36 protein-coding genes and 2 pseudogenes are annotated in these 41,222 nt (G+C 73.8%); 15 read left to right on the forward strand and 23 right to left on the reverse strand.

Features of this window, described 5'->3' with window-relative positions:
• Positions 1 to 612: 612 nt before the first annotated feature.
• The 4 genes from AB7J25_RS16840 to AB7J25_RS16855 all read right to left on the reverse strand — a co-directional run bounded on the left by AB7J25_RS16840 (position 613) and on the right by AB7J25_RS16855 (position 4,209).
• Positions 613 to 1,326, reverse strand: coding sequence for a M23 family metallopeptidase (locus AB7J25_RS16840; protein WP_428510060.1), 714 nt, complete (start codon positions 1,324 to 1,326; stop codon positions 613 to 615).
• A gap of 342 nt (positions 1,327 to 1,668) precedes the next feature.
• The gene (locus AB7J25_RS16845) at positions 1,669 to 2,541 is read right to left on the reverse strand and encodes an esterase/lipase family protein (RefSeq protein WP_428510062.1); all 873 of its coding nucleotides are present in this window, start codon (positions 2,539 to 2,541) and stop codon (positions 1,669 to 1,671) included.
• A gap of 54 nt (positions 2,542 to 2,595) precedes the next feature.
• Positions 2,596 to 3,045 (reverse strand): DUF6069 family protein, encoded by a 450-nt coding sequence (locus AB7J25_RS16850; RefSeq protein WP_428510064.1) that lies wholly within the window; start codon positions 3,043 to 3,045, stop codon positions 2,596 to 2,598.
• 75 nt (positions 3,046 to 3,120) lie between these two features.
• On the reverse strand, positions 3,121 to 4,209 hold the full coding sequence (locus AB7J25_RS16855; RefSeq protein WP_428510066.1) for an adenosine deaminase: 1,089 nt from the start codon (positions 4,207 to 4,209) through the stop codon (positions 3,121 to 3,123).
• Positions 4,210 to 4,309: 100 nt separating this feature from the next.
• On the opposite strand from AB7J25_RS16855, the gene AB7J25_RS16860 reads away from it, so the two are divergent.
• Positions 4,310 to 5,548 (forward strand): PA containing protein, encoded by a 1,239-nt coding sequence (locus AB7J25_RS16860; protein ID WP_428510068.1) that lies wholly within the window; start codon positions 4,310 to 4,312, stop codon positions 5,546 to 5,548.
• A gap of 217 nt (positions 5,549 to 5,765) precedes the next feature.
• Here AB7J25_RS16860 and AB7J25_RS16865 read toward each other — a convergent pair whose 3' ends face one another.
• The 6 genes from AB7J25_RS16865 to AB7J25_RS16890 all read right to left on the reverse strand — a co-directional run bounded on the left by AB7J25_RS16865 (position 5,766) and on the right by AB7J25_RS16890 (position 12,693).
• A complete protein-coding gene (locus AB7J25_RS16865; protein WP_428510070.1) occupies positions 5,766 to 7,034 on the reverse strand; it encodes a thymidine phosphorylase in 1,269 nt (422 codons plus the stop codon).
• Between the two features lie 136 nt (positions 7,035 to 7,170).
• On the reverse strand, positions 7,171 to 7,623 hold the full coding sequence (locus tag AB7J25_RS16870; RefSeq protein WP_428510072.1) for a cytidine deaminase: 453 nt from the start codon (positions 7,621 to 7,623) through the stop codon (positions 7,171 to 7,173).
• Positions 7,616 to 8,872 carry an ABC transporter permease gene (locus tag AB7J25_RS16875; RefSeq protein ID WP_428510074.1) on the reverse strand — a complete coding sequence of 419 codons (1,257 nt, stop codon included), beginning with the start codon at positions 8,870 to 8,872 and terminating at the stop codon, positions 7,616 to 7,618. Before AB7J25_RS16875 ends, AB7J25_RS16870 begins: the two co-directional genes overlap by 8 nt.
• 76 nt (positions 8,873 to 8,948) lie before the next feature.
• Positions 8,949 to 10,037, reverse strand: a complete 1,089-nt coding sequence (locus tag AB7J25_RS16880; protein ID WP_428510076.1) for an ABC transporter permease — start codon at positions 10,035 to 10,037, stop codon at positions 8,949 to 8,951.
• Positions 10,034 to 11,551 (reverse strand): ABC transporter ATP-binding protein, encoded by a 1,518-nt coding sequence (locus AB7J25_RS16885; protein ID WP_428510078.1) that lies wholly within the window; start codon positions 11,549 to 11,551, stop codon positions 10,034 to 10,036. Before AB7J25_RS16885 ends, AB7J25_RS16880 begins: the two co-directional genes overlap by 4 nt.
• On the reverse strand, positions 11,548 to 12,693 hold the full coding sequence (locus AB7J25_RS16890; RefSeq protein ID WP_428510080.1) for a BMP family lipoprotein: 1,146 nt from the start codon (positions 12,691 to 12,693) through the stop codon (positions 11,548 to 11,550). Before AB7J25_RS16890 ends, AB7J25_RS16885 begins: the two co-directional genes overlap by 4 nt.
• Positions 12,694 to 12,949: 256 nt before the next feature.
• Between AB7J25_RS16890 and AB7J25_RS16895 the strand changes: the two genes are divergently transcribed.
• Positions 12,950 to 14,185, forward strand: coding sequence for a D-alanyl-D-alanine carboxypeptidase family protein (locus tag AB7J25_RS16895; protein WP_428510082.1), 1,236 nt, complete (start codon positions 12,950 to 12,952; stop codon positions 14,183 to 14,185).
• 19 nt (positions 14,186 to 14,204) lie between these two features.
• Here AB7J25_RS16895 and yhjD read toward each other — a convergent pair whose 3' ends face one another.
• Together yhjD and trpS are read right to left on the reverse strand one after the other, a co-directional pair.
• Entirely contained in the window at positions 14,205 to 15,254 is a 1,050-nt protein-coding gene (gene yhjD, locus AB7J25_RS16900) for an inner membrane protein YhjD (protein ID WP_428510084.1), read from the reverse strand.
• A 33-nt stretch (positions 15,255 to 15,287) separates the two neighbouring features.
• Positions 15,288 to 16,295: a tryptophan--tRNA ligase gene (gene trpS, locus AB7J25_RS16905; RefSeq protein ID WP_428510086.1), complete on the reverse strand. Its 1,008-nt coding sequence runs from the start codon at positions 16,293 to 16,295 to the stop codon at positions 15,288 to 15,290.
• Between the two features lie 168 nt (positions 16,296 to 16,463).
• Between trpS and AB7J25_RS16910 the strand changes: the two genes are divergently transcribed.
• Both AB7J25_RS16910 and AB7J25_RS16915 read left to right on the forward strand, forming a co-directional pair.
• Complete coding sequence (locus AB7J25_RS16910) at positions 16,464 to 17,288, forward strand: alpha/beta fold hydrolase (RefSeq protein WP_428510088.1); 825 nt, start codon at positions 16,464 to 16,466, stop codon at positions 17,286 to 17,288.
• Entirely contained in the window at positions 17,285 to 18,544 is a 1,260-nt protein-coding gene (locus AB7J25_RS16915) for a CysS/YqeB C-terminal domain-containing protein (protein ID WP_428510090.1), read from the forward strand. Before AB7J25_RS16910 ends, AB7J25_RS16915 begins: the two co-directional genes overlap by 4 nt.
• A gap of 22 nt (positions 18,545 to 18,566) precedes the next feature.
• On the opposite strand, the gene AB7J25_RS16920 is transcribed toward AB7J25_RS16915, so the two are convergent.
• From AB7J25_RS16920 to AB7J25_RS16930, 3 genes are all read right to left on the reverse strand, one after another.
• Complete coding sequence (locus AB7J25_RS16920) at positions 18,567 to 19,139, reverse strand: GNAT family N-acetyltransferase (protein WP_428510092.1); 573 nt, start codon at positions 19,137 to 19,139, stop codon at positions 18,567 to 18,569.
• 106 nt (positions 19,140 to 19,245) lie between these two features.
• Complete coding sequence (locus tag AB7J25_RS16925; protein WP_428510094.1) at positions 19,246 to 19,755, reverse strand: YbaK/EbsC family protein; 510 nt, start codon at positions 19,753 to 19,755, stop codon at positions 19,246 to 19,248.
• Positions 19,756 to 19,879: 124 nt separating this feature from the next.
• Positions 19,880 to 20,236 carry a hypothetical protein gene (locus AB7J25_RS16930; protein WP_428510095.1) on the reverse strand — a complete coding sequence of 119 codons (357 nt, stop codon included), beginning with the start codon at positions 20,234 to 20,236 and terminating at the stop codon, positions 19,880 to 19,882.
• A gap of 133 nt (positions 20,237 to 20,369) precedes the next feature.
• Here AB7J25_RS16930 and AB7J25_RS16935 point away from each other — a divergent pair, with 133 nt between their 5' ends.
• Positions 20,370 to 22,562 (forward strand): NADP-dependent isocitrate dehydrogenase, encoded by a 2,193-nt coding sequence (locus tag AB7J25_RS16935; RefSeq protein ID WP_428510096.1) that lies wholly within the window; start codon positions 20,370 to 20,372, stop codon positions 22,560 to 22,562.
• 20 nt (positions 22,563 to 22,582) lie between these two features.
• Entirely contained in the window at positions 22,583 to 23,359 is a 777-nt protein-coding gene (locus AB7J25_RS16940; protein WP_428510128.1) for a chitosanase, read from the forward strand.
• Positions 23,360 to 23,377: 18 nt separating this feature from the next.
• Here AB7J25_RS16940 and AB7J25_RS16945 read toward each other — a convergent pair whose 3' ends face one another.
• The gene (locus AB7J25_RS16945; RefSeq protein WP_428510098.1) at positions 23,378 to 24,211 is read right to left on the reverse strand and encodes a helix-turn-helix domain-containing protein; all 834 of its coding nucleotides are present in this window, start codon (positions 24,209 to 24,211) and stop codon (positions 23,378 to 23,380) included.
• A gap of 52 nt (positions 24,212 to 24,263) precedes the next feature.
• Between AB7J25_RS16945 and AB7J25_RS16950 the strand changes: the two genes are divergently transcribed.
• Entirely contained in the window at positions 24,264 to 24,797 is a 534-nt protein-coding gene (locus AB7J25_RS16950) for a TIGR03086 family metal-binding protein (protein WP_428510100.1), read from the forward strand.
• Here AB7J25_RS16950 and AB7J25_RS16955 read toward each other — a convergent pair whose 3' ends face one another.
• On the reverse strand, positions 24,798 to 25,208 hold the full coding sequence (locus AB7J25_RS16955; RefSeq protein WP_428510102.1) for a PPOX class F420-dependent oxidoreductase: 411 nt from the start codon (positions 25,206 to 25,208) through the stop codon (positions 24,798 to 24,800).
• Positions 25,209 to 25,350: 142 nt separating this feature from the next.
• Between AB7J25_RS16955 and AB7J25_RS16960 the strand changes: the two genes are divergently transcribed.
• The 3 genes from AB7J25_RS16960 to AB7J25_RS16970 are packed head-to-tail and all read left to right on the forward strand — an operon-like array spanning position 25,351 to position 27,895.
• On the forward strand, positions 25,351 to 26,127 hold the full coding sequence (locus AB7J25_RS16960) for an ABC transporter permease (RefSeq protein ID WP_428510104.1): 777 nt from the start codon (positions 25,351 to 25,353) through the stop codon (positions 26,125 to 26,127).
• A gap of 5 nt (positions 26,128 to 26,132) precedes the next feature.
• A complete protein-coding gene (locus AB7J25_RS16965; protein WP_428510106.1) occupies positions 26,133 to 26,936 on the forward strand; it encodes an ABC transporter permease in 804 nt (267 codons plus the stop codon).
• Positions 26,937 to 26,947: 11 nt separating this feature from the next.
• Entirely contained in the window at positions 26,948 to 27,895 is a 948-nt protein-coding gene (locus AB7J25_RS16970) for an ABC transporter ATP-binding protein (protein WP_428510108.1), read from the forward strand.
• Between the two features lie 81 nt (positions 27,896 to 27,976).
• Here AB7J25_RS16970 and AB7J25_RS16975 read toward each other — a convergent pair whose 3' ends face one another.
• Positions 27,977 to 28,858: a LysR family transcriptional regulator gene (locus tag AB7J25_RS16975; protein WP_428510110.1), complete on the reverse strand. Its 882-nt coding sequence runs from the start codon at positions 28,856 to 28,858 to the stop codon at positions 27,977 to 27,979.
• 83 nt (positions 28,859 to 28,941) lie between these two features.
• Here AB7J25_RS16975 and AB7J25_RS16980 point away from each other — a divergent pair.
• Together AB7J25_RS16980 and AB7J25_RS16985 are read left to right on the forward strand one after the other, a co-directional pair.
• Positions 28,942 to 29,304, forward strand: a pseudogene (locus AB7J25_RS16980) (LLM class flavin-dependent oxidoreductase); the annotation flags it as partial.
• A 122-nt stretch (positions 29,305 to 29,426) separates the two neighbouring features.
• Entirely contained in the window at positions 29,427 to 29,855 is a 429-nt protein-coding gene (locus tag AB7J25_RS16985; RefSeq protein ID WP_428510112.1) for an LLM class flavin-dependent oxidoreductase, read from the forward strand.
• Positions 29,856 to 29,940: 85 nt separating this feature from the next.
• Here the strand turns inward: AB7J25_RS16985 and AB7J25_RS16990 are convergent, their stop codons facing one another.
• Both AB7J25_RS16990 and AB7J25_RS16995 read right to left on the reverse strand, forming a co-directional pair.
• Positions 29,941 to 30,261, reverse strand: coding sequence for a DUF3017 domain-containing protein (locus AB7J25_RS16990; RefSeq protein ID WP_428510114.1), 321 nt, complete (start codon positions 30,259 to 30,261; stop codon positions 29,941 to 29,943).
• A 58-nt stretch (positions 30,262 to 30,319) separates the two neighbouring features.
• On the reverse strand, positions 30,320 to 31,186 hold the full coding sequence (locus tag AB7J25_RS16995; RefSeq protein ID WP_428510116.1) for a bifunctional methylenetetrahydrofolate dehydrogenase/methenyltetrahydrofolate cyclohydrolase: 867 nt from the start codon (positions 31,184 to 31,186) through the stop codon (positions 30,320 to 30,322).
• Positions 31,187 to 31,366: 180 nt separating this feature from the next.
• On the opposite strand from AB7J25_RS16995, the gene AB7J25_RS17000 reads away from it, so the two are divergent.
• Positions 31,367 to 32,023, forward strand: coding sequence for a GPR1/FUN34/YaaH family transporter (locus AB7J25_RS17000; RefSeq protein WP_428510118.1), 657 nt, complete (start codon positions 31,367 to 31,369; stop codon positions 32,021 to 32,023).
• Positions 32,024 to 32,079: 56 nt separating this feature from the next.
• On the opposite strand, the gene AB7J25_RS17005 is transcribed toward AB7J25_RS17000, so the two are convergent.
• Both AB7J25_RS17005 and AB7J25_RS17010 read right to left on the reverse strand, forming a co-directional pair.
• Positions 32,080 to 35,535 (reverse strand): error-prone DNA polymerase, encoded by a 3,456-nt coding sequence (locus AB7J25_RS17005; protein ID WP_428510120.1) that lies wholly within the window; start codon positions 35,533 to 35,535, stop codon positions 32,080 to 32,082.
• 60 nt (positions 35,536 to 35,595) lie between these two features.
• Positions 35,596 to 36,675, reverse strand: coding sequence for a plasmid pRiA4b ORF-3 family protein (locus tag AB7J25_RS17010; RefSeq protein ID WP_428510122.1), 1,080 nt, complete (start codon positions 36,673 to 36,675; stop codon positions 35,596 to 35,598).
• A 196-nt stretch (positions 36,676 to 36,871) separates the two neighbouring features.
• Here AB7J25_RS17010 and AB7J25_RS17015 point away from each other — a divergent pair, with 196 nt between their 5' ends.
• A complete protein-coding gene (locus AB7J25_RS17015; RefSeq protein WP_428510124.1) occupies positions 36,872 to 38,167 on the forward strand; it encodes a homoserine dehydrogenase in 1,296 nt (431 codons plus the stop codon).
• Between the two features lie 32 nt (positions 38,168 to 38,199).
• Positions 38,200 to 39,612, forward strand: a complete 1,413-nt coding sequence (locus tag AB7J25_RS17020) for a M28 family peptidase (protein ID WP_428510126.1) — start codon at positions 38,200 to 38,202, stop codon at positions 39,610 to 39,612.
• Positions 39,613 to 39,926: 314 nt separating this feature from the next.
• Here AB7J25_RS17020 and AB7J25_RS17025 read toward each other — a convergent pair.
• Positions 39,927 to 41,222, reverse strand: a pseudogene (locus AB7J25_RS17025) (hypothetical protein); the annotation flags it as partial.

The raw sequence follows: 41,222 nt of genomic DNA on the forward strand, positions 1-41,222 counted from the left end.
CGGGCGACCCGCGCCGTCGCGCCTTGCCGGCCGCTCCGTCGCTACTCGCAGGCCGCGCCGCCGTTCCTCGCAGTCCACCCCGGGCACGCCTCGCAGGCCGCGCCGCCCTGCCTCGCAGACTGCACCGCCGTGCCTCGCAGACCGTGGGCACGCCTCGCAGGGGCTGCAGCGTCTGCGAACCGTGTCGGGCCCCTGCGAGGTGGCGCGCGAGGTGGGGGGTGTCCCGGTGTGGGTCCGGGCGCATCGCAGGGTGGCCCGCCGGTGTGGCTGGCTGGCGCCGCCGTGCCTCGCAGACCCCGGGCACGCTTCGCAGGCCGCGCCGCCGTGCCTCGCAGACCGTGGACACGCCTCGCAGGGGCTACAGCGTCTGCGAACCGTGTCGGGCCTCTGCGAGGTGGCGTGCGAGGTGGGGGGTGTCCTGGTGTGGGTTCGGGCGCATCGCAGGGTGGCCCGCCGGTGTGGCTTGCGGCCGCCGGTGTGGCTGGCGGGCGCCGCCGTGCCTCGCAGACCGCCGACACGCCTCGCAGGCCGCACCGCCGTGCCTCGCAGACTGCGGACGCGCTTCGCAGACCGCGGCAGCCACCGACCGGCTGCCCACCCCGCGCTCAGCCCTCAGATGGTGATCCCGTGCTCGCGCAGCCAGGTGATCGGGTTGAGCTTGGTGCCGTCCGCGTCCCACACCTCGAAGTGCAGGTGGGGTCCGGTGGAGATGCCCCGGTTGCCGACCTCGGCGATCTGCTCGCCCGCCTTGACTCGCTGCCCCTCCTTCACGAAGGAGCGGTTGATGTGGCCGTAGACGCTCTGGGTGCCGTCGGTGTGGCGCAGGACGATCCACAGGCCGAAGCCCGAGGCCGGCCCGGACTCCTCGACCACTCCGTCCGTGACGGCGTAGATCGGGGTGCCGATGCGGTTCGCGATGTCGATGCCGTCGTGATGGCGGCCCCAACGGGCACCGAAGCCGGAGGTGAAGCGGCCGAGGGCGGGTTGGACGAACGCCAGCCCGTCACGGACGACGGCGGTGGGGGCGCCGTCGGCGAGGGCGGAGTCGAGGAGCTTGGCCTTCTTGGCGAGCTGGGCGCCGATGTCAACGGCCTTGGCGAGGTTGGCGACGTCGACCTGGTCGCCGGGGTCCAGGCTCGTGACCTGCAGGGTGCCGAGCGGCGGCAGGTCGCCCCCGATGCCCTGCGGCACCGCCGCGAAGCCCTCGGCGAAGGAGGTGCGGGCGGCGACCGGGACGAGCGGAGCGGTCGGGGAGTCGACCATCGTCGTGAACGCCGTCTGCCCGCCCGCGACGGCGGCGCCCGCGGCGACGGCCGCGATCGTCACGCGATGCCGCACGGTGGCGTGCGGCGGCGCCGGGAGCCGGTGTACGCCCGGCTCGGACGTCGCGCGTCGCGACGGGGACGAGCCGGGAACCGGTCGGGCGCCGCTGGGGGAGCGGTGGGACGCCAAGACCTGCCCTTTCGAGCCTCAGTTGTCCGGCACGCCCAGGTGCCGGTGAGCCGGGAACGTCGCGACGGCGCGGGTCGGGGGGCCCGGCAGGACCGTGTTCGGGGTGCGGTCCTGGCGTCGTCGTGACGGGTTCGTGACCCGGTCGTGCCGAAAGTTAGCCCGATGCGGCCGGTGAGGCAAATGCCGCGGGCCGTGTCGGTCGGCGAGCGGTCGGCTTCAGGAGGCGGACGCCGACCCACCACGGAACGTGACCGGTGCCACGGAGGCCCGCCTGCTGCCGTGGGGGGCGCTGCGGGCCAGCCGTGCGGCGACCCAGTGGGCCACCCGGCCGTCCAGCGGCAGCGTGGCGTGCCCGACGTCGCGCAGCTCCAGCTCCTCGACGTGGAGGTCGGGATGCTGCAGGCGGGCGGCGGTGCGGGGGATCATGACCTGATCGAGCCTGCTCCACACGACGAGGAAGCGGGTGTGGCACTGCGGCGCGGGTTCCGCCAGCTCGGCGAGCAGGTCCGAGCCGGGTCGCATCTGGCGTCCCAGCGGTCCGGGCAGCCACCCGGCGATCGCCGAGCCGCCGTGCGGGCTACCGAGCGTGGCGACGGTGTCGACGGCGGCGTGCCCGCCGAGGCGCTGCACGTGGTAGCGGGCGACGATGCCGCCGAGGGAGTGGCCGACGACGTGCACCCGGTCGGCTCCGGTGTGCTCGCGGATCCGGTCGATCTCCACGGCGACCTGGGCCGCGGCGGTGCGGACGTCGTCGAGCAGCGGGTTGTAGTTGACGGCGTGGACGCAGGCGAAGCCGCGGCGCCGCAACGAGCGGCGGAACCGCGAGAACGCACCGCGGTTGTCGAGGAACCCGTGCAGTAGGACGATCGGCGTGCGGGCGGCGTCGAGATCGGTGACGAGGAGCCCGCGGCGGCCCGGCGGGAGGTCCTGCACCCGGTAGCCGGGATCCGCCGGGAGGAACTGCTCGGGGGTGAAGCCCAGCGGATAGGTCACCGCCCGGGCCGTGAGCCAGCACGCCTCCACGGCGAGACCTCGCGAGGTGGCCGCGAGGGCACCCGCGAGGTCCGCTCCTGCGCGGAACAGTGCCATTACCGGAGGGTAAGTGACAGACGTGTTACACGGGCGATCTCAGTTATCGATTCGTTACCGACGTCGTCCGATCGCCTCCAGGGCGATTACGGCACCCGCACCGACGAGCACGTGCATGAGGCTGAGCGCGAGGCGCGTCCCGGAGTCCGTCGGGCCCGTCAGCGGGCCGAGCACCGAGAGCAGCGCGAGCGCGCCCCCCACGACCTGCCCGACGCGCAGGAACCAGCGCCGCCACCGTGCGAGCAGAGCCGCGAGCAGCACGCCGATCGGCAGGATCGTGCTGGTGGTGACGATGTCCCAGCTCGTGACGGGATGCGGTGGCGTGCCGGGGACGGTGAGGACGAAGCTCGCCTCCGCGGCGATCCCCACGAGCAGCACGAGCTCGCAGGCCACGACCGCGGCGACGTAGGCGACGGCGGTGATCGTGAGGACGTCGCGCCACGGCGCGGTGGAGCGGGCAGGTGTGGCAGTGACGGTCGTCGAGGTGGTGTCTGTGCTGGTCACGAGGCCCTCCCGGGGGATCGGGGCCGCCCGGTCGGCGGCCACGTCACCACCCTCGGAGGTGAACCCGGCTTCAGGTCAAGCCATCAGCGCGGCGTAACCCGGCTTGATCACGTCGTCGATCAGCGCGAGCCGCTCGTCGAAGCCGATGAACGCCGACTTCATCGCGTTCACGGTGAACCACTGCAGGTCGGCCCACCCGTAGCCGAACACGTCGGCGAGCCCCGCGAACTCGTCGGAGAGCGTCACCCCCGACATCAGCCGGTTGTCGGTGTTCACCGTGACCCGGAAGCGCAGTCGCGCCAGCAGGCCGATCGGGTGCTCGCGCAAGGACGGCGCCGCGCCCGTGTGGACGTTCGACGTCGGGCACATCTCCAGCGGGATCCGCGCATCACGCACGTACGCCGCGAGCCTGCCCAGCTTCGCCGTGCCGTCCTCGCCGACGGCGATGTCGTCGACGATCCGCACGCCGTGACCCAGCCGGTCCGCCCCGCAGTACTGCACGGCCTCCCAGATCGACGGCAGCCCGAACGCCTCGCCCGCGTGGATCGTGACGTGCGCGTTCTGCTGGTGGACGTACTCGAACGCGTCGAGGTGGCGCGTGGGCGGGAACCCCGCCTCGGCGCCCGCGATGTCGAACCCGACGACGCCGACGTCGCGGTAGCGCACCGACAGCTCCGCGATCTCCCGCGACCGCGCCGCGTGGCGCATCGCGGTGAGCAGGCAGCCGATCCGGACCCGCCGCCCCTGCTCCGCGGCGCGTCGGGTGCCCGCACGGAAGCCGTCCAGCACGGCCTCGATCACCGCCTCCGGCGTGAGCCCTCGCTCCACGTGCAGTTCGGGGGCGAACCGGACCTCCGCGTAGACGACGCCGTCCGCGGCCAGGTCCTCGGCGCACTCGGCGGCGACCCGGTGCAGCGCCTCCTCGGTCTGCATCACCGCGACGGTGTGGCCGAACGTCTCCAGGTAGCGCTCGAGCGATCCCGAATGCGCCGCCCCGAGGAACCAGGAGGCAAGCTCACCGGTGTCGCGGACCGGCAGGTCCGGGTAGCCCACGGCGTCCGCGAGCTCCACGACAGTGGCCGGCCGCAACCCGCCGTCGAGATGGTCGTGGAGGAGCACCTTCGGGGCGTCCCGGATCGTTGCGGCGTCGAGGAGAACGGGCACCCGGCCAGGTTAGTGCCCGCCGCTGAATCGGTGCCGACACCGCAGCCGTAGGCTGGGGGCCTCCCCGATGTGCTCCTCCCGACAGGAAGCTCCCCGCGACATGACCGACCAGTCCCTGTCGTTCGACCGCATGCGCGGCATGCTGATGCGTGCCGCCGAGCTGCGTGACAGCGAGCAGCAGCAGATCTTCGACTCCCTCGACGAGATCCACGCCCGGCTGGCCGGCCTGGACGCGATCGGCACCGTCCGCAAGCGACTGTCCGAGATGCCGGACCGCACGGAGGTCGGCGTCCTCGCCGAGCGCCTGGACGAGGCGGTCGCGAAGCTGGACGCGCAGGACTCGGTGCTCTCGGCCGTCGTCCGCGCCCTGGAGGTGCTGCCGGACAAGCTCGGCCGCCCCATCGCCGCGCTCGACGGGCGCCTGGACGGCATGGCCGGGCGGCTCGAAGGTGTCTCCGGGCGCATGGACGGGCTGGACGACCGGCTCGCCGGCCTGCACAAGCGTCTCGACGAGCTCGACACCCGCCTGGACCGCCACGAGATGCGCCTGGACGCCCTGCCCACGACCGTCGGGGGGCCGGTCAAGGAGAAGATCGACGGCGTCGAGCGGATGGTGCGTGAGCAGCTCACCGGCGCCGTCAAGGCGTTCGACGAGACCGGCGACGGCATCCGCAACCTGCTCGGGGACTCGACCGTCGGGCTGCACCGGCGTCTGGAGGACCTCGGGGCGCGGCCGGCCGTGGACCCCGCCCGGGTCGAGGCGATCGCCGCGCAGCTGGAGGAGCTGGCGGGTCGGCCCTCGGTCGATCCCGCCGAGGTGGGATCCCAGCTGGCCGAGCTCGCGGCCCGGCTGGAGGCGCTCGCCGCGCGCCCCGTCGCGGAGCAGAGCCAGGTCGAACGGCTCGCGTCCCGGGTCGCCGAGTTGGCGGGCAGGCCTGTCGCGGACCCCGGCCACGTGGACGGGCTCGCCACCCGCCTGGAAGAGCTGGCGGCCCGGCCTGCCGTCGATCCGGCTGCGGTCACCGCCCAGCTGGACGCCCTCGCCGGCCGCCTGGACGCGCTGGCGGGGCGCCTGGACGGCGTGGACGCCGTGCTCGGGGATCGCCCGGACACCGTCGCGCTGCAGGGGCTGGTCACCCGGGCCAACGAGGAGTCGGAGCGGCGCACCGCCGGTCACCTCGACGAGGCCATGGCGACGTTTGCGGAGATCATCATGGGCGGCCGGGGGCCGTCCCTGGCCCCGCCGCCGGCCCCGCCGCGGGCCGCCACGCGGCGCACGTCGCGGTCGAAGGCGTCGGCGCCCAGCGCGAACGGCCACGGGGACCCGGTCGACGCCTGACCGGGCGCCGCACCCGAGCGCCCCACCTGAGCGCCGCACCCGGGCACCTCACCCTGGTGCCGGCCGGGCCACACCCGGGCGCCCGCCGGTGTCGCCGTAGGCCCGCCCGGCGAGTTGCGCATCTCGCCGGCGCGTGTTGTGCGTTCGGCGGCCGCGAGTTCCGCATCTCGCAGCCGCGAGTTGCGCAATCCATCAGCGCATGTTGCGGGTCCCGCCGTCAGCGGATCGCGCCGAGCACCAGCTCCGGTGCCACGACCGGCTCGTCTGCGACGACGACCCCGCCCGCCAACGCTGCCAGCGCCAGGGGCACGGCTGCGGGCGTGTCGGTGTGCAGCTCCATGAGCGGATCGCCGGCGCGGACCTCGTCGCCGGGCCGGGCCCGCAGCAGCACGCCCGCCGCGGCCTGCACCGCATGTTCCTTGAGCGCGCGCCCCGCGCCGAGGCGCCACGCGGCCGTCCCGACGGCGTGAGCGTCGCACCGGACCACCACCCCGGACCGGTCCGCGCGCAGCTCCTCGACGTGCGAAGGCCGCGGAAGGGGCGCGGAAGGGTCCCCGCCCTGGGCCGCGATCATCCGCTCCCAGACGGGGTAGGCGGCCCCGGACTCCAGCACCGGCGCCGGATCGACGTCCAGGCCGACCAGCTCCAGCATCTCCCGCGCGAGCGCCACCGTCAGCTCGACGACGTCCGCGGGTCCGCCACCGCGCAGCACCTCCACCGACTCGGCGACCTCCAGCGCGTTGCCCGCGGCGCATCCGAGCGGGGTGGACATGTCGGTGAGCAGTGCGCGGGTCGCGAGGCCGTGGTCGGCGCCGATCCGCACCATCGCCTCGGCGAGCTCGCGCGCCCGTTCGCGTGTCTTCATGAACGCGCCCGTCCCGACCTTGACGTCGAGCACGAGCCCGAAGGTGCCCTCGGCGATCTTCTTGCTCATGATCGAGCTGGCGATGAGCGGGATGGACTCGACGGTGCCGGTGACGTCACGCAGGGCGTAGAGCTTGCGGTCCGCGGGCGCGAGGGTGGGGGTGGTGGCGCAGATGACCGCGCCGACGTCGGCGAGCTGGGCGGCGATCTCGTCGACGGACAACGTCGCCCGCCAGCCGGGGATCGACTCCAGCTTGTCCAGCGTGCCGCCCGTATGGCCGAGCCCGCGCCCGGACAGCTGCGGCACGGCCGCCCCGCAGGCCGCGACGAGCGGGGCGAGCGGCAAGGTGATCTTGTCGCCGACCCCGCCGGTGGAGTGCTTGTCCACCAGCGGGCGGCCGACGTCGGGCAGGTCGAGGCGCTCACCGGAGTCGATCATCGCGGCGGTCCAGCGGGCGATCTCGCCCGCGTCCATCCCGTTGAGCAGAATCGCCATGGCGAGGGCGGACATCTGCTCGTCCGCGACGTCCCCGTCGGTGTAGGCGGCGACGACCCAGTCGATCTGCTCGTCGGTGAGCCGTCGGCCGTCCCGCTTCGCGATGATCACGTCGATGGCGTTCACGGCGACTCCTGACGAAACACGCAACCCGGCCTGATGAGATGCGCAACTCGCCGCGGCGAGATGCGGAACTCGCCGCCGCGGAATGCGGAACTCGCCGCCGCGAGAGGCGCAACTCGCGGGGGGCCGGGGACCGCGGTCACGGGCGGCCTCCGGAGCGGTCACGCGGGAGGTCGTGCGGGACGTCGTGCGGGAGGTCGTCGGGGCCGAAGGCGTCGGGGAGCACGTCGCGCAGGGGCCGGATGCCCCGCGGGGTGTCCAGCAGGCACTCCGGGCCGCCCAGCTCGTAGAGGACCTGGCGGCAGCGCCCGCACGGCATGAGCAGCTCGCCCGTCCCGGCCCGGCACGCCACCGCGACGAGCCGGCCGCCGCCGGTGAGCCGCAGCTGCCCGGCCAGCGTGCACTCGGCGCACAGCCCCAGGCCGTACGAGGCGTTCTCGACGTTGCAGCCGGTGACGACGCGGCCGTCGTCGCACTCGGCCGCCGCGCCGACGTGCAGCCCGGAGTAGGGCGCGTAGGCCGAGCGGGCCGCGGAGACGGCCGCGGCGCGCAGGGCGTCCCAGTCCGTCACCCCGGAGGCGGGCTCAGTCACCTTCGCCTCGCCGGTAGCCCTCGCCGTCCGCGGCCGGTGGTCGCAGCCGCTGCGAGGCGACCGCGAGCACGACGAGCGTCACCAGCTGAGGGGCGTAGGTGGCGAACTCGCGCGGCACCGTGTCGAACACCGCGTAGGCCAGGTAGACCACCGCGCCGGCCGCTGCCGCGACCGCGGCTCCCCGCCAGTAGCGCCTGCCGACCCACCACATCGCCACCGCCACCGCCACGAGCGTCGCGCCGTAGAGCAGCGCGTGCACGGCCTCGCCGCCCGCGCGCAGCTGAAGCCCGTCCACGTAGCCGAAGATGGCCGATCCGGCGAGCAGCCCGACGGGCCGCCAGTTGCCGAAGATCATCGCGGCCAGCCCGATGTACCCGCGGCCACCGGTCTGGCCCTCCAGGTAGCCGAGCTGGCCGGGGTTGAGCACCAGTGCGGCCCCGCCGAGCCCGGCCAACACCCCGGAGACGACCACCCCGACGTACTTGTAGGCCAGGACGTTGACGCCCAGCGACTCCGCGGCCACCGGGTTCTCCCCGCAGGAGCGCAGCCGCAGCCCGAAGCGGGTGCGCCAGAGCAGCAGGTAGCTGAGCGGCACCAGCGCGAACCCGATCACCACCAGCGGGGTGAGCCCGGTGAGCAGCCCGGACAGCAGCCCGGCGACGTCGGACACGAAGACGCGTTGCTGGGCCTCCAGCGCGGCGAGGGCATCCGACACCACGGGTACGGAGAACGTCTCGAAACCTCCCACCCGTGGTGACTGGCGCGGGTTGCGCGACACCGGCTCGAACAGCAGCGTCGCGAGGTACTTGGTGACGCCAAGGCCCAGCAACGTCACCGCGACGCCCGAGACGATGTGGTTGACGTTGAACGTCACGGTGGCGACGGCGTGCAGGAGCCCGCCCAGGCCGCCCATGACGATCCCGCCGAGGACGGCGGCCCACGGCCCCCACTGGTAGCCGGCCCACGCGGCGCCCCAGGTGCCGAGGATCATCATGCCCTCGAGCCCGATGTTGATCACGCCCGCGCGCTCGGACCACAGCCCGCCGAGCCCGGCGAGCAGGATCGGCAGCATCAGCAGGACGGCGGCCTGGGCCGTGCCGCCGGACGTGAGCTGGAACTGGCCCGTGAGCGTGGCGGTGATCGAGAGGATCACCACGCCGACGGCCACGATGATCGCGGACCGTGCCCAGCGGGGCACGCGCCGCAGCCGGGAGGGCCGCTGCCCGGGCCGGGTCTCGACGGCGGTCACGACGCCGCCCCCGTCGAGAACGACGTTCTGCTGATCAACAGGGCCTCGGAGCATGCGCAATGTCGTTCTCGACGGGTCACGACGCCACCCCCGCTGCCGGTGCCTGCCGGGCCGCCAGCTGCGCCGCCACCCGCCGCTGCTCGGCAGCCAGCTCGTAACGCCGCATGATCTCGTACGCCGTGACCACCGACAGCACCACCGAACCCTGCATGATCAGCACGATCTCCCGCGGTACCCCGACGTTGTCCAGGGCCAGCGCGGACTTGTCCAGGAACGCCCACAGCAGCGCCGCGAGCGCCATCCCGACGGGATGGTTGCGGCCCAGCAGGGCGATCGCGATGCCGGTGAACCCGTAGCCCTGGGGCGAGGTGAGCGTGTACGCGACGTCGCGGCCGAGCAGCTCCGGCAGCCCGACGAGCCCGGCGACCGCCCCGGAGAGCAGCAGCGCGATCACGATCATCTTCCGCTCGTCCACCCCGCCCGCGGCCGCCGCGGTCGGCGACTCGCCGGACGCCGTCAGCTCGAACCCGAACCGCGTGCGCCCCAGCATGAACCAGTACCCCACGCCCAGCAGCGCCGCGAGCAGCACCAACCCGAAGATCGTGCCGGCCCCGTCGAGGTCGAGGCCCGCGACCTGCCCGCTCGGCTCGATCGGCTGGGTGGTGATGTTGTTGCCGCGCAGCACGCCGAACGCGTCCGTGGAGATCAGGTAGGCGATCACGCCCGTCGCGACGAAGTTCAGCATGATCGTCGAGATGACCTCGCTGACACCCCGGTAGGCCTTCAGCAGCGCCGGGATCCCCGCCCACGCCGCCCCGACCGCCGCACCCGTCGCGATGATCAGCAACGAGTGCAGCACCGGGGGCAACACCACGGCCCCGCCGACGATCGCGGCCACGCACGCCGCGAGCCGGAACTGGCCCTCGACACCGATGTTGAACAGCTTCATCTGGAAGCCGATCGCGACGGCCAGCGCGGCGAGGTAGTAGACGGCGCCGCTGTTGACGATGTCGACCGCCGTGGTGCCCTCTCCGACCTGGGTGATCATCGCGACGAGCGCGATCCACGGCGAGTCCCCGCTGATCAGCAGGGCGATCGCGCACAGCACGGCCGCGAACAGCACCGCGAGCGCGGGCGGCAGGGCGACCGTCCGCAGGCGACTCACGCGCTCGTCCCCGTCATGGCCGCGCCCAACTCCTCGGGGGTGACGGTGGTCGGGTCGGCTTCGGCGACGAGGCGGCCGTCGAACATCACCCGGATCGTGTCGGACAGGCCGATCAGCTCGTCGAGGTCCGCCGAGACGAGCAGCACCGCGAGCCCGCTCGCGCGGGCCCGGCGGATCTCCTCCCAGATCGCCGCCTGCGCACCGACGTCCACGCCGCGCGTGGGGTGCGCGGCGAGCAGAAGGACGGGGTCGCCGGAGAGCTCGCGGCCGATGACGAGCTTCTGCTGGTTGCCGCCCGACAGCGCCGCGGCCGGGACATCCACGCCCGGGGTGCGGACGTCGAACTCCGCGACGATCCGCTCGGTGTCGCGGCGCGCGGCGGCGAGGTCGAGCAGGCCGAGCCGGCCACCGCGGCTGACCGGGGGACGGCTCTGGTAGCCGAGGATCCGGTTGACCCACAGCGGCTGGGAGGCGAGCAGGCCGTGGCGGGTGCGGTCCTCGGGGATGTAGCCGATACCGGCCTCGCGGCGGCGCAGCGTGTGCTCGCGGGAGAGGTCCGCGCCCGCGAGCACGACGCGGCCGGTGGCCTCCCGGCGCATCCCCATGATCGACTCGACGAGCTCGGTCTGACCGTTGCCCTCCACCCCCGCGATGCCGACGATCTCGCCCGCGTGCACGACGAGATCGACGCCGTCCAGCAGCGGGCGCGCGCCCTCCTCGCCCGCGAGCGTCAGGCCCTCGACCAGCAAGACCTCGCGGTCGGTGACGGTCGACTCGCGGGTGCCCGGGTCGGGCAGCTGCGAGCCCACCATCATCTCGGCGAGCCTGCGGGTGGTCGTGGTCTTCGGGTCGACCGTGCCGACGGTGCGGCCGCGCCGGATCACCGTGATCGAGTCCGCGATCGCGCGCACCTCGTCGAGCTTGTGGGAGATGAAGACGAACGTGTAGCCGTCGGCACGCATGTGGCGCAGCGTCGCGAACAGCTCGTCGACCTCCTGCGGCACCAGCACGGCCGTCGGCTCGTCCAGGATGACCGTGCGCGCGCCGCGGTAGAGCACCTTGAGGATCTCGACGCGCTGGCGGTCCGCGACGCCGAGCGACTCCATCAAGGTGTCCGGAGCGGCACGCAGGCCCACCGTGCGGGCCAGCTCGACCACCCGGGCGCGGGCCTTCCCGCGGATCCCGAGCTGCGCCTCCGCGCCGAGCAGGACGTTCTCCAGCACCGTGAAGTTGTCGGCCAGCATGAAGTGCTGGTGCACCATGCCGATGCCCGCCCGGATCGCGTCGGCAGGCGTGCGGAAGTGCACCTCCGTCCCGTCCACGATGATCGTGCCCTCGTCGGGGTGCTGCATCCCGTAGAGGATCTTCATGAGCGTCGACTTGCCCGCGCCGTTCTCCCCGCAGAGGGCGTGCACCTCGCCGGAACGGACCCGGAGGTCGACGCCGTCGTTGGCGACGACCCCCGGGAACCGCTTCGTGATACCCGCCAGCTCGACCGCGTACTCAGCGGTCACGGCGTGGTCGGCACCGTGATGCTGCCGGCGACGATCGCGCCCTCGTACGCGTCGAGCTGCGGGACGATGTCGTCGACCCGCCCGCCGCTGGTCGAGTAGCCGACCCCGTCCACCTTGAGGTCGAAGGCCTTCGGCAGCGAGCCCGTGGTGTTGCCGGCGACGGAGTTGATGTAGTCGAAAACGGCGGTGTCGACGCGCTTGAGCATCGAGGTGATGATCACCTGGTTGACCGGCGGCGGGACCGTCTTGTACTGGTCGGAGTCCACCCCGATCGCCATCTTCTGCGCGGTGTTCACGGCCTCGAACACGCCCTGGCCGGACGCACCGGAGGCGTGGTAGATGACGTCCGCGCCGGCGTCGAGCTGGCCCTTCGCGACGACGGTCGCCTTCGCCGGGTCGTTGAACCCGGTGAAGTCGCCCGCCGGGGTGAGGTACTTGACGTCGATCTGGACGTTCGGCGCCACCGCCTTCGCCCCCGCGACGTAGCCCGCCTCGAACTTCTCGATCAGCGGCGTCTCCACGCCACCCACGAAGCCGATCTTGCAGGTCTGCGTCTTGAGGGCCGCCGCTGCGCCGACCAGGAAGGAGCCCTGCTCCTCGGCGAACACGAGCGGGGTGACGTTGGGCAGCTCGACGGTCGAGTCGTCGACGATCGCGAACTTCACGTCGGGGCTCTCCGTCGCCACGGTCTGCACGGCCGAGGCGTACTTGAAGCCCACCGCGATGATCGGGTTGAAGCCGTCGGCGACGAGCTGGCGCAGGCGGGTGGCCGCCGCGTCCTCGCTCTCGTTGGGAGCTGCGGCCAGCTCGCGGGTGTTGGCCTGGGCGAGCCCCAGCTCGGCGATCGCCCGCTCGAGGCCCGCGGCCGCCGAGTCGTTGAAGGACTGGTCGCCGCGGCCGCCGATGTCGTAGGCCATGCCGACCTTCAGCCCGCTCGCGTCCGCGTTCGGGGCGAGCTGGGTGGAGGTCGTCGCGCCCGCCGCGGCGGGGGGCGCGTTGCGGGTGCACTCCGCAGCACCACCGGCACCGCCCGCACCGGTGCCGCCGCCGGTGTCGCGGGCACAGCTCGCGGTCGCCGCGGTGGCCAGCACGATCGCCGCCAGCGCGATGCCCTTCCGAATCCGCCCCTGCGTGATCCGCACGTCGACGCCCTCCGATCGGGGATGGGCCCCGGGCGGGGCCTGGGTCGCGGGTGAACGTAAACCCGCGCGGCTGCTCCGCGCGCGGGATCGATCGTCGGCGTGACCGAATCGTCGATTGCGAGCCGTGACGGAGTGATCACCCCGCGCGCTGGGCCTGGTCAAGCGACCCGGAGGCTGCCGTTCGGCGGGCCGTGGTGCGCTTTCCGGGTGGGACGGGCGCGCGGGCGTGGGGCCGGGCGGTGCCACACTCGGACGTGTGACGAGGGCCCGGCTCGCGACCGTGACGCGCGCAGTGCTGGTCGCCGTCGTCGCCGCGGTCGCGCTGTGCTCCCCGGCCGCCGGGCCGCCGGCATCGGCCACCGTGCCCGCCGCGCCCGCGACGCTGCCCGCCGCTGCCCCGCCCGCCACCGTGCCGGCCGCCGCGCCCGCGCCGTGCCCCGGCGCCGATGCCCCGCCCGGTCCGCCCGCGGCGGAGGAGCTCGCCGCCGCGCCCGTTCCGCCCGTGCCGTGGCCTGCGGAGCCCGTCGGCGGCGCGCAGATGGGCGCGTGCGGGGACGTGCTCCCGCCCGGGTTCGTCGTGCCGGACGGGATCAGCGCCGCGTCGTGGATCGTCGCGGACCTGGACAGCGGGGCCGTCCTCGCCGCGCACGCCCCGCACACCCGCCACCGGCCGGCCTCGACGCTGAAGGTGCTCGCCGCGCTCGTCGTGCTGGACCGGCTCGACCCGGACACGGTCGTCGACGGCACCGTCGAGGACGCCCGGATCGACGGCAGCCGCGCCGGCGTCGGCCCCGGCGGGCACTACACCGTCCGCCAGCTCCTCGCGGGGCTGCTGCTCAACTCCGGCAACGACGCCGCGAACGCCCTCGCCCGCACCCTGGGTGGGCCGGAGGCGACGACGGCGGCGATGAATGCCACCGCGCACGACCTCGGCGCCCTCGACACCCGCGCCGCAACGCCGTCAGGGCTGGACGGGCCGGGCATGTCGTCGTCGGCCTACGACCTGGCGGTGCTGTTCCGGGTGGCGCTGCGCGACCCGCTGTTCGCCGAGACGACGGCGACGCGGTCCGTCCCCTTCCCCGGGTTCGGCGACCATCCCGCCTTCACGTTGACCAACTCCGACAAGCTGCTCTACCGCTACCCCGGCACCATCGGTGGCAAGACCGGGTTCACCGAGGCGGCCCGGCACACGTTCGTCGGCGCCGCCCAGCGCGACGGCAGGCGGCTGGTCGTGGCTCTGGCCCGCGGGGAGCAGACGCCGGTGCCCATGTGGACACAGGCCGCGATGCTGCTCGACGCCGGGTTCGCCCTCCCGGCGGGGACGGAGCCGCTCGGCGTGCTCGTCGACTCCCCGCCTCCGCCGCCGTCGCGGGCAGTGCCGTTCGTGCCGGCGCCGCTCGTGTCGGGGCCGGTGCTGCCCTACGCGCTGGGGGCGGCGGTCGTCGGTGCGGTGGGGATCGGCGTCGTGATGCGCCGCACCCGCAGGCGCTGACCGGCCGGAACGTCCACGCTCAGCCGCGGCGGCCTATCCGCCGCACGCCCAGGAGCGCCAACGCCCCGGTCACGACGCCCGCCACCGCACCCGCGCCGATCAGGCCGGCGGCCCCCTGCGCGCTCGGCCCCGAGCGGACCACCACCTCCGGGCGGATGACGGCGGGCGCCGGCACCTCCGGGACGAGGTCCTGCTCGTTCTCCTTCGCCGTCGCGGCCCAGGCCGTGACGAAGAGGATGAACCGGGAGACGAAGAACGCGAACACGAAGAGGCCGATGATGCCGCCGAACGCGGCGCCGCTCGGCGAGCTGGACACGGCGGCGAGGTAGACGGTCATCACCCGCTTGAGCACCTCGAACCCGATCGCGCCGAGCAGCGCCGCCTTCGCCGCGCTGCGCAGCGTGGCGTGCCGGCGCGGGAGCCGGGCGATCACCCACAGGAAGATCAGGAAGTTGGCGGCGAGCCCGAGGAGCACGCTGACCAGTTGGAGCAGCCCCCGCGCCCAGGCGGCGTCGGCCAGCCCGACGAGCTGCAGCAGCTGGGCCGCGAACCCGCCGACGATCCCCGTGATCGCGAACGACAGGAGCAGCGCGACCCCGAGCCCCGCGAGCGCGAGCAGGTCCTTCAGCAGTCGCGGAACCAGGGCCGGCACCTCCGGCGGCTGGGCCCACTGCTCCGAGAGCGCCTCGCGCAGGTTCGACATCCACCCGATCCCGGAGTACAGCGCGGTGAGCAGGCCGAAGCTCAGCACCGCGTTGCGCTGGGCGATCGCCTGGTCGATGGCCGGGTTGAGGGTGTCGGCGATGCTCGGCGGCAGGTTCTCCTTGATCGAGTCCTGGATCTGGGTGAGCAGTTCGGGGTTGAAGAACAGCACGTAGCCGGCCGCAGCGAAGCCGACCATCAGGAGCGGCACGAGCGAGAGCACGCTGAAGAACGTGATCGCCGCCGCGTAGTGGTCGCCGTGCCGCTCGGTGTAGCGGACGCCCGCGCGGGCGAGATGGTCGATCCAGGGGTAGCGCTCGCGCAGCTGCGCGACCTTCGACGGCTTCTCCTCGTCCGCGGCGGCCACGGGGCGCTCCTCTGTCTCGGCTCTGTCTCGGCTCTATCTCGGGGTCGGCAGGAAGCCGATCTTCTCGTGGACGCGGGCCAGCGTCGAACCGGCGATCTCACCCGCGTGGGTGGCGCCCGCTGCGAGTACCCGGTCCAGCTCCGCCGGATCGTCCAGGTAGACCTGCACCCTGGCCCGCAGCGGCGAGACGAACTCGGCGACGACGTCGGCGAGGTCGGACTTGAGGTCGCCGTAGCCCTTGCCGGCGTAGTCGGCCTCCAACTCGGAGATCTTCCGGTCCGCGAGGGCGGCGTAGATCGTCAGGAGGTTGGAGACGCCGGGCTTGTTCTCCCGGTCGAACCGGATCTCGCGCTCGGTGTCGGTGACGGCCGAGCGGATCTTCTTCGCCGAGACCTTCGGGTCGTCGAGCAGGTCGATGATCCCGCCGGGCGAGGACGAGGACTTGCTCATCTTCGACGTGGGGTCCTGCAGGTCCGTGATCTTCGCGGCCCCTTGGGGGATGTAGGCCTCTGGCACGACGAACGTCCGCCCGTAGCGGGTGTTGAACCGCTGAGCGAGGTCGCGGGTGAGCTCCAGGTGCTGGCGCTGGTCCTCACCGACGGGGACGCGGTCGGCCTGGTAGAGCAGGATGTCGGCGGCCTGCAGGATCGGGTAGGTGAACAGGCCGACGCTGGCCCGCTCCGTGCCCTGCTTCTGTGCCTTGTCCTTGAACTGCGTCATCCGGCTCGCCTCGCCGAACCCCGTCATGCAGCCGAGCACCCACGCCAGCCGCGGGTGCTCGGGGACCTGGGACTGCACGAAGATCGTGGAGCGGTCCAGGCCGAGCGCGAGCAGCTGCGCCGCGGCCCGGCGGGTGCGGTTGCGCAGCACCTTGGGGTCGTACTCGACGGTGATCGCGTGCAGGTCCGGGATGAAGCAGAACGCCTCGTGGTCGTCCTGCAGCGCCACCCACTGACGGATCGCGCCCAGGTAGTTGCCGAGATGGAACGAGTCGGCGGTGGGCTGGATGCCCGACAGGATCCGGGGGCGGCGTTCGGTCATGGGGCGATCCTCCCAGGCCGGGCCAGGGGGTTGGGATCAGGCGCTCCGGGCGAGGTGGCGGTGCACGCTGCGTTGCGTGATCCGGCCCGCGGTCGGGCGGCCTCGCGCGCGCATCGCCTGCTCCGGGGATGCGCCGGTCCGACCGTCGGCTGACTACGCTGGCTGCTCGTGGGCCTGCCGGAGATCATCGGGGTGGCGGCGGGGGCCGTGACGCTGTCCGCCCGCTCCTGGCCCGGCGGCGGTGCGCGCCCGGTCCTGCTGGTGCACGGGCTGTCGTCGAACGCGCGGCTGTGGGACGAGGTGGCCGGACGGCTGGCGGCCGACGAGCATCCGGTGGTGGCCGTCGACCTGCGCGGGCACGGGGCGTCCGCCGACGTCCCCGATCCGGACGGCGGCCCGGGCCCGACGCTGCAGGCGGCTCTCGACCTCGCCGGCGTGTGTGCGGGCCTGGGTGAGCCGGTCGTGGCGGGCCAGTCGTGGGGTGGCAACGTCGTGCTCCAGCTGGCGGCGGACCGGCCCGACCTCGTCCACGGGCTCGCGCTCGTCGACGGCGGGTGGCTGCACCTCGCGGACCGCTGGCCCACCGCCGAGGCGGCGTGGGAGGTGCTCGCGCCGCCGGACTTCGACGGCCTGAAGCTCGGCGACCTGCGCGAACGCCTCGTCGGGATGCACCAGGACTGGTCGTCGGCGGCGATCGACGCGACGCTCGCCAACCTGCACCCGGACGACCCCGTCCGGCCGCGGCTCACGCGGGGGCGCCACCGGGCGATCGTCACGAGCATGGTCGAGCACCGGCCCCGCGATCTCTACCCGCGCGTGACGTGCCGGACGCTGCTGCTCGCCGCCCTGCCCGGCGCAGGTGGCCGCGCGCTCGTCGACGAGGCCGCCGCCGCGCTGCCGTCCGCGGAGCTCGTGGAGTTCCCCGGCGCCGACCACGACCTGCACGCCCAGCACCCGGACCGGGTCGCCGCGCTGATCGGAGGGCTCGCATGAACGCGGGACGGCTCGTGATCATGGGATCGGGGGAGACCGCTCCGACGATGGTCGAGGTGCACCGCGCCACCCTGCGCGCCGCGGGCGACGGCCCTGCGCTGCTGCTCGACACCCCGTACGGCTTCCAGGAGAACGCCGACGACATCACCGAGAAGGCCGTGGCCTACTTCGGCCGCAACGTCGGGCGCACCGTGACGGCGCTGCGGTGGCGCACCCGGCTCGGTGGCGCGGACACCGACCGTGCGCTCGCTTCCGTCCGCAGTGCCCGCTGGGTCTTCGCCGGTCCCGGCAGCCCGACCTACGCACTGCGCGTGTGGGCCGGGGTGGGCTTCGACGACGCGGCCGCCGCGGTCGTCGCGTCCGGGGGGACCGTGACGTTCGCGAGCGCCGCGGCGCTCACCCTCGGCCTGGTCGCCGTGCCGGTGTACGAGATCTACAAGAGCGGTGCGGACCCGTCCTGGGCGGAGGGGATGAACCTCCTGGAGCGGCTCACCGGGCTGCGCGCCGCCGTCATCCCGCACTACGACAACACCGAGGGCGGCACCCACTCCACCCGCTTCTGCTACCTCGGCGAGCGGCGGCTGCGGCTGCTGGAGGGCATGCTGCCCGAAGGGGCCCACGTCATCGGGGTGGACGAGCACACCGCGCTGGTCCTCGACCTCGCCGCGGGCACCGCGACCGTGCTCGGCAACGGGACGGTGACGGTGCGGTTCGACGGCGCCTCGCGCGTGCTGCCGTCGGGAACCGTGGTCCCGGTGACCGACCTCGCGCGAGTTGCGCATTCCGCCGGCCCGAGTTCGGCGATCCATCAGGCAGCGGAGGCCGCAGAGCCCGCGCCGGACGCCCCCGCGCCCGCTCCGGCCGCGACCTCCCTGCGCGCCGCCGCGGACCGTGCCCGCGCGGCGTTCGACGCCGCGGTCGCCGCCCGGGACGCGGACGCCGCCGCCGGCGCCGTCCTCGACCTGGAGCAGGCGTTGGCCGACTGGTCGGCCGACACGCTGCAGAGCGACGACGCCGACCACGCCCGCCGCACCCTGCGCGGCATGGTCGTCGAGCTGGCTGCCGCCGCGCGCGATGGGCTCGCCGACCCGGCGCAGCGCGTCGCCCCGCTGGTCGAGGCCCTGCTCGACGAGCGCGCCGCCGCCCGCGCCTGCCGCGACTTCGCCCGCGCGGACGCGCTGCGCGACCGGCTCGTCGCTGCGGGGGTCGAGGTGCGCGATTCGCCGTCCGGTGCGCGGTGGGCGATGCGGGGCTGACGCGGCGGCGTGGGTGCCGCCGTCACAGCGTCCGGCGCATCACCAGCCTCGGCTTCCCGCTCCCCATCGCGTCCGTCGTCCCGGCCACGGTGAAACCCGCCTTCTCGAACATCGTCCGCGTTCCGACGAACGCCATCGTCGTGTCGATCCGGCCCCCGGCGGCGTCGACCGGGTAGCTCTCGACGGCCGGCGCGCCTCTCGAGGCCGCATGCGCGACGGCGCCCTCGATCAGCGGGGTCGTGTATCCGTGCTTGCGGTGCCCACCGCGGATGACGACGCAGATGATGCTCCACACGGGCAGGTCGTCGATCGGCCGGATCAGCGTCGACCGGCTGAGTCGCGTGTTCTCGGCGCGCGGGCCGATGCTGCACCAACCGACCGGCTCGCCGTCGGCGTACCCGATCAGCCCAGGTGGGTTCTCGCGGGCGCAGAGCGCGCGGAACGCCGTCTCGCGGTCCGGCCCGAGCTCGGCGACCTCCTTCGCGGTGAGCCGGTGCGCCAGGCACCAGCAATGGGTCGGGCGTCGGTTCGGGTTGGCGACCGCGACGAAGTCGTCGACCCGGTCCGGGGTGACGGGACGGGTGTCGAAGCCCATCCGCTGAGCCAAGCCGGGTTCGGCGGGGGAGGCAAGCCGGAAGGGGCGTGTGGCGGGGCACCCTGCACGCGCTGCAGGTGCGGTGTGGTTCCCACACCACACGCTCTCAGGCGACCTCCGCGGGCTCGCCCTTCGTGACCGTGACGAGCTCGGCGAACGTCGTCGGGAAGACCGCGTGCGGGATGCCGCCCGCCGCCCACACCTCGTCGTATCCGGCAAGCGCACGGTCGACCAGCGTCCGAAGCGGCGCGGGATGCCCGACAGGGGCGACGCCGCCGATGACCTGCCCGGTGGCCTCCCGCACGAAGTCGGGGGAGGCCCGGCGCACCGTCGCGACGCCGACGAGCGCGGCCACCCTGGCCGTGTCCACACGGTGAGCGCCGGAGGTGAGGACGAGCAGCGGCTCGCCGTCGGCGTCGAAGATCAGGGAGTTGGCGATCGCGCCCACGTCGACGCCGAGCGCGGCAGCCGCCGCCGCGGCGGTGGAGACGGCGTCGGGCAGGACGCGCAGCCCTTCGACGGCGCGCGGGGCCGCGCCCCCCTCGGAGAGGGCGTCGACGACGAGCTGCACGTTGCGGTGCCGGTGTGGATCGGTCACGAGCGGGGAGTCAAGCACGAGCCGGGTCCTGGACGCTTCCGGGTTCCGGGCGACCGGCGGAATGCGGAACTCGCGGCCGCAGGATGCGCAACTCGCGACGATGGAATGCGCAACTCGCGGCCGCAGGATGCGCAACTCGCGGCTATGAGCACGTCGATCCCGGCACGAGCGCGAGGTGCTGGTCCAGCGCCCACAGTCCGCCCTCGAGCTCGCGGTAGCCGTTCTGCACCACCGGCGTTCCCTGCACCACCTGGCCCTTGGAGACGGTCTGGACGGGGGCGTTGCCGTCGAGCGTCGGTTCGGAGCGCACGTTGAGGTTGTCGATCGTGACCTCGAACTGGCACGACGCGCCGTCGGCCGGCTGGGTGACCTGGGTCGCGTCGAGCGTGCCGCGATGGAACATCGCGAGGACCGCGAGGATGGTGCCGAGCACGAGGACGAAACCCCAGCCCTTGAAGATCGACGGGTCGGGCTTCTTGAGGGTGTAACCGCGCGCCATGGATGCCTCTCCCTCGTCCCGCCCCCCGACGGAACGGTAGTGGAGCGGAGGTCACATGCCCAGGAACCGGGCGGGGCGCGCAACACCGCTAGCGTGTCGGTGACCAGCGATCCGACGGGCACAGGGGCCGCAGATGAACGTGATCTACACCTACACCGACGAGGCTCCGGCACTCGCGACACATTCGCTGCTGCCGGTGATCTCGGCGTTCGCGGGCAAGGCCGGTGTGGACGTGGAGACGCGCGACATCTCGCTGGCGGGACGCATCCTGGCGGCGTTCGACCTCGCCCCGGACGCGCTCGGTGAGCTGGGGCGGCTCGCGACCACCCCCGACGCGAACATCATCAAGCTGCCGAACATCTCCGCGTCGATCCCGCAGCTCAAGGCGGCGATCGCAGAGCTGCAGGCCGCGGGGCACGCCGTCCCGGACTACCCGGAGGACCCCGGAACCGCCGCGGAGAAGGCCGCCCGCGCCGCCTACGCCACGGTGCAGGGCAGCGCGGTCAACCCGGTGCTGCGCGAGGGCAACTCGGACCGCCGCGCCCCTGCGTCGGTGAAGAACTTCGCGAAGAAGCACCCGCACTCGATGGGTGCCTGGTCGCCGGACTCCAGGTCCTACGTCGTGACGATGAGCGACGCCGACTTCCGGCACTCCGAGATCTCGGCGACGGTCGCGGCCCCCGACACGCTGCGCATCGAGCACGTCGGCACCGACGGCACCGTCACGGTGCTGAAGGAGAGCCTGCCGGTGCTGGCGGGCGAGATCGTCGACGCGGCGCGGATGTCGGTGTCGGCGCTGCGGGCCTTCCTCGCCGAGCAGGTGGCGGCGGCGAGGGACGCGGGGGTGCTGTTCTCGCTGCACCTCAAGGCCACGATGATGAAGGTGTCGGACCCGATCATGTTCGGGCACGCCGTCACCACGTACTTCGCGGACGTCTTCGAGCGGTTCGGGGACGATCTCGCCTCCGTCGGCGCGGACCCGGACGACGGCCTGGCCAGCGTGATCACGGCGCTCGCGAAGCTCCCCGTGGGGAAGCGTGAGGAGATCGAGGCCGCGATCACGGCCACGTACGTCGACGCGCCCCGGATCGCGATGGTCGACTCCGACCGCGGCATCACGAACCTCCACGTCCCGAGCGACGTCATCATCGACGCCTCGATGCCCGCGGCGATCCGGTCGTCGGGGCAGATGTGGAACGCCGACGGTGCGCAGCAGGACACGGCGTTCGTCATCCCGGACTCGTCGTACGCGCCGCTGTACGCGCAGACGGTCGACTTCTGCCGCGAGCACGGTGCGTTCGACCCGACGACGATGGGCACCACGCCGAACGTGGGGCTGATGGCGCAGAAGGCCGAGGAATACGGCAGCCACGACAAGACCTTCGAGATCGCCGCGCCGGGCACCGTCCGCGTCGTCGCCTCGGACGGGACGGTGCTGCTGGAGCACGCGGTCGAGGCCGGTGACATCTGGCGGTCCTGCCAGACGAAGGACGCCCCGATCCGCAACTGGGTGGAGTTGGCGGTCGGCCGCGCCCGCGCCACCGGGTGGCCCGCGGTGTTCTGGCTGGACGAGACGCGCGGCCACGACGCCCAGGTGCTCGCGAAGGTGCGCGCCCAGCTGGAGCGGCTCGACACGGACGGGCTGACGATCGAGATCCTGCCGGTCGCGGAGGCCACCCGCTACACGCTGGAGCGGGCCGCGCGCGGCGAGGACACGATCTCCGTCACGGGCAACGTGCTGCGCGACTACCTCACCGACCTGTTCCCGATCCTGGAGCTGGGTACCAGCGCGAAGATGCTCTCGATCGTGCCCCTCATGAACGGCGGGGGGCTGTTCGAGACCGGAGCGGGTGGCTCGGCACCCAAGCACGTCCAGCAGCTGCTGAAGGAGAACCACCTGCGGTGGGACTCCCTCGGCGAGTTCCTCGCGCTCGCCGTCTCGCTGGAGCACGTCGCCGAGCGGGGCGACAACCCGCGCGCCGGGGTGCTCGGCCGGGCCCTGGACGAGGCGACGGGTGCGCTGCTGGAGACCGGGAAGTCGCCGTCGCGCAAGGTCGGCGAGCTCGACAACCGCGGGTCGCACTTCTACCTGGCCCTGTACTGGGCGCGGGCGCTCGCCGAGCAGACCGACGACCCCGAGCTGGCGGCGGTCTTCGCCCCGCTCGCGGAGCGGCTGGCGGCGCAGGAGGAGACGATCGTCGCCGAGCTGAACGCGGTCCAGGGCTCGCCGGTCGACCTCGGCGGCTACTACTACGTGGACCGGGCGCGCGCGGACGAGGTCATGCGGCCGAGCGCGACGTTCAACGCCGCGCTCGCGGAGTTCTGACGGTCCGGTCCGCCGTGCTCGTGGTCGCCGGGATCGTCGCGACAGTGCTGATCGGGGTGGTGTCGGTGTTCGATCCCGCCCCGGCGTCCGGGTTGGACGATCCGGCGAAGCTGGACATCGCCATGGAGCTGGTGGCCAGCGCCGAGAACTCGACGCTGGACTGGCGCGCCCAGTACGGCTACCTCGAGGACATCGGCGACGGGCGGGGCTACACCGGCGGCATCCTCGGCTTCACCTCGGCCACCGGGGACATGCTGGAGGTGGTCCGCGGATACACCGCCGCCGTCCCCGCCAACAGCCTCGCGCGCTACCTGCCGGCGTTGGAACAGGTGCTCGGCACGGACTCCCACGACGGCCTGGGCGACGGCTTCGTCGCGGCCTGGACGGCGGCGGCGTCCGACCCGGCGTTCCGGGCCGCCCAGGACCGCGAGCGCGACACCGTCTACCTCGGCCCGGCAGTGCGACAGGCCCGGGCGGACGGGCTGGGCACGCTGGGCCAGTTCGTCTACTTCGACGCGCTGGTCATGCACGGCCCGGGGGACGACGCGGACAGCTTCGGCGGGATCCGGGAGGCCGCGCTGGCACGGGCGCTGCCGCCGTCGCGGGGCGGGGACGAGGTGGCGTACCTGACGGCGTTCCTCGACGCCCGCACGGTGGTGATGAGGCGAGAGGCGGCGCACGCGGACACGAGCCGCGTCGACACGGCGCAGCGGGTGTTCCTGCGCGACGGCAACCTCGGCCTGGACCCGCCGCTGCAGTGGCAGACCTACGGCGACACCTACCGCATCGATCGCTGAGCGCGGCGTCAGCGCGGGTCAGCGGGGCGGGGGCTCGGCGGCGTACCGGCCGGGGGTGAGGCCGGTGACGGTGCGGAAGTCCCGGGTGAAGTGCGCCTGGTCCGCGTAGCCGAGATCGGCGGCGACCCGGGCGAGGTCGGCGCCGTCGCGGAGCAGGCCCGCGGCGTCCTGCAGGCGGCGGCGCTGGACGAGCCACTTCGGGGTGAGGCCGGTGCGGCGCACGACCAGCCGCTGCAGGGTGCGGTCCGCGATGCCGAACTTGGCGCAGATCTGGGCCACGCGCAGCACCTCGGGATCGCCCTCCACGTACTCGACGACGGCGTTGACGAGCAGGCCCTCCGCGTCGACAGGCAGCAGCGCGGCGAGCGCCCGCTCGACGTGGGCGAGCGCGGCGCGATGCCGGGCCGGGTCCTCGGGCGCCGCGCCCATCTCCGCGCCCATCGCCGCGCGGACGGCGGCGCTGAGCGCGGGCCCGTCGACGGCGGTGAGCGCGGCGAGATCGGTGGACCCGTCGGTGATCGCCGAGACCGGCCCGCCGAGCAGCAGCGAACCGGCCGCGGGCTGCAGCATCGTGCCGACGGCCCATCCGCTCCCGGTGAGCTCCTTGGTCGACAGGCCGGTGTCGACGCCGATGAGACGGGCGTAGGTGTCCGCGACGACGATCAGGCAGACCGGGTACTGCAGCACGCGCTGCACGGACCGCGTCCCGTCCGGCAGCGACCACACGGGCACCCAGTGGCGCCGCACGAGGTCGGCGAGCGCCGGGTCCGGGGCGTAGCGGTGCACCGGCGGGCTGAATCCGGTCGCGTCGCGCAGGTGCGCGTGCTCGACAGGGTCGATGGGGCGGGGCACCTGACGGATTCTTTCAAGCCCGGGCCCGGCCCGCTCCGTGATGCTGGGCGGCATGCGAGACCTGCAGAAGCTCTACCGTGAGAAGGCCGAAGCGTTCGGGGCGCTGCTGGGCCGCGACGACACGGATCCGGCCGCGTCCACCCCGTGCGAGGGCTGGACCGTGGCCGACGTCGTCGACCACGTCGTCGACACCCAGCGCGACTTCCTCGCCCGGCACACCGACCTCGGCCCGCGCCCCGACGGCGACCTCGCCACCCGGTGGGCTGCGCACTCCGCGGCCGTCGAGGCGCTGCCCGGCGATCTCTGGCCGCGCGAGTACGACGGCTACTTCGGCCGCACCACCGTGGGCGCGACGCTGGTGGACTTCTACGGCTTCGACATGGTCGTCCACCGCTGGGACGTCGCCCGCGCGCTGGGTCGCGACGAGCTGTTCACCGACGCCGAGCTCGACCTGCTCGAGACGTCGATCGCGGGGTTCGGCGACGCCATGTACTCCGAGGGGATCTGCAAGCCCGCCGTGCCGGTGCCCGGCGGCGCGTCCCGCCAGGACCGCCTGCTCGCGCTGACGGGCCGCGACCCGCGCTGATCACCGGCCGGCCGGGTCCACCGTCCGCGCGGCGGGACTGCCGTCCACGCCCAGGACGAGGATCCGCCGCGGGTGGATCCGGATCACCCCGGGCGCCACGCCGGGAAAGGCGCCGTCGGGGAACACGTCCGGGAGCGCCTCGGCGACACCGCGGATCTCGAGCGCCCGCGGCTGCCACGGATCGGGCACCACGTCGTCCACGACGAGGGCGACGCGGGGGTCGCGCAGCACGTTGCGCCACTTCTGGGTCGACGGGTTGCGCAGGCCCGGGATGTCCAGCGTCCCGGCCTGCTCGTCGACGAGGAAGCCGACCGGGCGGACCTGCGGTGCCCCGTCGGGACCGAGGGTCGCGAGGCGGGCCAGCCGGGTCTCGCGGAGGAAGGCGATCTCGGGCGCGGTGAAGGTCGTCATGCCTGCGACCCTGCAGGCTCGACCGGACTTCAGGTCAAGCCGCCGCGAGGGTGCCGAGGCAGCTCGCCGAACCGTGCTCCCGGTCCGGCCGAGGACGCGCCACCCCGAAAACCGGTTGCGCGCGGCCGTAACGTGGAACGACGTGCTCTTCCCGCGACTGATCCGGGCCGGGTTCCTCCGCTACTCCTCCTACCGCCAGGCCGCGCTCGCCGGCCTCACCACCAACGTCGTCTTCGGGCTCCTGCGCACCGCCGTGCTCGTCGCCGTCCTCGCCGAGCGGGGCACGGTCGCCGGTTACGACGTCGCCGCGGCCGTCACCTACGTCTGGCTCGGTCAGGGCCTGCTCACTGTGGTGCTGCTCTGGGGCGACGTCGAGCTCTCGCGCCGGATCCGCTCGGGCGACGTCGTCGTCGATCTCGGCAGGCCCTGGGACCTGCAGGCCGCCCGGCTCGCCGGCGATCTCGGCCGTGCGGGTTTCGCTGTGCTCACCCGCCTCGTCCCGCCCGCCGCGTTCGGGGCGCTCGTGTTCGGGTTCCGCTGGCCGGCGCACCTGGGGACCTACGCGCTGTTCGCGCTGTCGGTGCTCGCGGCCGTGGTCGTGAGCTTCGCCGTCCGCTTCCTGCTCAACCTCAGCGCGTTCTGGCTGCTCGACGCCCGTGGCGTCCTCGCAGTGTGGGGCGTGGTGGGCGGGTTGCTGGCCGGGTTGGTCATGCCGCTGCCGTGGTTCCCCGAGTGGGCGCGCACCGCGCTGTGGTGGACCCCGTTCCCCGCGCTCTTCCAGACCCCGATCGACGTCTTCCTCGAGCAGGCGTCCTGGCCCGCGGTGATCCACCAGGTGCTCTGGATGGTGCTGCTGCTCGCGGCGGGGCGGGTCGTGTTGGAGCGCGGCGGGCGGCGCCTGGTGGTGCAGGGTGGGTGAGCTCCGTGGGTGATCACACGGCCGTCTACGTGCGGATCATCGGATCGCGGTTCCGGGGCCAGCTCGCCTACCCGGCGTCGTTCGCCCTGGACCTGCTCGCCCAGTTCCTCGCCCAGGGGATCGAGCTGGTGGCGCTGCTCGTGGTGTTCGGCCACGTCGACACCCTCGGCGGGTTCACCTTCGCCGAGGTCGCGCTCATGTACGGGATCGCGGCGGCCGCGTTCGGGCTCGCGGACATGGTCGCCGGGCAGATCGAGGAGCTGCCCGAGTTGATCCGCACCGGTGAGCTGGACGTCTACCTGCTGCGCCCCCTCGGCACCCTCGCCCAGCTCCTCACCGCGGACGTCGCCCTGCGCCGGGTCGGACGGGTGATCGTCGGGATCGCCGTCTACGGCTGGTCGCTCGTGGTGCTCGCCCCGGCGTGGTCGGTGGCGACCGTGGTCGTGGCGCTGACGGCCCCGCTCACGGGGGCCGTCCTGCTCGGGGCGATCTTCGTCGCGACGAACGCCGTGTCGTTCTGGCTGGTGGACGGCCGCGAGGCCGCCAACGCCTTCACCTACGGCTCGAACTTCGCCATGTCCTACCCGCTGACGATCTTCGGGCCGACGCTGCGGCGCATCCTGTGCTTCGTGGTGCCGTCGGCGTTCGTCGCGTACTTCCCGGCGCTCGCGATCATCGGAGGGCCGGACCCACTCGGGCTGCCGGAGGTGCTGCGCTGGTGCGCCCCGGTCGCGGCACTCGCGGTGGTCGCCGCGGCCGCGCTGGTCTGGCGATGCGGTGTTCGGCACTACCAGGGGACGGGGTCGTGACGGAGGATCGGATGATCATCGAGACCAGCGGGCTCAGCCGCGACTTCCTCGTCGGCACCCGGTGGCGGCGCCGCCGGGTCGCGGCGGTCACGGACGTCACGCTGCGAGTCGCGGCGGGCGAGGCCGTCGGGTTCCTCGGACCCAACGGCGCCGGCAAGTCGACGACGATCAAGATGCTCACCGGCGTGCTCGTCCCCACGGCGGGACGCGCCCGGGTGTGCGGCCTGGACCCCGTCACGCAGCGCCGCGAGCTCGGGCGCCGCATCGGCGTCGTGTTCGGGCAGCGCAGCCAGCTGTGGTGGGACCTGCCGCTGGCCGAGAGCTTCGACCTGCATGCCGCCATCCACCGCGTACCGCCCGCGGAGTTCCGGGAGCGCCTCGACGAGTGCGTCGCGTTGCTGGACATGGGTCCGTTCCTCGCCACCCCCGTGCGGCAGCTGTCGCTGGGGCAGCGGATGCGCGGGGAGGTCACCGCGGCGTTGCTGCACGCGCCCGAGCTGCTCGTACTGGACGAGCCCACGATCGGGCTCGACCTGACCAGCAAGGAGCGGCTTCGCGGATTCCTCTCCCGGATCAATGCCCGCGGCGATACCACGTTGCTGCTCACCACCCACGACCTCCCCGACGTCGAACGTCTCTGCCGCCGCGTCGTCGTCATCGACCACGGCCGCCTCCTCGTCGACGACGACCTCGCCGCCCTGCGCCGCCGCTCCGGCGGCGCCCGCGAGCTGGTGGTCGAGCTCGTCGCCCCGGCCGCGCCGCTCGCGGGGCTCCCCGGGGTCGCGGACGTCGCCGTCGAGGCCGGCGGGCTGCGCCAGCGCCTGCGGTTCTCCCCGGACGCGGTGACCGCGGCCGAGCTGATCGGCGCCGTGACCGCCCGGGTGGAGGTCCGCGACCTCACCGTCGCAGCTCCCTCGATCGAGGACCTCGTCCGCGCGATCTACGCCGGCGCGACCTGACGGCCGCCCGCGAGTTGCGCGTTCTGCGGCGGCGAGTTGTGAGTTTCGCCGCGGCGAGTTGCGCGTTCGGCGGGGAGCAGGTCAGTTTCCGGCCGGGCCGAACGCGGCGACGACGTGCGCTGCGGGCGGCCGGTCCGCCGAGACGAGCAGCGCGCCCCACGTCGACAGCCGAGGCACGACGTCCACGACCGCGACGCGATGGTGTGCGCACGGCGGCGTCCACACGGGGGTCCAGCCCGACCCGACGCGACCGATCTCGATCAGCGTGTCCTCCGCGGTCGTCGACGGCCTGCCCAGCTGCGGGCTCAGGCCGGCCGCCCGAAACGCCTCCAGGACGACGCTGCGGACCAGCGGATCGCATGCGGCGTCGGGGATCCGGGCGGGGAGCGCGGCGAGGTCGGCCAGCCCGACGCGGTCGCGCTCCGCGAGCGGGTGCGACGCCGGCAGAGCCGCGCGCAGCGGCTCGGACCACAGCGGCACCACCCGGACACCGGGACGGGCCGGGGTGGCGAGCCGCGGACGCGCTGCCGTCCGTACCAGCGCCGCGTCCAGCTCGCCCGACCGCAGCGCGGCGAGCTGCTGCGCCACCGGCCGCGCGTCCAGCTCGACGGTGATCCCCCCCGCTGCGAGACGGTCCATGGCCGGGGCGATCCGTGAACCGAGCCCGGGGCTCGTCCCGAGCCGCAGCGTCGCCGCGGGGGAGCGGGCGAGGTGCGCCGCGACCGCCGCCGCCTGCTCGGCGGCCGCGAGCACCGCCCGCGCCTCCGTGAGCATCCGCTGCCCCGCCTCCGTCAGCCGGACCCGTCGTGGGTTCCGGTCGAAGAGGGCGAAGCCCAGCTTCCGCTCCAGCCGAGCGACCTGCTGGCTCACCGCGGGCTGCGCGATGTGCAGGCGTTGCGCGGCCCGCCCGAAGTGCAGCTCCTCTGCGACTGCGACGAAGTAACGCAGCTGTCGGATCTCCACGTCGTCCCCCGATCACGATCGCTTATCGCTGCACAGCAGAACCGCGCCTTGGTCGCTGCGTGTTCCACGCGGAGGGTGGCGGCATGCGGATCGGACTGTGGCCCGAGCTCACGGGCCAACCTCTCGACGCGGTACGCGACGCCGTCGCGGCCGCCGCCGATCTCGGGTTCGACACCCTCTGGACGGGCGAGGTCGGCGGCTGGGATCCCCTCAGCCTGATCGCCGGTCTCGGCCCGCGACTGCCGGGCGTGACCTGGGGGACCGCGGTGGTGCGCACCTACCCCCGTCATCCCGTCGCCCTGGCCGCGCAGGCCCTGACCACCCAGGCGCTCGTCGGAGGACGGCTGATGCTCGGCATCGGCCCCAGCCACGCGCCGATCGTCGAGGGCCTCTACGGCTACGCGTTCGAGTCCCCCGCGCGCAACACCCGGGAGTACCTCACCGCGCTCCGTGCACTGCTCCGCGGGGAGACGGTCGAGCAGCGCGGCCGCTTCTGGACGGTTGCCGGCTCGGTGGCCGTGACCGGCGTCGAGCCGACTCGGTGCTCCTCTCCGCGCTCGGGCCTGCGATGCTGCGGATCGCCGGCGAGCTCGCCGACGGCAACCTCCTCACCTGGAGCGGGCCGCGGACGATCGCCGACACGGTGCTGCCCGCGATGGCTGCCGCCGCCTCCGGGGTGGGTCGGGCGACCCCCGAGGTGGTCGTAGGCGTGTGCGTCTGCGTGACCGCGGATCCCGAAGTGGCGCGTCGCTGGGTCGACGATCAGTACGGCGCTGCGTGGGATCTCCCGAGCTACCGGGCCGTCTTCGAGCGTGAGGGGCTGTCGTCGGTCGGAGCGGCGATCGTCGCGGGAGACGAGGCCGAAGTGGAGAAGGCACTGCGCCGCTACGCCGACGTGGGAACGGCGGAGCTGCAGGTGATCCCGGTCGGGCCGGACGCCGACCGGGCGCGGACGGTCGAGGTGCTCGGCGGGTTGGCGCGAGCCCGCCGGCTCTGAGCGCGGGGATGTGGCCGGCCGCGCGGGCGACGCGCTTGTCGCCGTCCACCGGGAGGAGCCCGTACCGGGCCGCTCGGCGGCGTGGTCAGGACACGGTCAGGCTGCGGGTGATCGTGACGGCGAACGCGAGCGTCACCAGGCCCAGGACGAGGTAGATCGCGATGTCGATCACCTTGCCGCGGACGGCGAGGAGCCCGGCGCGGTCCTCGGGGAGCAGCGCGCGCAGCACGGCCGCGGCGAGCATGGAGCCCGCGAGGAGCGCGGCGCCCTCCCGCCAGTGCTGGGTGAGCACCCGCACCATTCCGGTCGCGGCGATCGCGTAGACGAACACCGCGGGGAGCCACACCGGTGGCCAGGGGCGCGCCGCCCGGCGCTGTTCTCCCGTCCGACCGGATCTGACGCTCATGGCCGATGCCCGTCGTGCCCCGCCGGCTGTCGCCCCGGGTGGAGCGCCGCCGTGGTCCTCACACCCCGTGCCCGATCCCGGCGTCCCTCTCCGCGGCCTCGACCACGTTGGTCAGCAGCATCGCCCGGGTCATCGGCCCGACCCCACCCGGGTTCGGAGCGACCAGGCCCGCCACCTCGGCGACATCGGCCGCGACGTCACCGGCGAGCTTGCCGTCCACCCGGCTCACGCCGACGTCCAGCACCACCGCGCCCGGTCGCACCATCTCGGCGGTGACCAGGCCCGGCACCCCGGCCGCCGCGACGACGACGTCGGCGCGACGCACCTCCTCGGCCAGGTCGCGGGTGCCCGTGTGGCACAGCGTGACCGTCGAGTTCTCGGTGCGGCGGGTGAGCAGCAGCCCGAGCGGTCGCCCGACCGTCACCCCGCGCCCGATCACCGTGACGCGTGCCCCGCCCAGTTCCACGCCGTAGCGGCGGCAGAGCTCGACGATCCCGCGGGGCGTGCACGGCAACGGACCGGGCTCGCCCAGGACGAGGCGCCCGAGATTCACCGGGTGGAGCCCGTCCGCGTCCTTGGCCGGATCGATCCGCTCCAGTGCGGCGCCGGCGTCCAGGCCCCGCGGCAGCGGTAGCTGAACGATGAACGCGGTGCATGCCGGGTCGGCATTGAGCTCGTCGATCGCCTGCTCGACGTCGGCCTGCGTGGCGTCCGCCGGCAGCTCCCGCTGGATCGACGCGATGCCGACCTTCGCACAGTCCCGATGCTTGGCCCGCACGTACGAATGCGATCCGGGATCGTCGCCCACCAGGAGGGTGCCCAGCCCGGGCGTCGCGCCGGCGGCGGTGAGTTTCTCGATCCGCCCGCGCAGCTCCTCGAGGATCGCCGCGAGAGTCGCCCTGCCGTCCATCACCGTCGCAGTCACGTGCCCATCCTTGCAGCGTCGCGCGGGGGCGGGAAACGTAGCGCCACCACCGGCGCACCGCACCGAAAGGGGAGGACGAAACGGAGTAGGGGACCGATCGGGCAGGTCCGTGATCAGGGAGGCACTACTCACAATTCCGTGATCCGGCGCCGAGGCCGGTACCAGACGGAAGGAGCACATGTGAGCGTCGACAGCGATGTCCAGGTGGCAGCCGATGTCCAGGAGGCCGAGGCGCCCCAGCAGACCGGAGGCAACCCGCTGCTCCTCGGCCTGCTGACCTTCCTTCCCGGAGCCCTGACCCTGGGCCTGTGGTACGTCGGCTACCTCGACACCGCGAACCTGCCGGGCGGCATGATCCCCGCGGTGACGATCTCGGCCGGGCTCTTCGAGCTGATCGCGTGCGTCTGGGCGGCCCGGATCGGCGCGAGCGTCGTGGCCGCCGCCTTCGGTGTGTTCGCGGCGTTCTGGATCAGTTTCGGGTTCCTGCTGCTCGGGCTGGTCAACGGGTGGTTCGGGATCTCGTCCGACCCGGCCGTGGCCGCGAGCCAGGTCGCCCAGGTGCAGGCGACCTACCTCCTGTCGTTCCTCATCGCCGTCGCGGTCCTCACCGTCGCCACGATGCGCCTCCCGCTGGCCTTCACCGTGGGCTTCACCCTCATCGTGATCACCTTCGCGCTCACGCTGATCGGTGTGACCACCGGGAACGCGGACCTGTTCCCCATCGCGGGAATCGTGACGTTCCTGTTCTGCGCGGTGTTCGCCTACATCCTGGTCGATGGCATCAACCAGGACCTCGGCGGTCGCCCGATGCCGATGGGCAACCCGATCGTGAAGTAACCCCGGACGATCTACGGCACGCCCCGTCGTAGCCTGCGGCGGGGCGCTCGCCCGGCTCACCGGAAATCCCGCGACCGGACGGCGACGGTGAGCGGCAGCCTCTGCAGCCGGTCGGCCACCAGGTTGAGCACCCCCTCGGGACTGCGTTCCAGCCGGCCTCGGACCAGCAGGGCCGCGCTGCCGAGGGCCACGGTGCGGTGACGAGCCCACAGCCCCTCCGAGCAGGTGACGTTGAGCATGCCGCTCTCGTCCTCCAGGTTGAGGAATGTGACCCCGCGTGCGGTGGCCGGACGTTGCCGGTGCGTGACGAGCCCGCCGACCAGCACCCGGGGCGGGACGTCCGGATCGGTGGGCGGCGGACGGTGGTGGCGGGCCACGGCGTCGAGCCCGTCGATGCGCACCGCCCCGAGACGGTCCAGCTTCTCCCGCAGATGCTGCATCGGGTGCGAGTCCGGCGACACCCCGGTGGCCCAGACGTCGGCGACCGTGAGCTCGGCCGGTGTCATCCCCGGCAGCGCCGGGGCGTCCAGGCCCACTGCCGTGCCCGGCAGGTGCTCCGGGCGCACCTCCGCCACGACACCCGCAGCCCACAGCGCCTCGCGGCGGGTCAAAGCGTTGCGGCGGTCGCCGGGACGGCGCGCGTCCCGTCGCCGTCTGCGCCCGCGGAAGCAGCCGAAGGTTCCCGCGGTGGCCAGCGCCTCGGCCTGCGGCGACGTCAGCCGTACCCGGCGGGCCAGATCGGCCAGATCGGCGAACGGGCCTGTGGCGGCGCGCTCGTCGACGATCCGCCCGGCGAGCTCGTCGCCGATGCCGCGCACCTCGGCCAGCCCCAGCCGGACCGCCTGACCGCCCGTGCTGCGCGCGTCCGGCTGGAGCACCGCGCCCGCGAACCCGTGGTTGACGTCCGGGCCACGGACCAGCACCCCGTGCCGTCGCGCGTCCGCGACCAGCGACTGCGGTGAGTAGAAGCCCATCGGCTGGGAGTTGAGCAGTGCCGCGCAGAACGCCGACGGGTGGTAGTGCTTGAACCAGGCGGAGTAGTAGACCAGCGATGCGAAGCTGATCGCGTGGCTCTCGGGGAAGCCGAAGTTCGCGAACGCCAGCATCTTCGTGAAGATCGTCGAGGCGAGCGGGTCGTGGATCCCGTTGGCCGCCATACCGGAGTAGAGCCGCCCGCGCAGCCGCTCCATCCTCTCGGCGGAGCGTTTGGCGCCCATCGCGCGGCGCAGCTCGTCGGCGTCCGCGGCGGAGAAGCCGGCGACGTCGACGGCGAGCTGCATGAGCTGCTCCTGGAACAGCGGCACGCCCAGCGTCTTGTCCAGGGCGTTCTTCATGAGCTTGTGGTCGTGCTTCCAGTCCTCCAGCTGGTTGCGCCGCCGGATGTAGGGATGCACCGAGCCACCCTGGATCGGACCGGGCCGGATCAGCGCCACCTCCACGACCAGGTCGTAGAACTTCCGCGGCTTCAGCCGCGGCAGCGTTGCCATCTGCGCGCGCGACTCCACCTGGAAGACCCCGACCGAGTCCGCCCGGGCCAGCATCTCGAAGACGGCGGGGTCGTCCGGGCTCAGCTCGTGCAGCTCGACCCGCTTCCCGTGGTGCTCGGCGACCAGGTCGATCATCGTGTGCAGCGCGGTGAGCATCCCCAGCCCGAGCAGGTCGAACTTCACGAGCCCGGCGGCCGCGCAGTCGTCCTTGTCCCACTGCACGACCGAGCGTCCCGGCATCCGCGCCCACTCCACCGGCACGACCTCCGACACCGGCCGGTCGCAGATCACCATCCCGCCGGAGTGGATGCCGAGATGGCGGGGGAAGCCCAGCAGCTCCTCGGCGAGCCCGGCCACCCGCTCGGGGACGTCCGGGCCGCTCGCCGCTCGGTCCGATGCCGTCGCATCGCGCCGCTCACCGACGCTCGCTGCGGTGATCGGGCCGTGCCAGCGCTCGATCTGCTTGCTCCACGCGTCCTGCTGGCCGGAGGAGAAGCCGAACGCCTTCGCCACGTCGCGCACCGCCGACCGCGGCCGATAGGTGATCACGTTGGCGACCTGGGCGGCGCACTCGCGCCCGTAGCGGTCGTAGACGTACTGGATGACCTCCTCGCGGCGGCCGGACTCGATGTCGAGGTCGATGTCGGGGTAGCCGTCGCGCTCCGGGGACAGGAACCGCTCGAACAGCAGCCCGTGCCCCACCGCATCGACGTTCGTGATGCCCAGCGCGTAGCAGACCGCCGAGTTGGCCGCCGAGCCCCGGCCCTGGCAGAGGATGTCCGCTCGGCGGCAGAACTGCACGATGTCGTGGACGATCAGGAAGTAGCCCGGGAAGTTCTTGGCATCGATGATGTCCAGCTCGCGGCGGATCGTCGCGAGGGCCTCCGGGTACTCGGCGAAGCTGCCGTAGCGCACGGCAGCGCCCCGCCACGTCAGCTCCCGCAGCCAGGTCGCCGGGGTGTGCCGGCCCGGGACCTCGAACGGCGGCAGGTCGGGCGCCACCAGCGCGATGTCGAACGCGCACTCCGCCCCGATCCGGGCGGCGGCCGCCACCGCGCCCGGGTAGCGGGCGTCGAACCGGGCCGACAGCTCCGCCCCCGACCGCAGGTGGGCGGTGCCCGCGGGCGGCAGCCAGCCGTCCGCGTCGTCCAGGCTGCGGCGGGCGCGCACCGCGGCCAGCGCGCTCGCCAGGTGATGGCGCCGTGAGGTGGCGTAGTGCGCCGCCGTGGAGGCGACGACCGGCAGGCCGTGGGCGCCGGCCAGCGCGGCGAGGGCGTCGTTGTGCTCGGTGTCGGTGGGCAGCGCTCGATGGTGCAGCTCGACGGCGACGTGCTCGGCGCCGAACAGCTCCACCAGCCGCCGCAGCGCCCGGTCCGGACGGCCGCCACCGCCACCGCCACCGTGCAGCGCGCGGCGCACCGCCCCCTTGCGACACCCCGTGAGCGCGACGACATGACCCGCGGTGTCGGCCACCACCTCCTCCAGGTCGTAGACGGGACGCCCTTTCTCCCGCCCCCGCAGCTGTGCGCTGCTGATCGTGCGGCACAGCCCCCGGTAGCCAGCCGGATCGCGGGCGAGCAGGAGCAGGTGCTCACCGCGGGGATCGGCCACGCCGTTCTGTGGGGCGTCCAGCCCCAGCGACAGCTCCGCACCGAAGATCGTCCGCACGTCCAGCTCGCGGGCGGCCTCCGCGAACCGGACCACTCCGTACATCCCGTCGTGGTCGGTGAGCGCGAGCGCGTCCAGCCCCAGCCGGGCGGCCTGCTCGACCAGCTCCTCGGGATGGCTCGCGCCGTCGAGGAAGCTGAAGTTGGAGTGGCAGTGCAGCTCGGCGAACGGGACGTGCCGCTGTGGCGGGTGCAGCGGCGGCGGCTCGTACGGCTCCCGTTTGCGCGACCAGGCCGGCGAGTCGCCACCGTCCGCGTCCGGCCCGCCCGACAGGCTCGCCCCGTTGCGGCCGGACAGCCGCCCCGACAGTGCAGCCTCCAGCGTCGACCACGGGACGTCCGGGTTGTTCCAGCCCATGGACGATATTCGAACATCCGTTCGCACCGAAGGCAAGCGAACGTTCCCGACCGTGAACGATCAGACGTCGCCCGACAGGGCGAGGGCGCGGGGCAGGAGCGAGCGGGCCGACGGCCCGGCCTTCCACCCCTTCCGGTCTCGTTCTGCCAGGTCCAGTCCCTGTAGCACCGGGCTGAGCCCGTTGATCGGGTACGTGAGCTCCTCCTCGCCGAGGGCGCCGCCGTCGCAGGTCCAGCCGCCGAGGAAGGGGAGCACCCGCCGGGCCAGCTCGCCGGTCCGCGCCGGGCCACCGGAGACCAGGACGGCGACGACCAGCTCGGTGAGCACCCCGGTGAACGGCTCGCGGGCGAACCAGGAGCGCAGCCGACGCAGCACCTCGCCGTCGTCGCCCGCCGCCCGGATGGGCCGCACGACACCGCGGCTCAGCCGGAGCAGGCCGACCCGGCGCAGCACGTCGTGCAGTGCGGCCAGCGGCGGCAGGTCCTCCTCGATCGACGCCGGGCGGTCGAGGACGCTCCACCGCGGCCGCCGCTCCTGGACCGCACGCACGAACGCGCGCGGCAGCCGACCCCCCGGGGTCAACCGCACCCCGCCTGCGGCGAGGTCGAGCACGAGCCGCACGCTCGCGGGCACCTCGCCGACCGTCAGCCGGACCAGCTCGTCCGTCGTGGCCTGGTCGAACGGCACCCGCTCGCCGACCCACTCCCGCATCCGCGCGTGCTCGGGATCCGCCGGATCGGCGAGGATCGCGAGCAGCTCGGCGTGCCCCGGCGGGCCGCCGCAGTCCTCGGGCGGGCAGTCGCCCTCCCCGTAGCGGCAGCCGGGCTCGGCGGCACCCGGCCCGAGCACCTCGACGTCGTGCTCCCAGCCGTCGCCCAGGTCGTAGAGGTAGGTGAACGCAGCCGGCAGGTTCCTCAGCTCCACGGCGGTCTCGTCGCGCTGCCACGTGGCGTCGGGGTCCGGTGGGCCGTACACGTCGCCGCCGACGACGAACTGGTGCAGGTGGCTGTCGGTCCACCCGACCGCGACCTGGAGCAGCTCGTGCAGTTCCGGCAGCCTCGTCGAGGCGGGGACGTCCACGACCCGAAGGACCGTGGGGCGGACGTCGCGCAGGGTGATCCGGAGCCGGGAGGTCCGCACGGCGGCGACGCTACGGCGTGGCGTCCTCCTGGCCCGGACGGGGTCCGGCGACCGGCGGTCGGGGAGCGGTGGTGCGGTGTTTGCGTACGCGATCCCGGGTCGAGTGACGGAACCCGACGGCCGATCGTCGGTGCGCCGTGTTAGGACGTACGTGGGACATCCGGGCACACCGGCCGCGCGAGGCGAGGATCTGCACATGGGCAAGCACGTCACCCTGGGGATGGTCGGGTGCGGCAACATCGGCGCCGAGCTGGTGGAGGTCTTCGACGAGCGGCGCGCCGCGATCGAGGCGAGCACGGGCATCGACCTGCGGCTCACCCGCATCGCGGTGGCCGATCCGGCGAAGCCCCGCTCGGCGGCGGTGTCGTCGCGCCCGCTCACCGGGGACTACCGGGAGGTGATCGGCGACCCGGAGATCGACATCGTGGTCGAGCTGGTCGGCGACGTCCCCGAGGCCCGCGACATCGTGCTCGGCGCGCTCGCCGCCGGGAAGTCCGTCGTCACGGCGAACAAGGCGCTGGTCAGCGCGAGCGGACCGGAGCTGTTCGCCCAGGCGCGCGCGTCCGACGTCGACCTGCTGTTCGAGGCGGCGGCGGTGGCGGCCGTCCCGGTGGTGCGATCGGTGCGCGAGTCGCTCGCGAGCGAGCCCGTCACGCGGATCGTGGGCATCCTCAACGGCACGTCCAACTACATCCTCTCCCGGATGGCGGGCGAGGGGCTCGAGTACGCCGACGTCCTGGCGCAGGCGCAGGCGCTGGGCTATGCCGAGCCGGACCCGACGGCCGATGTCGAGGGTCACGACTCCGCCGCGAAGCTCGCCCTGCTCGCGTCGCTGGCGTTCCGCCACCACGTCGACGTCGCCGACGTCCACGCCGAGGGCATCTCCGGGGTGGCGCGGGTCGACCTGAAGATCGCGCACGATTTCGGCTACGCGGTGAAGTCGCTGGGTGTGGCCGAGTCCGAGCCGGGCGACGGGGCGCCGGTCGTGCGCGCGCAGGTGTTCCCGGCGCTGGTGCCGCTCGCGCACCCGCTCGCGTCGGTGCACGACACCTTCAACGCCGTCTTCGTCACCGGCGCGGACGCCGGCGAGCTGATGCTCTACGGGCGGGGCGCGGGGCAGCGCCCCACCGCCTCCGCACTGCTCGGCGACATCCTCGACGCCGCCACGAACCGGGTGCGCGGCATCAGCAGGCCACCCCTGGTGGGGGAGCCCGCCCGGGCGGGCTCGGTGGCGGACGACATCCATCCCTACTACCTGCGGCTGGAGCTCAAGGACTCGCCCGGCGTGCTGTCGGAGGTGTCCGGCGTGTTCGGGACGCACGGGATCTCGCTGCGGGTGGTCGAGCAGCACGACTCGTCGGAGGGTGCTGCGCGGGTCGTGTTCCTCACCTACCCGACTACGCACGGCGCCCTGCGGGCCGCGGTCGCCGAGCTCGACGGGCACAGCGTCGTCGTCCGCACCGGGCAGGTCCTGCGCATCTTCGGAACCTGACGGGAGCCCTGGGCGGGGCGGAAGGGTCGAGTATGCGACGGCTGCTGGCCGGCATCGTGGCGATCGGTGTGCTGGCGGGGTGCGGCGCGCCATCCGTGCCGCCCGTCCCGCCGACGCCCGTGGTGCCCGACCCGGGGCTGCCGCAGCGGCTCGTCGAGGCCGTCCGTGGCGAGGGCGCCGTCAGGCACCTGGAGGAGCTGCAGCGCATCGCCGACACGCACGCCGGCAACCGTGCACTCGGCACGCCCGGCTACGACGCGAGCGTCGAGTACGCCGCGAGGGTGCTGCGCGAGGCGGGCTACACCGTCGAGACGCCGCAGTTCACGGTCCGCCGCTTCGTCCCCGGCGACACCCGCCTGGTGGTCGGCGGCAGGGCCGTGGCCGTGGAGCTGCTCGCCTATTCCCCGGCCGGTGAGGTCCGCGGACCGCTCGCGGTGATCGCCCAGGACGAGACGTCCGGGTGCGAGGCCGCGGACTACGCCGGCGTCGCCACCGGGTCGGTGGTGCTGGTCCGGCGGGGAGCGTGCCCGTTCGCGCAGAAGTCGATCACCGCGGCCGCCGCCGGGATGGCCGCGGTGATCGTCGCCAACGACGCCGACGGCCCGCTCACCGGCGCCACCCTGGGCGAGGAGGCCGACGGCGCCCTGCCCACCGTCGGCGTCACCCGGGCGGACGCGGACGCCCTCCTCGCGGGCGCGGCGGCGGAGCTGACCGTTCAGGCGGGCGTCGAGGAGACGACCAGCCGCAACGTCGTCGCGCAGACCACCACCGGCGACCCGGGCGAGGTCGTCATGGCGGGCGCCCACCTCGACTCCGTCCCGGCCGGGCCCGGCATCAACGACAACGGCTCCGGTGTCGCGCTGCTGCTCGAGACCGCCGTCCGGCTCGGCGGGGCGCCTGCGGTGGCGAACGCCGTCCGCTTCGGGTTCTGGGGCGCCGAGGAGGTGGGGCTCGTCGGCTCCACCCGCTACGTCGAGGGGCTCACGGACGCCGAGCGGGCCCGCGTCGCCGCCTACCTCAACGTCGACATGGCCGCCTCGCCCAACGCCGGCTACCTCGTCTACGACGGCGACGACTCCGACCAGGTCGGCGAGGGCGCAGGCCCGCCAGGCTCGGCCGCGATCGAGAAGCTCCTGGTCGACGGCCTTTCGGCCGCCGGCGTGGCTGCCGACGGCGCCGACTTCACCGGACGTTCCGACTACGGCCCCTTCATCGAGCGGGGCATCCCCTCCGGTGGGGTGTTCACCGGCGCGGAGCGGGAGAAGACGCCGGCCCAGGCGCAGAAGTGGGGCGGTACCGCGGGCGAGGCCTACGACGGCTGCTACCACCAGGCGTGCGACACCCTCGTGGGGGTGGACCGCGTGGCCCTGGACCGCAACGCCGACGCCGTCGCGTTCGCGCTGGCGACGTTGGCACTGTCCACCGAGGTGCTGGGGCGCCCGTAGCGGGCCGGGATGTGGGTGCCCCGGTTGCGTGGCTCGCCGGGTGCCCGCGCGGTTCGCAGGGGGTTGCGGCGTGCTTCGCAGGGGTGGCGTGTGCTTCGCAGGGCGTGCTTCGCGGGGGTGGCGCGCGCTTCGCAGATGCTGCGGTGCGCCTCGCAGGGGTGGCGCGCGCTTCGCAGGGGTGGCGCGTGGTTCGCAGGGGGTTGCGGTGCGCCTCGCAGGGGTCGCGCGCGCTTCGCAGATGCTGCGGCCCCTGCGACGGATGTGCGGCCCCTGCGAGGACGGCTGCAGGTTCTCCGCCGAGGGCGCTACTGGGCTCAGTCGTGGACGCCCACCACCCACCAGCGTCCCTCGCGGACGAGCAGGAGCAGCGCCACCCCGTCCTCGCACGCGACCTGCACCCAGCTGCCGTCCGTTTCTTCCGGCACCCACCAGTGCTGCTCCACCGGCCACGGCCCCGCCCAGCCCGTGACGGTGCGCGGCCCGCCGTCCACAGTGAGCTGGCAGGGCGGCGCCGTCAGCAGGTCGGGCGCGGCGAGGAGGACCGCCGCGCCGTCCGCGTCGAGCAGGACGGCCGGCACCGGCTCCGGGGGCACCACCGCAGGGGACGGGGCCGGCAGCCGTCCCGGCCATGGCGCCGGCGGCTCCCGGACGGCGGGGTGGCTGCGGGTGCCGGGGGCACGGCGCACGATCGGCGGCCTGCGCACCCCGAGCCGGGCCGCGCGTCCGCCCGGCGGAGGCGCGACGGGTGCGCTGCGGCCGTGAGCGCGGAGGACGTCGTCGGGCCAGCCGGCGGGGGCGAGGTCGCGGGGCACGATACCCGGTGTCGGTGGCCGGGGGGAGGCGGGGCCGGTCGCGGGCCGAGGGTCGTCGTTGGAGGCGGTGGCGGGGGGTGTGTTGCCGGGCGTGGGTTCGGGAGCGTGGGTGGTGGCCCCGGTGCCGTCGGGTGCGATGCCGGGGAGGGGCTCGGTGGTGCCGGCGGGTGCGATGCCGGGGAGGGGCTCGGTGGTGCCGGCGGCCGCGCCCGTCACGGCGCCCTCCACGTCGGCCTCCGCATCGGGCGGGCGCTCGTCCCCCCACGCGACGTACCGCACCCGCTCCGCCGGCCCGCGGCCTCCGACCAGGGCGGCCGTCACCACCGCCCCCGGCCCCAGCAGCGCCTGCGCTCGCACCAGCGCCCGCCCCGCGCGCTCGTCGCTCTCGCCGACGTCGCCCCACAGCCCCAGCTGCAACGCCCCTGCCGCGACCGTCTCCTCCGGCACCAGCCGCAGCCGCCGCAGCCCGCCCGACTCGGCGGGCTCGGCCGGGAGCGGGCGGCGGGTGAGCCAGGCGTCGAGCTGCCACCGGACCCGGTCGACCGTGCCGGACGGCGTGAGCGGCTCGGCACAGCGCCACACCCGGTGCAGCTCCTCGCCGCCGACGGTGCGTGCCGCCACCCCCAGCCGTGTGCACGACAGCCCGTGTCCGGCCAGCACCCGGTGCAGCCGCTCCGCCAGGCCGCGGGCGGCGAACGCCGCGGCGTCCACGCGGTCCACCGGTGGGTCGAGCTCCGACTCCACCGTGAGCTCCTCGGGCGGGCACCGCCGCAGCGGCGGGCGCGGATCGAGCCCGCG

It is taken from the genome of Pseudonocardia sp., from assembly GCF_050246655.1.
Classification (GTDB): domain Bacteria; phylum Actinomycetota; class Actinomycetes; order Mycobacteriales; family Pseudonocardiaceae; genus Pseudonocardia.

Coding starts and splice junctions, on each gene's coding strand:
- AB7J25_RS16985 (WP_428510112.1), top strand. CDS start 29,427: ATGCTGCGGATCGCCGGCGAGCTCGCCGACGGCAACCTCCTCACCTGG.
- trpS (WP_428510086.1), bottom strand. CDS start 16,295: ATGACCGAACGCCGCCCCCGGATCCTGTCGGGCATCCAGCCCACCGCC.
- AB7J25_RS17020 (WP_428510126.1), top strand. CDS start 38,200: ATGCGACGGCTGCTGGCCGGCATCGTGGCGATCGGTGTGCTGGCGGGG.
- AB7J25_RS16845 (WP_428510062.1), bottom strand. CDS start 2,541: ATGGCACTGTTCCGCGCAGGAGCGGACCTCGCGGGTGCCCTCGCGGCC.
- AB7J25_RS17015 (WP_428510124.1), top strand. CDS start 36,872: ATGGGCAAGCACGTCACCCTGGGGATGGTCGGGTGCGGCAACATCGGC.
- AB7J25_RS16935 (WP_428510096.1), top strand. CDS start 20,370: ATGAACGTGATCTACACCTACACCGACGAGGCTCCGGCACTCGCGACA.
- AB7J25_RS16930 (WP_428510095.1), bottom strand. CDS start 20,236: ATGGCGCGCGGTTACACCCTCAAGAAGCCCGACCCGTCGATCTTCAAG.
- AB7J25_RS16860 (WP_428510068.1), top strand. CDS start 4,310: ATGACCGACCAGTCCCTGTCGTTCGACCGCATGCGCGGCATGCTGATG.
- AB7J25_RS16920 (WP_428510092.1), bottom strand. CDS start 19,139: ATGGGCTTCGACACCCGTCCCGTCACCCCGGACCGGGTCGACGACTTC.
- AB7J25_RS16950 (WP_428510100.1), top strand. CDS start 24,264: ATGCGAGACCTGCAGAAGCTCTACCGTGAGAAGGCCGAAGCGTTCGGG.
- AB7J25_RS17005 (WP_428510120.1), bottom strand. CDS start 35,535: ATGGGCTGGAACAACCCGGACGTCCCGTGGTCGACGCTGGAGGCTGCA.
- AB7J25_RS16955 (WP_428510102.1), bottom strand. CDS start 25,208: ATGACGACCTTCACCGCGCCCGAGATCGCCTTCCTCCGCGAGACCCGG.
- AB7J25_RS16990 (WP_428510114.1), bottom strand. CDS start 30,261: ATGAGCGTCAGATCCGGTCGGACGGGAGAACAGCGCCGGGCGGCGCGC.
- AB7J25_RS16970 (WP_428510108.1), top strand. CDS start 26,948: ATGATCATCGAGACCAGCGGGCTCAGCCGCGACTTCCTCGTCGGCACC.
- AB7J25_RS16915 (WP_428510090.1), top strand. CDS start 17,285: ATGAACGCGGGACGGCTCGTGATCATGGGATCGGGGGAGACCGCTCCG.